Origin of the sequence: Collimonas silvisoli (assembly GCF_018305005.1) — a bacterium.
Taxonomy (GTDB): Bacteria; Pseudomonadota; Gammaproteobacteria; order Burkholderiales; family Burkholderiaceae_D; genus Collimonas; species Collimonas silvisoli.
Map to the genome: position 1 here is coordinate 1 of NZ_JAGQEG010000044.1, position 45,053 is coordinate 45,053.

Consider the following 45,053-nt stretch of genomic DNA (forward strand, 5'->3'; position numbering starts at 1 on the left):
CGCCACGCGCCTTGCCACCACACGTTTTGGTTGGAACGCATCTCCCAAATCAATTGTTAACAGGCCCTAGCCTTTGGGCTGATCGCCCGGATCCGATAGCGTCATCGGTATTAAACAATAGAACAAGCGCACCCGATATGCAACGTTTTTTTCAATTAAATTTAATTTAGAATTTTATTTTCACGCATTGCATTCGGTGCATGAAAAATCTTTATAATTGCTTCACGACATATATCAGAAAGAACACCATGGCAGATACGCCGACTGTCGACCAGTTGATGCTGCAGATCGCGGAGCAATACGCAACGCTTTCGCGCCAGTTGAAAATCATCGCCACTTATGTAGAGCAGCATCGCAGCAGCCTGATGCTGGAGAGAATCAGCGACATCGCCGAGCACTGCAATGTGCAACCGTCCGCCATCGTGCGCTTTGCCAAGCAATTCGGTTTCAGCGGCTTTAGCGAAATGCAGGCGGTTTTCCGCGATGCCTATACAGCGCAGGCGATACCGTCGCAAAACTACCAGCAACGCATCCGCAAGCTGATCGACGCCAAACAGACGCCGTTGAGCAGCGGTTCAATGGCGCGCGAGTTCATCGACGCCAGCCGCAGCGGCCTGGATGAGCTGTTGAACGGCATGGACGACACGCAGTTTGAAGCGGCGGTCAAACTGCTGCAAAAGGCGGAAAATATTTACGTGGTCGGCGTGCGCCGCTCTTTTCCTATCGCCAGTTATATCGTGTATGCCTTGCAGCATACGAATAAGCGGGTACACCTGCTGTCAGGCCTGGGCGGCATGTTCCGCGAGCAGATCCGCAGCATCGGCAAAAACGATGTGGTGATCGCCATCAGCTTTACCCCCTATGGCAAGGAGACTCAGGCTTGCGTCCGCCTGGCGCATCTGCATCAGGCAAAATCGCTGATCATCACGGATAGCCAGTTGAGCCCCTTGGCCAAACATGCGTCGGTATTGTTGACCGTCAAGGAAGGCAGCGCGTTTGCATTCCGCTCGCTGACCAACGCCATGTGCTTGTGCCAGGCCTTGTTTATTGCCTTGGCTTACAAGCTGGAGCTGAACATCGAAGAGATTTCGGATCCGGGCGGCTACGACGATTGACCGCGGAGGACCGGCGCACCCAGGTTCCTGGCCGGCGAGTTGCTTTGCATTGGCGCCGGCCCCGACCTGTTATGTCAATTTACAGCACACAGCCGCGTTCATAACATAATTGGCTGTTTCGACAGCAATGATTCGCGCAAGGCGATGCCGATACGGGTTGCTTCGGTGGCGTCGGCCAGCGTCAATTCCAGCTTGCGCTGCTGGCGTATCGCATCCACAAAGGTACTGACCTCGGTCAGGAAGGCGTCTTCGAAACGCTCGAAGAAACTCGGCAGGCATTCGTTGCGAACACCGTGGGCATCGGCAATTTCCAGGCGGTTCTTGCGCGGGTTGCGGCCCACAGTCAGGCGCCCGGCCGTGCCGGTGATTTCAGTCATGGTGTCATGCCCATGCGGCATGGTGCGCGAGGCATAGAAGGTAGCGATCTTGCCGTTGTCGAACTCGCAGATGGCGACGCCGTTATCGACATCTTGAAACTGTTCTAAATCCTGGTGGATGGCGCGGGCGCCGCTGGCGTAGACCCGGAGCGGCTGCGGATTGCCGAGCAGCCAGCGCGCCAGATCGATATCGTGCACGCTGCAATCGAGGAATATGCCGCCGCTGGTAGCAGCGAATTTGACGAAAAAGCCATCCGGATCATATTGGTCGCAAGTCTGCGAATACACCATGAAGGGCGCACCGATCGCGCCCTGCTGGATTTTTTCATAGGCGTCTTGATAGCTGGCGTCGAAGCGGCGCACAAAACCTATCATCACCTTGAGTTGCGGGTGGCGCGCCGCTTCGGCGCTGACGCGGCGGCAATCCTCCAGATCCAGCGACAAGGGCTTTTCGCAAAACACATGTTTGCCGGCTTGCAAAGCCTGGATGATCTGCTGCGGATGGAGCGAGGTCGGCGTCACCAGGAACACCGCATCCAGCCCGTCGTGGGCCAGCAGGGCTTCGTAATCGGCATACAGATGCGGTACCTGCAGCGTGTCGCGCGCCCATGCCAGCTCTGCCGGCAACGGGCTGCAAGCTGCCACCAGCTCAGCGCCTGCGACCCGCGACGCCAGGTTTTCCGCGTGACGCCGCCCTAACCTTCCGAGCCCGACGATGCCGACTTTCAGCGTTGGCGCGTTTGCTGGGGAGTGATGCATTTGGCCGCTCATTTGAGCAACTCGATAGTACGATTTTCACGCCACGACAGGGTTGCTGCCTCGGCCAGCTCCAGCGCTTTGACGCCATCCTCAATCGTAGTACGCACTGCAGCCTTGTTGACGGCCGCATCGAAAAAGTGGGCGATCTCGCGGGCGTAGGCGGCACGGTAACGTTCGAGGAAAAAATGTTCCGGCTTGTCCTGGCTGACGCTCTGTCCGGTGGCTGCAATCACTTCAGTCGGCTTATGATTTCCCGCCTGCAGCATGCCTTTGCTGCCCAATACTTCAAAGCGCTGATCGTAGCCGTAGGCGGCACGGCGGCTGGTATTGATCTGGCACAGGCGGCCACGGCGGCTGCGGATGGTGACTGCGGCGCAATCGATGTCGCCGGCTTCGGCGATCGCCGGGTCGGTCAGGCAGCTGCCGGTGGCGGAAATGCTGACCGCCTCGTCATCCAGTATCCAGCGGAAAATATCGAAATCGTGGATCAGCATGTCCTTGAAAATGCCGCCCGAGCTTTTGATATAGGACACCGGCGGTGCGCCGGGATCGCGGCTGGTGACGATCAGCATTTCAGGATCGCCGATTTCACCTGCAGCCAGACGCGTCTTGAGCGCATCGAAGGTCGGATCGAAGCGGCGCTGGAAACCGATCATGCAAGTCACTTTGGCGTCTGCAACAGCGCGCGCGCATGCCTTGGCGCGTTCCAGCGTGAGGTCGACCGGCTTTTCGCAAAAGATCGCCTTGCCGGCTGCTGCCGCCCGCATGATCAGGTCGGCGTGGGTATCGGTGCTGGAGGCGATCAGCACGGCGCCGATGCTCGGATCGGCCAGGGCGCTATCGATATCCGTCACTTGCGCGCCATGCCGGGCAGCCAGCTCTTGCGCGGCTTGCTGATTGACATCGCTGACATATTTCAGATTGGCGCCGGCTTGCAGCACCAGGTTGCCCGCGTGAATCTTGCCGATACGGCCGGCGCCGAACACCGCTACATTGATCATGTTTAGTCTCCGTTTTTACTGTCTATGTGTTTTGGTTTTACTGTCGCTTTCTGCCATTGTAGGCACGAATCCAGAAAAATAGAAACTATTTTTCGTTTATTTTTTTAATCGAATATTTTTTGCATGGCAGACAAGCCAAGTTGGCTGCCATGCGCCCCTAAACAGGGATTAACGCAAGCGCAATCTATAACGCGCAGCAAGCGTGGCGATCACGCTCAGCAATGCCCCGCCGATCACATAGAAGGTCACCGCCAGCTTGTTTTCGGTAACCGCAATCAGCCACGTAATCGTCATGCCGGCGAAACCGCCGAAAATCATCACGGCGATGTTGTAGCTCAGGGACATGCCGGTGCCTCTAGTCTGGACCGGAAAGATATCGGACAGCAGCGCCGGCATCGATGCGAAATACATGGTCATCAGCAAACCGATGACGCCTTGCGCCAGCAACAGATTGATGAAGCTCGGGTTGAACGACAGCCAGGAGAACAACGGGTAAGTCAGCAGGACGAACAACACGCTGCTGCTCAACATGAACGGCGTGCGGCCATATTTGTCGGACATCTCGCCGACCAATGGCGAAAACAGCAGCATGATCACGCCGGCCAGGATGGTGGCGCTGAACGACGCGGTCGAGCTCATGCCCAACTGCTTGACCGCATAGGTCGGCATGTAGACCACCAGATACACCGACACAGTGGCCATGATGACGCTGCCGGAACCGATCAGCAAACGCACTTTCTGACTGGTCACGATATCGCGCAGCGGCGTGCGGGTGGCGTCGGCTTGGGCGAATTCAGGCGACTCTTCCAGATTCTTGCGGATGTAGTAGCCGGCAGGACCGATCAGCAGGCCAAAGAAAAACGGCAGGCGCCAGCCCCAGGATTCCAGTTGATCGGGGGAGAGCTGCGATGACAGCAACGCACCGGCCAGCGCCGCCAGCACGATACTCAAGCCTTGGCTGGCAACCTGCCAGCTGGAAAAAAATCCTCGTCGATGCGGTGCATGTTCAACCAGGAACGCCGTCGAACTGCCGAATTCGCCGCCGGCGGAAAAGCCTTGCAGCAAGCGCGCAAGGACAATGCCAGCCGGCGCCCACAGGCCGATTTGCGCATAGGTCGGCATGATGGCGATCAGCAATGTGCCGATCATCATCAGCAGGATCGATAGCGTCAATGCCGACTTGCGGCCGACACGATCAGAATAGGCGCCGATCACGACTGCCCCCAGCGGACGCATGAAAAACGACACCCCGAAGGTGGCAAAGGTAATCAACAGCGACACGGTCTGGTTCGCGGTCGGAAAAAAAAGCTTGGCGATGGTGACCGCCATGGCGCTGTAAAGCAAGACATCGAACCATTCCAATGCATTGCCGATTGACGACGAAATGACAGCGCGCCAGGTTTGCGGGTGCTGTTCGAATGATGTAGCGGTATTGTTGACCGCGGTGCCGCTGATTGCCGTGCTGTCGATTGCCGTGCTGCTCATAGTTAAATCCCCCTTATATGGTCTGACCATCGTGCTTATCCGGATGCTGTTTTTCTGAACCGATTATTGTTCTTGGTTTTCCCTCTCCTCGCTCTTTTTACTTCCGCATGCACACAGGATTGCATCTGAATCAGTCTGAGACAATAGCGCAGACTGCCGGCTCTTGCAGCGTTTCCGCAAGACGAAAAAAAACCCCGTTGTGCAAACAACGAGGCTTTCTTGTCAAGCGTGTCCGATTATCTCGATACGCCTTTTTTACTCCAGGCTTCCAGCTGGTGCGGACGCAAGCTGTCGTATTCTTCGAACGGCTGATGAATCCACGGATTGGTAGGCAGGTAATCGACGTAAAAATCCGGCTTGAGCGACGAGCAGGCTTTCCACCAGATCACCGCCGACTTTACCTCGGTCACCGGCTCATAATTTTCTTTCAGGTGATGTAAAACCTTATCCAGCGTGACGCCGGAATCGACCAGATCGTCCACGACCAGAACCCGCCCGGACAAGGCGCCGCGGCTCATGGTGATGTGCTTGCCGATGTCGAGTTCGCTGCGTGTGGTGCCGGCGTCTTCGCGGTAAGAACTGGTCGACAGGATCGCCAGCGGCACATCGAAAATACGCGAGAACACATCGCCTGGACGCAAACCGCCGCGTGCCAGGCACAAGACCTGGTCAAACTGCCAGCCGGAGGCGTGCACATTCAATACCAGTTTTTCAATTATGCGGTGATACTCTTCCCACGAGACCCACAGGTCTTTTTCATCTGATTTGTTCATATTGCTTTTATTTGAATGGATGGCGCAAAACGATGGTTTCTTCACGGTCTGGACCGGTCGAAACCATATCGATAGGCACGCCTACCAATTCTTCGATACGTTTGATATAGGCACGGGCGGTGGCCGGCAAGGCGTCCATCGATTTGGCGCCAACCGTGGATTCGCTCCAGCCCGGCATTTCTTCATAGATAGGCTCGCACAGTGCCGCTTCTTCAGCGCCGACCGGGAAGATATCGACAGTCTTGCCGTTGAGCGTGTAGCCGGTGCACAGCTTCAGCGAAGCCAGGCCATCCAGTACGTCCAGCTTGGTCAGGCACATGCCGGAGACGCCGTTGATCTGCACCGAACGCTTCAGCAGCGCCGCATCGAACCAGCCGCAACGACGGGCGCGGCCGGTGACGGTGCCGAATTCATGGCCGACGCTGGCCAGATGCTTGCCAACGCCTTGGTCGGTCGGCAGTTCGGATGGGAACGGGCCGGAGCCGACGCGGGTGGTGTAAGCCTTGGTGATGCCCAGGATGTAGTGCAGCATGTTGGGGCCGACACCGCTGCCGGCGGCGGCATTGCCCGCCACGCAGTTGCTTGAGGTGACGAACGGATAAGTGCCGTGATCAACGTCCAGCAAGCTGCCCTGCGCGCCTTCAAACAACAGGCTGGCGCCGTTATTGTAGGCGGCGTACAGATCACTCGACACATCGGCTACCATCGGCCGCAGGCGCTCCACGGTTGCCAGGGCGTCGTCCAGCGTCTTTTGATAATCGACAGCCGGCGCCTTCAGGTAATTGGTCAGGACAAAATTATGGTATTCCAGATTGGCTTGCAGCTTTTCCGCGAAGCGTTTCTCGTTGAGCAGGTCGGCCACGCGAATCGCGCGACGGGCAACCTTGTCTTCGTAAGCCGGGCCGATGCCTTTGCCGGTGGTGCCGATCTTGGCGTCGCCGCGCGCCGCTTCACGCGCTGCATCGAGTGCAGTGTGGTAAGGCAGGATGATCGGGCAGGCTTCGGATATCTTCAGGCGCGATGCAACTTCGACGCCGGCAGCCTGCAATTTATCGATCTCGCGCAGCAGATCAGGCACCGACAACACCACGCCATTACCGATATAGCAAGCCACGCCGGGCCGCATGATGCCGGACGGGATCAGCTGCAATGCAGTCTTGTGACCGCCGATGACCAATGTATGGCCAGCGTTATGGCCACCCTGAAAACGCACAACTGCCTGTGCGTGATCGGTAAGCCAGTCGACGATCTTGCCTTTTCCTTCGTCGCCCCATTGGGTGCCAATGACAACGACGTTTTTTGCGGTGCTTTTCTGTAACATCACTTAGTCCAAATTTTTGATAATCCAGTTTCCATTTTCGAGTACGACCGCGCGGTCGCAATCGAACTCGTCTTGATCGTTTTCATGGCCGGGCAGACTCTGGATCACAACTTCCCCAGCCTTGCGCAATTCAACGATCTTTTCCTTCAAACCTGCTTCTACTCCCCAAGGCGCATGAATCGCGCGCTTGCGGATTGCTACCGGAATCAGTCTTGCCAATTCGCGTAAATCCATCGAAAAGCCGGTGGCCGGACGCGAGCGGCCGAATGCCGCACCGACGTCATAACGGCCGCCGCGCAGTATCGCGTTCGGCAAACCGGGCACATAGGCAGCGAAAATCAAGCCACTTTCGTAATGATACCCGCGTAAATCGGCTAAATCGACGGTAACGCAATCTTTCCCTGCCGCTTCTGCCAGAGTTTCCAGCTCATCCAGCGCCTTGACGATGGCCGGCAGCGCCGGCAGCACCTGCCGTGCCTGCTGCAGCACGCTGGCATCGCCGTACAAACCAGGCAACGCCAGCAAGGCGGCGCGGGTTTGCGGCTTGTAATTGACGCTGATGGTGCGCAGCCCGGGCAGATCCTTGGCTTCCAGCAAGGCAACCAATTCGATCTCGTCCACTTTGGCGGCCTCATCGCCGCCGATAATCGTGCGCAAGATGCCAACATGACACAAATCCAGGCGTACTTGCGTGATCCCGGCCAGGGCCAGGGTGGCCAGCGCCAGTTCCTGGATTTCAGCATCGGCTTCGAGGCCGAGATGACCGTAGATTTCTGCCCCGATCTGTAGTGGCTCGCGGGTGGCGTGCAAGCCGATCTGACGGGTATGCAAGACGCTGCCGACATAGCACAGGCGGGTGACTGATTCGCGATTGAGCAAATGGGCGTCGATGCGCGCCACCTGGGTGGTCATGTCGGCGCGGATGCCAAGGGTGCGGCCGGATAACTGATCGACCAGCTTGAAGGTGCGCAGATCGGTGTCCTGGCCGGCGCCGGCCAGCAAGGATTCCAGATATTCCAGCATGGGCGGCATGACCAGCTCGTAGCCGTACAAGCGGAAATTATCCAGTATCAAACGACGCAGATCTTCGATCTTGCGCGCTTCGGACGGCAAGACGTCGGCGATATTTTCAGGGAGAAGCCAATTTGGCATAGGAAAAATGAATCTAAAAAAATACTTTCCGCTGACAAGATACAAACAAGATCCAAAGACCAGCGGAACAACTTCGTTGACAAAACCTGCGCCTGACTCTGGCAGAGCAGAAACACGTATAAGCGGCCGTCGAAAATAAGGAATGGCGCCTCTAACGAGGGCGCCATTCCCAGACAACTATTTACTTATTACAGCGGCTGGCTTACTTGCCGGCTTACTTCTTGGCAGGAGCGTTTACGCCGCCACCGGCTGAACTACGGAAGTACTTAAAGAATTCCGAATTCGGATCAATCACCATCAAGTCCTGGCGCGTCTTGAAGCTGGCGCGATAGGCTTCGAGGCTGCGATAAAACTTGTAAAACTCTGGATTCTGACCAAATGCCTGAGCATAAATCTGCGAAGCTTTGGCGTCGCCCTCACCGCGCATCTTTTCAGCATCGCGATAGGCTTCCGCCAGAATCACCGTACGCTGCTTGTCGGCATCGGCGCGGATCTTTTCCGAATCGGCAGAACCGGTCGAACGCAATTCATTGGCAACCCGCAGACGCTCTGACTTCATGCGGTCGTACACCGAGGCGTTGATCTGGTCGACGTAATCCACCCGTTTCAGACGCACATCAATGATCTCTACACCGATCTGCTGGGACTCATCTTGCACCTTTTGACGAATCGAATCCATCACCTTGCCGCGCTGGCCGGAGATCACTTCGCGTACAGTGCGCTTGGTGATTTCATCATTCAACGCCGCTTTGACGATTTGCGACATACGGTCCTGCGCACGCTTTTCATCGCCGCCGAAACTGACGAAATACAACTTCGGATCGGTAATCCGCCATTTCACAAAGGCGTCGATCAGAATGTTCATTTTTTCCGCTGTGATGAAGCGGTCTGTATCGGGCGGATCGATGGTCAGAACCCGCTTGTCCAGGAACAGCACGTTCTGGAACGGCGGCGGCAATTTGAAATGCAGGCCAGGCTGGTTAATCACCTGCTTCACTTCACCAAAGGCAAACAAGATGGCGTACTGGCGCTGATCAACCACAAAGATGGTTGAAAACATCAGCCATAGTGCGACGAAAACACATATCAGCAACGAGATAAGGCGATTCATTATCTGCCCTCCCGATCACGCAAGTCGCGGCTATCGCGCGAACGGTCTTCCGGCTGCGGCCGTGATTCGATCGTGCTGGCGCCATCCTTCATCGCCGATGGCGCGCTTACCCCCGCGCTGCCAGCAGCGGCGCCTGGCGCGGCGTTAGCCACCGATTGTGAAATCAGCTTATCCAATGGCAAATACAATAAATTACTCCCGCTTTTAGCATCAACCATTACTTTTGTCGTATTCGCAAAAATCTGTTGCATGGTATCCAGATACATCCGGTCCCGCGTCACGGCAGGCGCTTTCTGATATTCAGTCAGAACCTGCTTGAAGCGTGAGGCGTCACCCTCGGCATTGGCGGTAACGCGGGCACTGTACGCTTCCGCTTCCTGCAGCAAGCGCGATGCCGCGCCGCGTGCTTTTGGAATCACGTCGTTAGCGTAAGCCTGGCCTTCGTTTTTCTGGCGTTCGCGGTCCTGCCCGGCTTTCACCGCGTCGTCGAACGCAGCTTGCACCTGCTCCGGCGGCTGTACGCCTTGCATCGTGACATTGGTAATTTGTACGCCTGCCTTATAGCGATCCAGGATTTGCTGCATCAACTGACTGGTGTCCAGCGCCACTTTTTCGCGGCCCTCGTACAAGACGAAGTCCATCTTGTTTTTACCGACGATTTCACGGATCGAGGTTTCCGCCACCTGACGCACGGTTTCTTCCGGATCGCGGATGTTGAAAATCCAGTCGGATGCGCTTTTCAGTGTGTATTGGACGGCAAACTGAATATCGATGATGTTTTCATCATCGGTCAGCATCAAGGCTTCTTTCGGTTGCTTGTTCTTGGCATTGGCGCGATAGCCGACCTCGACTGTACGCACCTGGGAAACGTTGACGATTTCATGGCTTTGAATCGGATAAGGCCAGCGCCAGTTGAAACCCGGTGTGGTCGAATGGCTGAGTTTGCCAAAAGTCATCACAACTCCGGTCTGACCTTCTTGCACGGTAAAGAAACCGCTCGCCAGCCACAACAAGACCACCACGCCGGCAATCGCGCCGACGCCGACGCCGGCGCCCTTCATGCCTTGGTTGAAGCCGCCATTGGAATCGCCGCCGCCACCGCTCTTGTTGCCCAGCAGGCGCGTCAGACGCTGATTAAAATCCTGCCACAGCTTGTCCAGATCCGGCGGACCGTTATTTGGCTTTTTGCCATCATTATTTTGCTTGTTGTCATTTTGCGAATTCCGTCCCCATTGCGGGTCGTTCAACGAAAATTTCAAACCAAGTTTTTTGAATAAGGTACCAAGCATTCGATCGTTATCTTTAAGTAAATAAAACAAATAGGTTGGAATGCTCGTTAGAGGCGCTTACTTAGCTTACTTAATTAAAACTTTAGAACGGATTTACATCTGCTGCGTGTTCTCGGCGACGGCTACCGAATATGCCGTTGCTATCGGATTGCGGGTCACGAATTCGGCGATGGCCTGTCGTAGTAAATCCAGACCTACACCCTTTTGCGCGCTAATAAAAACTCGTTGAATTTTATCATACTCATCACGCTCGACCGCCGGCTCCAGTTCCGCCACATCGATCTTGTTCCATACCAGAATCTGAGGAATATGGTCAGCGCCGATTTCTTTCAGCACCAGGTTCACCTGTTCGATTTGCTCCATGCGGGCCGGACTGGCCGCATCCACCACATGCAATAACAGATCGGCATGGATGGTTTCTTCCAGCGTTGCCCGGAATGCAGCGACCAACTGATGCGGCAATTCGCGAATGAAGCCGACCGTATCGGAAATCACTACACTGCCCGCCTCGCCCAGATAAACCCGACGGGAAGTAGTATCCAGCGTGGCGAACAATTGATCCGCCGCATACACGCCGGCTTTCGCCAATGCATTAAACAAGGTCGATTTGCCGGCATTCGTGTAACCCACCAGTGAAATCGAAATCGTCGCACTGCGCCCGCGCGCGCGCCTTTGCGTTGCGTGTTGCCGATGCAATTTATCCAGCCTGGCACGTAGTGCCTTGACCCGGTCGCCTAGCAGACGGCGGTCGGTTTCAAGCTGGGTTTCACCCGGACCGCGCAAACCGATACCACCCTTTTGCCGTTCCAAGTGAGTCCAGCCGCGTATCAGCCGCGTCGCCAGATGTTGCAACTGCGCAAGTTCCACCTGCACTTTACCTTCATGGCTTTTGGCTCTCTGGGCAAAGATGTCGAGTATGAGACTGGTGCGATCCAGGACTCTTACTTTTAGTACACGTTCGAGATTGCGTTGCTGGGCTGGCGACAAGGCGTGATTGAAAATGACGATTTCAAGTTCATCATCAAACACGGCGTCGGCTATTTCCTGTGCTTTGCCGGAACCGACAAACAAGGCGGCGTCCGGGCTGCCGCGCTTGCCGGTAATCGTGACAACCGGGATCGCGCCGGCAGACGTGGCCAGCAAGGACAGTTCTTCGAGACTTGCGGCAAAGTCACCTTTGCCGAAATCCATTCCGACTAGCGCTGCGCGCATGGGAACATTCGCGTCGTAGCTGCGGCCCTCGCCGGCAGTGAATAGTTATTCTGCTTCAGTTTCAAGATTCAGATTGACAGCGCGGGCAGGAACTACGGTTGAGATGGCGTGTTTGTATACCATTTGGGTAACGGTATTACGCAGTAAAACTACGTATTGATCGAAGGATTCGATATGGCCTTGAAGCTTGATGCCGTTGACCAGATAGATGGAAACGGGGACGTGCTCTTTACGCAAGGCGTTCAAAAACGGGTCTTGTAACAATTGCCCTTTATTACTCATGGCTACTCCACTGTGTTGTTGTGATTAGAAGTCAAATGCAAATATTAAATATAGAACCAATATGATTCTAAGCGGATGACTCGGTGGGTGTTTTACGAATGTAAACGATTTTCGGATTTACTGCTCAGAAAAAAGTGTTTTTAAAAAATTATTTTTCCTGGCGCGCGTAGGGGTTCCGACTGGATCTGAACTCGATGCGTAATGGAGTCCCAACCAGCGAAAAAGTTTCTCGGAAATGTTTTTCCAGATAACGTTTGTAGTTGTCTTCGATCGATTCCAAGGCATTGCCGTGGATGACGACGATAGGCGGATTCATGCCGCCTTGGTGGGCATAACGCAGCTTCGGACGGATCGAACCCTTGCGCCGCGGCTGCTGATGCTCTACCGCTTCGATCAAGGCGCGTGTCAGCTTTGGCGTAGTCAGATTTGACATGGCCGCTGCATATGCGGAATCTATCGATTTCATCAAAGGCGTAATGCCGGTCGACTTCAACGCTGAAATAAAATGGAATTTCGCAAATGAAAGGAAATTCAGCTTGCGATCCATATCCATCTTGATTTCATCGCGGCGGTCGCTGGTCAGGCCATCCCATTTGTTGACGCCGACCACCAATGCGCGTCCGGTTTCCAGCACGAAGCCGGCGATGTGCGCATCCTGCTCGGAGATATCCTGCTGAGCATCGAGCAACAGCAAGACCACATTGGCTTCTGAAATAGACTGCAAAGTCTTGACCACGGAAAATTTCTCGATGGCTTCGAAAACCTTGCCGCGACGACGGATACCTGCGGTATCGATCAAGGTGTATTTTTTACCGTCGCGCTCAAACGGGATTTCGATCGAGTCGCGGGTAGTGCCCGGCATGTCAAACGCAATTACTCGTTCTTCGCCCAGCAAGGTGTTGACCAGCGTCGATTTGCCGACATTAGGACGACCGACAATAGCAATCTTGATGCCGCGATCCTTGCTCTCCGGCTCTTCCACTTCAGGCGGCCGTTGCGCGAACGCCAGATCCAGCGACTCTTCCACCAGATCAACAACGCCGTCGCCATGGGCGGCGGAAATGACATAGGGATCGCCCATGCCGAGTTCATAGAATTCGGCGGTGACCGAGGTGTACTTCATACCCTCGGACTTATTCACCACCAGCATCACGGAGCGGCCGGATTTGCGCAGGAAATCGGTGATGGTCTTGTCGTGCGGCGTCAAACCTTGACGGCCGTCGACGATAAAGATCACCACGTCAGCTTCGGCCACCGCCTGCTTGGTCTGCTTCGCCATTTCGTGCATGATGCCGTCTTTGGCAACCGGCTCGAAACCGCCAGTATCAATCACCAGGAATGGCCGTTCGCCGATCCGCCCTTCACCATAGTGGCGATCGCGGGTCAAGCCGGGCAAATCGGCGACTAACGCGTCACGGGAACGCGTCAGGCGATTAAATAACGTCGATTTGCCGACATTGGGACGTCCTACAAGTGCGATTACTGGCTTCATTAAGTTAATTACTCTGTCGCTATAGCGATCAAGGTTCCTGCTTTGGTTTGAAAAATCACATTAGAGCCTGCTACCACCGGATTCGGCAGTACCGGGCTGCTGTCTGCACGAATGCGTGCTATCAGTGCGCCGTCTTGACGTGACAAGAAGTGAATATATCCTTCAAAATCACCTACGACTATCGCTTTTTCCAGCACTGCCGGCGTAGTCAGCACACGATTGGCGAGTTGCTTGTTTTGCCACACAACCGCCCCGCTCTCCAGAGTGAACGCCGATACCGCGCCACGCTCATCGGCCGCATACACGTTACGACCGTCGCTGCCGACGCCGACGTCGCTGGAAAACGGTTTGACCCAATGCGCGACACCGCTGCCGGCGTCAAAACAGCCAACCCGGCCCTGGTAGGCGACGGCGCAAACTTCACGGCCGACAATCAGCGGCGTGCCGGAAGCATCGGCGACCCGTTCCAGCTCAGTGGTGCCGCGCGGATCGCCGATCGCCATTTCCCACCACGGACCACCGTTAGTCAGGTTCAGCGCTGACAGACGGCCGCCGGGCAAGGACAAGAAGCTTGCTTGCGGCACAATCAGAATCCCTGGCGCCGAACGTAAAGTCAGCGGCGGCAAAGTGCGTAACACGGTCCAGCGGCGCTCGCCGGTTTCGGCATCATAAGCGGCAATCCGATTATCCTGGCTACGCACGATAACCAGCCCTTGGCCTACCGCCGGCGCCGACAGGATCTCGCTGGAAGCCTGTGCCTGCCAGCGTTTCTTGCCCTGGGCGTCGAACGCCAGCACAATCCCTTTTTCTCCTGCCACTGCAACGGTGCTGCCATCGCTGCCGGCGCCGCCGGTCAGATGCATGCCAGCGTTGATGCGCCAGGCAACCGTACCGTTAGCGGCATCGATGCGCGCCAAAGTGCCGTCAGCCGCGGCAGCGTAGACGCTGCCGTCGGCAGCTGCCGGCGAGAATGCGAAGATGGAGGCGCTGCCAATCGACTGCTTCCAGACCGGTTGTACTTTGAGGCTTTGCGCAAACTCAACCAAAGGCGCTGGCGGATTACTTGGTTTCTTGCCGCTGAACAAGGAGCAGCCGCCCAATATCAACAAAGCACCGGCACAGGCAACCGCTCGCATAGTCTTCACACGCATATTCTTCCTTTTTTCGAATTATCAGGCCGCGGCTTTGGCGGGGGCTCCGCCAATCGCATCAAGTTTCAATTGAATCAATTCCTTACCTGGATTCTTGCTTTCCATCTTATCCAAAGCCAATTGATAAGCGGCGCGCGCTTCGTCCAGCTTGTTCTGCGCTACCAGGATGTCGCCTTTGCGATCAGCCGCTGCGCTGGCGAAAGGCGCCGGCAGATCCGCCGCCAGCACTTTCAAGCCATCGTCATAGGCCTTCTGATCAAGCAGGATGCCGGCCAGCCGGATTCTGGCCAGCGCCTTATAGTCTTCGTCGCGGCCGTGATCGACCACCCATTGCAACTGTTCTTTCGCTGCATTCAGGTCGTTAGCGTCAAAAGCCACTTTAGCGGCCGACAACGCAGCCATGCCGGCATAGGCGGTGCGGCTGAATTTCTGCTGTATGTCAGCGGCGGCGCGCTGTACCTTGGCGTTGTCTTTGCTTGCCACGGCTTTTTGCTGCTCGTCGTAAAGCTGCGACGCCTGCAACGACTGGTTGCGCTGATAGTAATTCCAGCCGGACCAGCCGGCGTAGGCCGCCAGGGCGATAATCAGCAGCCAGGTCGTCAGATTGCCGTATTTACTCCACCAATCCTTAAGCGTTGCCAGTTGTTCCTGTTCGTCGAGATCGAATGCCATATGATTTTAGTTTTTGATGATGGTTTTAGTGATGAATTTAGTGGTGATAATGAACATGCTCATGATCGCCATGGTCATGGCCGTCACCTGCGCCGACTATCTGATCGACCAGATAATCGCTTACCGCATCGAACGGTACGACACTTTGATTGCCGGCACTAGCTTTTTCGACATCGCCGTCGCCCTCGGCGCGCAAGGTCTTGACGGTAGCGGTATGGCTGGCCACTTCGTCTTCGCCGATAATGATGGCGTATGCGGCGCCGCTGGCGTCAGCGCGCTTCATCTGCGACTTGAAGCTGCCGCCGGCGTTGGCCGCGGCGCAATGTAACACAACATCCAGCCCGGCATTGCGCAGACGCTCGGCCAGCACGAACGATTGCAGTTGCGCCGCCTCGCCCTGGTGCACCAGATAGACGTCGCATTCGTTGCGCACGGCTTGTTCGCCGTTAGCGCGCATCAATTCCAGCAAGCGCTCGATACCCATCGCGAAACCGCAGGCCGGGGTCGGCTTGCCGCCGAACATTTCCACCAGCGAATCATAGCGGCCGCCGGCGCACACCGTACCTTGTGCGCCAAGCTGATCGGTGACCCATTCAAACACGGTGCGGTTGTAGTAATCCATGCCGCGCACCAGGCGTGGATTAATGGTGAAGGGAATATTGTTGTGATTCAGGATTTTTTGCACGCCCTCGAAATGAGCGCGCGATTCCTCGCCCAGGTAGCCGAGCAGCTGCGGCGCACCGTTGACCATTTCCTGCATGGCCGGATTCTTGGTGTCCAGAATCCGCAGCGGGTTGCTGTGCAAACGCCGTTGCGCGTCGGTGTCCAGCAAATCCCGATGCTGTTCAAAATAGGCGATCAGGTCGGCACGGTGACGATTGCGCTCTTCGGCATCGCCAATCGAATTCAATTGCAGCTTCACATCCTGCAAGCCGAGATCGTCCCACAAGCGCTGACACATCATGATCAGTTCGGCATCGATATCCGGGCCGGTAAAGCCGAGAGCTTCGGCGCCGACCTGATGGAACTGCCGATAGCGGCCGCGTTGCGGCCGCTCATGGCGAAACATCGGACCGTTGTACCAAAGCCGTTTAGGGCCGTCGTATGTCAGATTATGTTCGATCGCCGCACGCACTACGCCGGCAGTGCTTTCCGGACGCAGAGTCAGGTTGTCGCCGTTCATCGAATCGGTGAACGAGTACATTTCCTTTTCGACGATATCGGTCACTGCGCCCAGGCCGCGCGCAAACAAGGCGGTAGCTTCGACGATGGGCGTACGGATCATCTGGAAGCCGTAGCTCTTCAGCACCGACTCCACCGTGTTTTCAAACAATTCCCACAAGGCCGCATCGGCTGGCAGGATATCGTTCATACCTTTTACGCCGACGATTTTTTCGGTTTTCTTATTTTCTGACATTCTTTTTCAATACACTGATAGTGACTAATCTATATTCGGATCAGACTGCTGGCTGGCCATAACGGCTCTTCACATAATCCAGCACCACCGCCTGAAACTCTTCGGCAATCCGCTCGCCGCGCAGCGTTAGTTTTTTCTCGCCATCGATGAACACCGGCGCCGCCGGCGATTCGCCGGTGCCGGGCAAACTAATGCCGATGTTGGCGTGCTTCGATTCGCCAGGGCCATTCACGATACAGCCCATCACCGCCACGTTCATGCCCTCGACGCCGGGATAGGCTTTTTTCCAGAGCGGCATCTGATCGCGCAGATAGGTCTGGATCTTGTCCGCCAGATCCTGGAACACGGTCGAAGTGGTGCGGCCGCAACCAGGACAGGCAATCACCATCGGCGCGAATTTGCGCAAGCCCATGGTTTGCAGAATCTCTTGGCCGACAATCACTTCCCTGGTGCGATCGCCGCCCGGTTCCGGCGTCAGCGAAATCCGTATGGTGTCGCCGATGCCCTCTTGCAGCAGCACCGACAAGGCTGCAGTCGAGGCGACAATTCCCTTGCTGCCCATGCCGGCTTCAGTCAAGCCAAGATGCAACGGGTAATCGCAGCGCCGCGCCAGTTCGCGGTACACGGCGATCAGATCCTGCACTCCGGATACCTTGCACGACAAGATGATGCGGTCGGCAGCCAAGCCCAGCTCTTCCGCTCTTTGCGCGTTCTCGATCGCCGAGGTAACCAAGGCTTCATACATCACCGCTTGCGCCGGCCACGGCTGGCTGCGCAAGGCATTCTCATCCATGATGCGCGCCAGCAGCGCCTGATCCAGGCTGCCCCAGTTGACGCCGATCCGCACCGGCTTGTCATACTTGCAGGCGACTTCGATCATTTGCGCATACTGGGTATCGCGCTTGGCGCCTTTACCGACGTTGCCCGGATTGATCCGGTATTTCGACAATGCCTGAGCACACTCCGGATAGTCGTTCAACAAGGTGTGGCCGTTGTAGTGAAAATCCCCAACCAGCGGCACATCTATGCCCATCTTGTCCAACTGTTCGCGGATCGCCGGCACTGCAGCGGCGGCTTCCGGATTATTCACCGTAATGCGCACCAGCTCGGAACCGGCGCGCGCCAGATCCTTGATCTGGATCGCGGTGCCGATCGCATCGGCGGTATCGGTGTTGGTCATCGACTGCACCACCACCGGCGCGCCGCCGCCAACCATGATCTTGCGTTCGCCATAACTGATCAGCGCGCCGCGGCTAAGGCGTCGCAGGCCAGGACCTGAGCCGATCGGCAGATTCGTATGCGGCATGGGCTTCTCTCTTTCCATCACGCTTATTTCAAGTTCAATCTGGCCACATTGGTTTTGGAACCGGCTTTCAGATCCAGCGGCGCACCGCGCAGCGTGGCGTCGACACCGGCAAGATTGCCGATAATGATGTTGACCGGCTGCGACATGTCGACCGCTTCGGTGCTGCCTGCCTTGACCAGGCGCGAGATCAGCACCGTGTTATCGGCGCGCTTGATTTCGACCCATGAGTCCTGCCGGAAGTTCAGGCTCAGCTCGCCACCGCCAGTAGCAGTAGCAGCCGGAGCGGCGGCCACGGCAGTTGCCGGCACAGCATTCGTCCCCACTTCGGGCACGGCTGCGCCATCTGCAGACGCAGCGGCAGTAACAACAGGAGCGGCAGTCAAAGCGGCGTTAGCCGCCGCATCGGCAGCCTGTGTCTCGGCGGCGATAGGGGCGACAGGCAGGCTAGCCTTATCTTCGGCGCTTGCTGCGGCCGCTGTAGCTGCCGTGGCTGCAGTTGACTTTTCAGCCAGCGACTGCAGCCCGGCCTGCAGACCGGGCAATACATCCAGCCGTATCGCGACTGCCAGCAGCAATAGCAGCACGGCCAGCACTACCAGCCATTTGTAGGCAAATTTATTGCGTCCCATCAAATTGAAACGAGACTCGGAGAAAGGCGTCGACAACTGGCTATGGACTGCACTGCTTGCCGGTTGCGCCGCAACCGCAGGTGAAATGGTCGCCAGCAAAGCGTTCGCATCCAGGCCCAGCAATTTTGCGTAGGAACGGATAAAGCCACGCGTCATCACCATAGTCGGCAGCGCAGCATAGTTGTCGGTTTCCATGGCGTCGATCTGACGCGGCGCCAACTTCAGATGGCTGGCGACATCCGGCACCGACCAGCCCAGTTGTTCACGCTTGCTGGCTAATTGCGCACCGAGCGAAAGCGGGCTGGCACTGACAGTTTCAGCAGCAACATTTTCCACGTTCGCCGACTCGACATCCGCGGCTTTCAGCTGATGAGACTCACTCATTGAACGCCCCGCGCTGATAGGCTGCGAACTCCGGGGAGCCGGCAAAACGACGGCGTAATTGCGTCACTAAACTTGCTTCTGCAGCTGTGTCACCCAACTTTCGCTCCACTTTGATTGCTGTCCATAATGCTTCCGCATTTTGCACATCGGTTTTCAATACGAGACCAATATAAAACCGAGCCCGTTCATAATCGTTGCGGTCATACGCCAGTTGCGCCAGCTTGGCGTTCGTCAGCGGATTGCCGGCATCAAACTGAAACGCCTGCAACAGATAACGTTGCGCCGCCACCGCATCGTTTAATTTGAGGCTGCAAATCCCGGCGTTCGTCAGCGCTTTTGCCGGCGATTGATAAGTGCGGCTTTTCAGTGCAGTCTCGAAATGGGCAATCGACTCCTTTGCCCGCCCGTTCTGGCACAGAAACCAGCCATAGTTGTTGGCATAATCCGGATTGTTCGGCGAGAGCCGCAAGGCGCGCTGGAAATTATCGTCGGCCAGCCGGTTTTCACCCATGTCCATATAGATCAGCCCGCGCACGCTATAGGCATCGGCCAGTTCAGGATCGGCCGCCAAAGCCTGCTTGATCTCGTCCAGCGCCACCTCCAGCTGACGCTGCTCGTAGTAACCGACCGCCAGTTGCAAACGAATGCCGGCACGGCGTTGCGCTTCTGTCTGATCGGAGCTGGTAGCCAGCTCACGGCGTGAACCGCCTTCGCTATCGCTGCTGAGCGGCGGATTGCTGCAAGCACTCAAGCCGGTCAATAGCGACAACGTGGCGGCGGCCAACAATAGCCGGCCACGCCAGCTCTCCAGCTTGATACTTACTTGTTCTATCACTGAGACACCTCGATGATGCGGCCAAAGTTCTTCCCGAATTTTTGCTGATATTCAGTCATTTTCTGCATGCGCTCTTGTACTCTGGTCCGGTCCTGCACCTCGCCGGCGAGCTGGCCGCAAGCAGCATCGATATCGTCGCCGCGCGTCTTGCGCACGGTAGTGACGATGCCGGCGTCCATCAGAATCTGGGCAAAAGCCTTGATGCGCGGATTATTCGAGCGCTTCAATCCCGATTCCGGGAAAGGATTGAACGGAATCAGATTGAATTTGCAAGGGACGGCGGGGCCGCCTGTGTGGCCCTGCACCAAGGCGATCAGTTCGCGCGCATGGACGTCGGTATCGTTGACGTCGTCCAGCATACAGTATTCAAAAGTAATGAAATCGCGCGGCGCGAATTCCAGATAACGCTTACAAGCAGCCATCAGCTCGCGCAAAGGATATTTTTTATTCAGGGGCACCAAGCCATCGCGCAGCGTGTCGTTGGAAGCATGCAGCGATACTGCCATCGCCACCGCGCAATCCTGCGACAGCTTATCTATCATCGGCACCACACCGCTGGTAGACAAAGTCACGCGGCGGCGCGATAAACCGTAGGCGTTATCGTCCAGCATCAGCTTCAGCGCCGTCACTGTCGGTTCGTAGTTCAGCAAAGGCTCGCCCATGCCCATCATCACCACGTTGGTGATCTGGCGCTCGCCTTTATGGCCGGGCTCGACACCCTTGGACTTGCGCAATTCAAACTCGGCCATCCACAGCTGGCCGATAATTTCACCGACTGTCAGATTGCGGCTGAAGCCTTGCTTGCCGGTGGAACAAAAGCGGCAATTCACCGCGCAGCCGGCCTGCGTCGAAATGCACAGGGTGCCGCGGTTTTCTTCGGGGATGAACACTGTCTCGACCGCATTGCCCTGACCGACGTCGAGCAGCCACTTGCGGGTGCCGTCGGATGAGGTGTGATCGCTGATCACGGCGGGAGCGGCGATGATCGCCCGGGTAGCCAGCTTGTCACGCAATGACTTGGCCAAATCTGTCATTGCATCGAAATCGTGTGCGCCGAATTGATGAATCCAGCGCAGCAGTTGTTTTGCGCGAAACGGCTTCTCACCCAACTCGCCGCAATAAGCGGTCAGTTGTGCGGGATCCAGATCCAGCAGGTTGGTGAGAGCAGTCATGGCATTTCCAATCTATACCGGCAGCCGGGCATTCCCGGGCCACCGACAAGTTTCAAATCAAAACAATCAATACAGCAATTAAGCCTTCAGCGCTGGGAAGAAATAAGCAATTTCAACTTTTGCTGTTTCCACTGCGTCCGAACCGTGTACTGCGTTAGCGTCGATCGAAGCAGCGAAGTCAGCACGGATAGTGCCTTTTTCTGCCTTCTTAGGATCGGTCGCGCCCATCAGGTCGCGGTGCTTCAATACTGCGTTTTCGCCTTCCAGCGCTTGAATGATCACTGGACCGGAGATCATGAAATCGACCAGATCCTTGAAGAAAGGACGCTCGCGGTGAACTGCGTAGAAGCCTTCTGCCTCTTCGCGCGACAGCTGCGTCATGCGAGCAGCAATGATTTTCAGGCCAGCGTTTTCAAAACGGGTGTAAATTTGACCGATTACGTTTTTTGCGACTGCGTCCGGTTTGATAATCGACAGGGTGCGTTCAATTGCCATCTGAAAAACTCCAATAAAATGAAAGGGTTAAAGTGCTTATTTAAATGACTGGTTAATAGTTCAATCAACCTTTGATTTTAACACGAAACACCCATGTAGAATCGTCAAAACTAGGCAAAACGCAAGCTGCAGAGCGTATAAGACCCGCAGAGTGACCTTAGAGAACCACTTTCCCGCTTTGCTGTCAGATGTAAAGATGTTGTTGGTAGTGCTATGATCGCAACAGTTTAATACTTTTGCAATTTCCAAAGGAGTCCCTGATGAACCAAAATCTGCAACCGACCTACTCACCGGGCAGCACCGCGCTGAGCGTACAACACCGCGTGCTGCGCAACACGTACTGGCTGCTGGCATTGTCCATGCTGCCGACGATTGCGGGCGCATGGCTTGGGGTACAGATGGATTTTAGTTTCTTTAGAAACAGTCCGCTGATCGGCTTCATGGCCTTCATGGCCGTGGCATTTGGTTTCTTCTATGCAATTGAAAAAACCAAAAATACCGGCTGGGGCGTCCTGCTCCTGCTCGGCTTTACTTTCTTCATGGGCCTGATGCTGTCACGTCTGATCGGCCATACGCTGATCGGATTTTCCAACGGCGCCACACTGATCATGATGGCTTTCGGCGGCACTGCCAGCGTTTTTGTCGTCATGGCGAGTATCGCGACAGTCAGCAAGCGCGATTTCTCTTCCATGGGAAAATGGCTGTTTGCCGGCGTGGTGGTGTTGCTGCTGGCGTCCTTGGCCAATGTCTTCCTGCAAGTACCAGCGCTGTATCTGGCGGTATCGGTAATCGCCATCGCGATTTTCTCGGCCTATATCTTGTATGACGTGCAACGCATCATCAACGGCGGCGAGACAAATTATATTTCGGCAACACTGAGTCTGTACCTGGATGTCTACAATATCTTTGTCAACCTGCTTTCCCTGCTAGGCATTTTCGGCGGCAATCGGAATTAAGCAGGACGGGTCACTGAAAGCAAAAAAGCCGACCCTTGTGTCGGCTTTTTCATTGATAGTCAAACCAACTCAAGGCAGATCGAACACCGCAATCGACTCCACGTGTGCAGTGTGCGGGAACATATTCACCACCCCGGCCTGGCTCAAGCGATAACCGCCGGCGATCAGCAAGCCGACGTCACGCGCCAAGGTCGACGGGTTGCAGGAGACGTACACAATCCGCTTCGGCATCAATGTCTTATCAATTTCCGCCAGTCCGACAATCGCTTCGCACACCGCCGCGGCGCCGTCGCGCGGCGGATCGATCAGCATCCGGTCAAACTTGCCCAGCGCGACAAAATCCTCGGCACTTGCCTCAAACAGATTGCGGCAATAAAAAGTGGTTTTGCCGGCCAGTTGATTTACCGCTGCATTTTCGCCAGCACGGTCGATCAAGGCTTGGCTGCCTTCGATACCGACCACCTGTTGCGCTTGGGTGGCCAAGGGCAAAGTGAAATTCCCCAGGCCGCAAAACAGATCGGCCACTCGATCGAGCGGCTGCACGTCCAGCAGGCGCAAGGCGCGCGCCACCAATACCCGGTTGATTTGATGGTTCACCTGGGTGAAATCGGTAGGCTTGAAAGGCATGCGCACGCCAAATTCAGGCAGGGTGTAATACAGCTCACCCTGCGCCGGATAAAACGGATAGGCGCTGTCCGGGCCTGCGGTCTGCAACCACCAATTCACTTGATACTGGTCGGCAAACGCCTTCAACTTGATTTCGTCGTCAACCGTCAGGGCCGCCATAATGCGCAATACCAACGCCGTAACCTTGCCTTGCGGCCCCTCGCCTACCGCCAGCTCGATTTGCGGAATCTGGTCAATCAGGCTGAGCGAAGCAATCAGGTGACGCAGCGGCACCAGCATCGCCGATACATTCGCCGGCAGTACCTCGCAGGCTTTCATGTCCGTAACGAAAGATGATTTCCTTTCATGGAAGCCGACCAGCACGCCGCCCTTTTTAGGCACGTTGCGCACCGATATGCGAGCGCGATAGCGATAACCCCAGGTCGGCCCATAAATCGGGCGCAGCATGGATTCAGCCTTGACCTTGCCGATATGCCATAGATTGTCTTCCAGCACGCGTTGCTTGATGGCTACCTGGGCAGTCGGCTCCAGGTGTTGCATGGCGCAGCCGCCGCATATGCCGAACACGGCGCAATGCGGCTTCACCCGCAACACTGATTCGTTGTGCAAGGCGGTCATGGTGGCCGCTTCCCATTTCGCCTTCTTGCGATACGACAAGAAACTGACCCGCTCGCCCGGTAAAGCACCCTCGACAAAAATAACCTTGCCCTGGCTGCCGTCCTCATTTTGCAAATGGCCGATCCCGCGCGCATCCATGTCGAGGGATTTGATATCGATAGTATCTTGTTGCATAGGAAATTCTAAAATTGCGGGGCAGAGTTTAAGGGCGCCAAGGTGAGCCTTGGGACGAATTACTCTGCTCCAGCTGATCAGATGAAAGGGTTGGATTATAAAGAAAAATAGTGGCGGCGCCATACCTGGCCGCGCAAGCGTTTCATCCCTCTAAAGAAAGGAATCCTTACCAACCCCTTTTGCACCCAGCAAACGCTTCAGCTTAAGCAGCGCCTCTTGTTGAATCTGCCGCACCCGCTCGCGCGTAACGCCTATTTCGGCTGCCAGTTCTTCCAGCGTCGACGGATCGTCGTTATCCAGGCCGAAACGACGCATGATGACATTGCGCTGCTTGTCCGTCAGTTTTTCCAGCCAGACTCTTACGAGAATAGACATTTCCTGCTGTTCAGCGCGCGAATCGGGATTTTCCTCGGTGGCGCTCGGCAGCAGATCCATCAGGCTGGCCAGCGGATCCTGGTCCAGTGGCGCATCCAGCGATGCGGCGTGCTCGGACAGCGCCAGTACGTCTTGTACATCTTCCACCGGCCGGTCCACCAGATGGGCGATATCTTCGGCACTGGCGTCCTTGCCGTCGTGGTGCTGCGCTTCCAGATGATATTTAGCGCGCAGGATCTGGTTCAATTCGCGCACCATATGCACCGGCAGGCGCACGGTGCGCGCCTGATTCATGATAGCGCGCTCGATACTTTGACGTATCCACCAGGTGGCATAAGTAGAAAAACGGAAACCGCGCTCGGGCTCGAATTTGTCGATCGCCCGCATCAGGCCGAGATTGCCTTCCTCGATCAGATCGAGCAAGGCGACACCACGGTTGATATAGTGCTTGGCGATCGAAACCACCAGGCGTAGATTGTGCTCGATCATTTTCTGCCGAGCTTCGAAATTGCCTTGTTTCGCCAGAGTGGCGAAATGCACTTCCTCGCTCACCGACAACAGCGGCCGGGTACCGATCTGATTCAAATAGTGTTGCGTGGTATCGGTCGACAGCTCAGCTGCCAATACCTTCTTCAGCTCTTCGACGCCATCGACCACCACCACCACGCCGTCAACCACGACTTCGTCGTCAACGTCCTGCTCGGCGGCGACAGCATCAACATCATCTTGCCCATCATCGGCAAGCTGCTCCGATGAGACGTCAAGCTCGTCATCCTGATGATCTGTCGGCCGTTTGCTCATTTATCGATTAGGTAAGAATTTCGATGGATCCACAGGTTTGCCCTGCTGGCGAATTTCGAAGTGCAGCTTGACTGCATCGCTGTCCGAATTCCCCATTTCGGCAATTTTCTGGCCCTTGCTCACCGTCTGCCCTTCTTTTACCAGGATGCTCTTATTATGCGCGTAAGCGGACAATAAGTTACTGGTATGTTTGATGATAACCAAATTACCATAACCCCGAATGCCGCTACCGGCATACATCACCTTGCCACCGGCGGCGGCAACCACAGTCTGCCCGGCCTTGCCGGAAATATCGATGCCTTTCTTGCCCTGATCGAAAGCCGCGGTCTGCTTGCCTTCCGCCGGCCACATCCAGTCCACACGCTCCTCATCGCCGGATGCCGGCGCCGCTGTCGAAGCTGCGCTGCTGGCGGCGGCGGTAGCGGCCGGGGCCGCCACGACCGGCGCCGTTGCTGGTTTCGACACTTCGCCGGACGAGGCTGTATCCGGTTTCTGCAACTCAGCCAGGGCGCTGTCGGAATATGGGCGCTTGTCGCCGCGCGGCCCGCTCTTGTTGCCGCCATTGCCCGCGACTGCGGCTGACGGCGCACTGCCCAGAGATCTTACTTCCACTCCTGAACCGGATGCCACATTGCCAACCTGGGCGCCGCCGGCCGCCCCCGAACTACCGTCCGGAGGTTGCACCCGCAGCACTTGGCCGACCTTGATGTCGTTGGCGTTTTCCAGCTTGTTCCAAGTCACGATATCGCGATAGCTTTGACCGAATTCAAGCGCAATCCGATACAAGGTATCGCCTTGTTTGACGGTGTAAGAGCCGCGCCCGTCAGCGGCCCGTGGCGTATCGGCCGCAGCCGCGGTGGCTACAGCGCCGTTGCCGCCCGGCCGCCGCTCAACTACCGGGGCGGGAGTGCGCGGAGTGGTACATGCGGCAAGCGTACCTATCATTAATCCTAAAGCTATAAAGCGAGTTTTCTTCATTCTCATTACATTTATTAGTATGTGCGACATGGTCGCTGATTATTCGTCAATTTATTCCGCCAGCTACAACAATAGATTCAACCTTATTTCCAGCCTTGCTTTCGACCGCATTTGCAACCGTATTTGCAATCTTGCTCAGACCGTCCCGGCACGCAAAGGCACAAAATGACAGTCTTCCAGTGTGGTACTGGTCCAATCAAATTTACTTGTTCGCTGGATGAGCTGCAGTACTTGATGACGGGCGCCGACCGGCGCCACCAAGCGGCCGCCGATCGTCATTTGGTCCAGTAAAGCTTGCGGTACTTCGAGACCGGCTGCAGCCAGTATGATACCGTCGAAAGGCGCCACCTGCGGCAGCCCAAGCATACCATCTCCGTAATGCAAACGGATGTTGGCAATCCGCAGCGGACGCAAGTTGCTTCTTGCCAGTTCGTGCAAGGGCTTGATCCGCTCTATCGAATAAACTTCCTTGGCAACCAGAGACAACACCGCCGCCTGATAACCGCAGCCGGTGCCGATTTCCAGCACGCGATGCAAGACGCCGCCTTGCTGGTTGTCACGCATGATCTCTATCATGCGCGCCACGATATACGGCTGGGAAATTGTCTGATGATGACCGATCGGCAGCGAGGCGTCGATGTATGCCTGGCTGGACAAGCCCGGCTCCATGAACATATGGCGTGGCACCGCCTCCATCGCGGCCAGCACTTTGGCGTCGCTCACCCCCTGCCTGGCAATCCGGTCCACCATGGCTTTGCGCACCCCGTCGGACACCATCGAGCCTGAACGCTCGACATGGCTTGCGGTTTGCATCGGACGTGACATCGGCTTGCTTGCCAGCGCCGTTGGCGCCGCGCCGGCAGCATTGCGCGGTGTCGACCGGGAATTTTCCCAAGCAACGTTTGTGGTTGCAGTCTGCGGGGTGGCGACGCTGCGCTTGTTCTGGTCAGCGCTGGATTTCTTATCGACCAGCGACGATAGCGTCAGCGGGAAACGCTTGGTCTTGTCGGTCATGACAAGTCTTTCCTTAGCGCGGCCAATTGCGCCGCATGCGTCAAATCTATTTGCAAGGGAGTGATCGAAACGTGGCCGTTGGCCGTCGCATGGAAATCGGTGCCCTCGCCGGCGTCGCGTGCGGCGCCCGGCGGCCCGATCCAGTATATGTCGCGGCCATGCGGATCTTTATCCTTGATGACCGCCTCCGACTCATGCCGTTTTCCCAAGCGGGTCGCCACGATCGGCTTCAACTGATCGTAAGGCAGGTTGGGAATATTGACATTCAACAGATACGGCTGCGGCAGATTATCGAAACGGCGCTCGACAATTTCTCGCGCCACCATGGCCGCCGCCTCCAATTCATCCCAGCCCTTGTGCAGTTGCGAAAAAGCGATGGCGGGAATGCCAAACAAAAAACCTTCGGTGGCCGCCGCCACGGTGCCGGAATAAAGCGTGTCGTCGCCCATGTTCTGACCCTGATTAATGCCAGACACAATCAGATCCGGTCGAAAATTGAGCAAGCCGGTTAAAGCTATATGCACGCAATCAGACGGGGTTCCGTTAACAAAGTAAAAACCGTTCTCTGCACGTTGCACGGTTAGAGGGCGGTCCAGGGTCAGCGAATTGGAAGAGCCGGAGCGATTGCTGTCCGGCGCCACCACCACGATTTCGGCAATCGGCGTCAGCGCATTCGCCAGCGCGATGATGCCCGGCGCCAAGTAACCATCGTCGTTGCTGATCAAAATTTTCATATTTGGATTTTACCCGAAGCAATGTTACGGATTTATGAAGATTTTGGGATTGTAACCAAGTACGCTCTGCTGTGGTGTTTGATAAACGACAGAGCCCAGAAGTAACGACTTCTACGCCAGTCTAGTGCAAACCCGAGCGACAGCATCTGACTTAGTTGCTTTTTCTGATGTCAATAAGCAAATTGCAAAATTATGTTGCAGCGCCACATAAAACTTACAGCGGTGGTATAAAAAGAGGTATTGTTAGCGCTATCAAATTATTCAAGTATGCGGTTTTGAGTGGTTGCATGCTTGTCCGACAATATCGGACAAGCATGCAACCCACTGCACGACCACCCTTTAAATCACCTCGCCTGTCGTCAGACTATCAAGGAGTCACCATGAAATCGTACCGAGTCCACGACACCGGCCCTTTAGGCGCCTGGACCGATCTGCTGTTCAAAACCGGGGAAATGGTCAACGCTTCCGCACAGGTGATCGGCCACCGCACCGCCCGCCTGGCGCTGGCCGGGCCGGCGCCAAGCCAGCGCGACCGCAATGAATTCAATCTGATGAGCCAGGAAAAAATGGAAGCGGCAGCAGAATCGGCGCACGCCATGGCGATCCGGATGATGAGCCTGCATCAGGAAGTTGCCAGGCTGGCGATCCAGCACATGCTGAACGGCACCGCCAACCTGATGTCGGTGGCCAGCAGCAGCACACTGCGCCAGTCGGGACATCGCCAGAGCAAGCTGGCACATGACACCATGCGCAACTCGGCGGAAGCGGTGTCACAGCTCAACACTTCACTAGCGAATATTGCCCAAACCGGATTGCATCCGATTCATGCACGGGCAACAGCTAACGCAAAACGTCTGAAAGAACTCTGAGATATGTTAAGCAGCCGCAGCCAGTATGAAGCGAAAGTGCTGCAAAAACACTGGCTGGGTATTTGAAATTTTGAAAGCCATATGGCCATGCCAAACCTTGGCATGGCCAATCCGGATTACATCAATCAGTACCGTATTTCGGTGAATGCGGACCGTACAGGATGCCGTTAGGCTGGCGAGTCGAAAGCAAACGCTGGCTGGTCAAACCAGCAATAGTATGACCTCTATCGGAAACGTTATTGACAATTTGATTGACGGCTGCTGCAACCAGCGCCCCAATCAGACCACCCCCGCCATTATTACTTCCTTCAGCGCTGGAAGCACTAGCCGTGCCTGACCACAGCAGAGCTCCGCTTTTCAAGTCAATCAACTTGGCATTGGCGGTTACCACGACGGCGCTGTTAATCACTGTATAAACGGAACCGTATTTGCTGACAGTGACGTACAGTGCGGCGTCGGCGCCGAAGATCTCCTGCAATTTAAGCGGCGCTATGGCATGGATGTCTGCGGCGGCGATCATGCCGTTTTGCTTGAGCGTCTCATCGACCAACGCCACCGGCAACACGTAATAACCAGCCTCGGCCAACGGATAGCTCATCTGCGACAACATGCTGTAGGTCGCCTTGACATCAGGCGATTCATTCAGCGGCGGCAATATCAAGATGGTTTTAGGCCGACTTTGCTTGAACGCCGTATAGTCAAGCTGCTTGACGGGCGCAGCACAACCTGCAGCCAGAATCACCACCGACAGGCAAACAAATGATTTCAGAATCTTTTCTAACATGTCCATCCTCTTATTTTTTGAATTTTCTCATCAGGAAATCCATGTAGGCCGATGACTCCGGAAACAGTTCTTTCTCTGTCTGGAACTCCTGCACCACCTGCTCCTCTTTTCCAAGGCTGGCATATAACATTCCCAGTTGAGCGTGATAACCGGGTGGCGGCATATTTCCTGCTGCACGGATTTTCTGCAGATCCCGCTCCAGCGCTGTCACCTGCTCTACCGAAGCCTGCCCCTTGAAGTATTCGTAGACCTGCGGCTGATAACTTTCCCACTGATAAAGCGGCTTCGGTGGCGTGTTGCAGCCTGCCAGCAAGACGCAAGCCGTCAAGGCAAATGGCAACGAAAATGGTAAGACATGCCGTTTTGCAAATTTGTTCTTCATGTATTTGGCGTTCTGAGTTGTTGTTATTTAGTAGGTTGCCAAGTGCCGGAATCGATAGCGGCGACCAGGTTATTGATAGCTTCACGCATCGCCAGGTCAAGCACTTTGCCATTCAGCGTAGAGTCGTAGCTGGCGGTACCGCCGAAACCTATGATCTCGCGTGCGGCCAGATTGTATTCACCTGCGCCTTGGGTGGAGAACACCACTTCAGAAGTCTTGATATTGACGATGTTCAGATTCACCTTGGCATACGCGGTCTGCGTCTTGCCGCGGCCCAGGATGCCGAACAGCTGCTGGTCGCCGACTTCCTTGCGGCCGAACTCGGTGACGTCGCCGGTGACGACATAATCCGCCCCCTTCAGGGTCTGGGCTTGCTTCTTCAAAGCAGCCTCTTGCTTGATCTCTTCCATATTGTCCCGATCCAGGACATTGAAGCGGTTGGTTTGCTGGAGATGGGTAATCAGAATGGTCTTTGCTTGTCCACCCAGGCGATCGACGCCATCCGAAAAAATGCCGCGCATATAGCTGGAGCGATTGTCAAACTTGCCGACGGCAATCTGGGTGCGCGCGCCATTGTAGGGCTTGTTGGCAGTCTCCACCTTCTGCACCGGCAGCGCGTTGGAAGTCTCGGTAGCGCAACCACCCAGCGCTGACAACAAGGCTGTGGCGGCCAGTATCGGAATCACTCTAATTTGTTTCAATTGCTCTTCTCCAAAACTCCCCCTTGGGGGCAATCGACAATAAGATATAAATAGCTGAATACCCAATTGATGCTATCAACAGAAATCAGCCTTAGTTTCTGACCACCCCCAGAGTTCGCATTTCAACTCGGAAAGTTATCAGGGCGCAAAACTTAACATTCCCATAAAATTCCGTCCATAAAAAAAAGTACAATTTTGCAATGTTTGATGATGTGTTGTTTTTAAGCACGACAACATCCAATCGATGCTCACGCGACGAACAATGCAATCCGCCTGAAACCGCTAGGGTCTGTTCATACAAAATCTGCGCTCTCAAGAATATTTCTTGACACCCATGCTTACCTATACGGTCGCCGTAACCGTAGTTGTTTGTAACATCTAGCGAACAGCGCAGGTCGAGGACGTATCATTAGCGCTGCGTCGCAACACCCCCAAAGTCAACCACTACCCTACTGTGCGCCATCTCCTGCCTTCGCTTCCCGTTTCATTGCTGCCATTGCACAACGTCATTTCTGCCTCATCACGACATATCAAAAAGATCATTTCCGGTTTGATCGTGATTTTCGTGACGATCGGTGCTACAGGTTGCGCTATTGAACCGGTTCCTGTGTCGCCTCAAACTACCGAGCGATTGAAATCTCAACCGCCGATTCGGTTCCTGCTGACTTTCGACGATGGCCCGGCCAGACCAAGGACTGACAATCCGACGCTATCCATACTGAACACGCTCGCGCACAATCCGCTGCAACCCGGCATCAAAGCCCTCTTTTTTGTGCAAACCCGTTCATCTGGTGCTGGTGAGACGGACTTTGGGCGAAACATACTGCGGCGTGAAATTGATGAAGGGCATTTGCTTGGCTTTCATACTGCCACGCCACGCCATGCAAACCATCGCTTCCTCAGCCCCGAAATATTCGAGCAATCGCTAAACGATGGCATTGCCGACATTGCTGCCATTCAGGGAAGCGCGCCGAAACTGGTTCGGCCGCCGTTCTGGAACTACGACAAGCGTACTTTTGATGTTTACCAACAGCATGGCATGCACATTTTGCTGACCGATTTGAGCGCGAACGACGGCAAGATATATGGCTTCAAGGCCAGCCTGAGAAGACGCTCCAACATGCTGCATCTGTTGACTGACGTGCGCGAGCGGATTGCCGCAGGCGAGTTGCCGGCGGTCGATGGAAGCATCCCGGTGGTGGTGACTTTTCACGATATAAATAGTTACACCGCCGATCATATGGCGGAATATTTGCAGATACTGATGGATTGCGCGCGTGCGGTCCAGCTGCCGACTGCAACCCAGCCGTTTTACGACGACAAGGCCGCGCTGGAACATGCCGCCCTGGCAAGAAGCATGCGTGACAGTGCACAAGTTGCGCGCCTGCCCGGGTTCTGGAACTGGCTATGGGAGCGGATATAGGCAACCGTCGTTATCCGGCTCGCTGCGCGTTTTGCATCCTTTGTGGCGTTAACGGCTGCGGTACTTTGGTTGAAGTGAATGTCGACACGCCCTAAGGAAATCAGTCGCCGTCCAACTGTTGCGACCAGGCCGACGGCGTAGCGCCAAGCAGGCATATCCGCGGCGCTACCGAGTGCAAGCGATTGCCGCTGCATAGCGTAATTACCAAGCCTTGCTGTGACCAGGTACGCGCATGCCATCCTGGCCCTGATCGCAAACGTGCCCCCGCAACTACCTGCTCAACTACCTGCTCAGATGATGAAGTACCTCTGCGCTGAGACGACATAAGTTTAAACAGCGCCTCTTTGCTGCTCCACAAGGTATAAAAGTTCGCCACCTTATCTTCAGCGGGACGGCTGGATAACCAGTTGCTCTCGGCCGCAGAAAAAGCCGCGCGGCCAATAGCATCCACATCGCGTTCGGCATCCAGCATCTCTATGTCGAGACCCAGAGCCGTATCAACGCTGGCGGCACAAGCGACCCAGCCGCGGCTATGCGACAAGCTGAAGCGAGGGTGCATAGTGCTGGCAACGGGCAGTTGCACCAATGGCGCTTGGTTTTTACGCTCGGTGACATGCACGGCATCAGGCCCGATGCCGGCCAGGCGCGAGACAGCAAAGCGCAGCAATATCCGGCCTAATAAAAATTCACGCTGACGCAGCGGCCGCAGGAAACGCCGGTAACGCAACCGCTCCGTTTCACTTAAACAGGCAAGAAAACGGTCGCGATCGTGATCCGCCAGTTGATTGGCGTTGTGCAGAAAAATGACAGCGGATGGCATTTGCGGCGTTAATCCAGGCGCTTGAAGATCAACGATGTATTGATGCCGCCGAACGCAAAATTATTCGACATGAAATATTCGCATTGCAAACTACGTCCCTGATCGACAATGTAGTCCAGGTCAGCGCATAGCGGATCCACTTGTTTCAGATTGATGGTCGGCGCAAACCAGTCGGAACGCATCATTTCGATGCCGATCCAGGCTTCCAGAGCGCCGCAGGCGCCTAGCGTATGTCCGGTATAACTCTTGAGTGAACTGATAGGCGTGCGCCGGCCAAATACGGCAGCGGTTGCGTAGGACTCGGCAATATCGCCCTGTTCGGTGCCGGTGCCATGGGCATTGATATAGCCAATCGCTTCTACCGGCAATGCGGCGTCAGCCAGCGCCAGCGTCATCGCCACCTGCATGGTATCGGCGTTCGGATGGGTGACGTGACAGCCGTCGCTATTGGTGCCAAAGCCGACGATTTCGGCGTACATCTTTGCGCCTCTGGCACGCGCGTGTTCGAAATCTTCCAGAATCAAGCTGCCCGCGCCCTCGCCTATCACCAAACCATCGCGGTTGCTGTCAAATGGACTAGGCGTCATGGCCGGCGTGTCATTGCGCACGCTGGTGGCAAACAGCGTATCGAACACCGCCGCTTCGGTAGCGCACAATTCTTCGGCGCCGCCGGCGATCATGATTTGCTGGCGGCCGCCGCGGATTGCTTCATAAGCGTAGCCAATCCCCTGGCTGCCGGAAGTACAGGCGCTGGAAGTGGTGATCACCCGCCCGGTAATGCCGAAAAACACACCGATATTGACCGGCGCGGTGTGCCCCATCATTTTGATATAGGTAGTAGCGGTGATACCGCGCGTACTGCGTTCATCCATCATCCTGCCAAAATCGCCGATCGCCGTCGGCGTACCGGCGGAAGAGCCGTAGGCGATTCCGCAGGCGCCGCTTTTCAGCACCGGATCGTCAATCAGGCCGGCATCGATCAGGGCCAGTTCGCTAGCGCGGGTCGCCATCAAAGCGACCCGTCCCATGCTGCGCATGGTCTTGCGGTTATAGCGATCGGACAAGGTGAATTCTGCGGCAGGGGCGCCCAACTGGGTGTTCAAGCCATCGTAACCGGCCCAGTCTTCCATGCGTACTACGGCGTTGCGATAACTGCCGAGATGAGCGCGAATGCTGCTCCAGTCGTTACCGATCGGGCTGATGCCGGCCATGCCGGTCACCACTACCCGACGTGCTGTTGCTGTGCCGGTCATGCCATGCCTCCGTTAACCGAAATCACCTGGCGCGTGATATATGCAGCGTCGCCATGCATCAGGAAAGCCACCGTCGCCGCCACTTCCTCCGGTTTGCCGACCCGACGCGCAGGAATCAGCTTGAGCGCTTCATCCAACGGCGCCTCATCGATCATGTCGGTCTCTATCAAACCAGGCGCGACGCAATTGACCGTGATGTTGCGCTTGGCAAGTTCGATCGCCAGTGCTTTGGTAGCGCCGATAATCCCCGCCTTGGCCGCGCTGTAGTTGACTTGGCCGCGGTTGCCAATCAATCCCGATACCGAAGCCAGAGTCACGATACGGCCAGGCGCACGGCGCTGCACCAACGGCATCACCAGGGGATTGAGGACATTGTAGAAACCATCCAGATTGGTCTTCAGGACCAGATCCCAATCCTCCCCCGGCATGGCAGGAAAAGCATTGTCGCGCGCCACGCCGGCGTTGCACACCACGCCGTAGTAACAGCCGTGCTGCTCGACGTCTGCCAGCAAGGCAGCGGCGCTGGTCTCGCGATCGCCTATGTCGAATTGCAAGACGCGCGCCTGCATGCCCAGCTCGCGCACGCTCTGCGCCACTGCGTCAGCTGCCTCACGTTGCCGATGGCAATGCAATACGATATCGTAACCGTCGCGCGCCAATCGCAATGCAATCGCTTTGCCGATCCCTCGGCTGGAGCCGGTGACCAGCACGGTCTTGTCTAGCCTGGTAGTTGGGGGTTCTGCCATGTTCAATTCCAACGTCATTCACTACTTCCCTCAAGAAAAACAGCCGCATCAGCCGGCTGAAACACGGTAACGGTGGCGTTGGCCAGTTGCTGCCCGGCGGCGTGGATATGGCATTCGAACGATCCAATCCCGTTGTCTGCCTGCAGTATTCTGTGCACATGTACCTTCAACACGCTGCCGATTGCAAAATAGGAACAATTGGCTTCGTAGCGCCGGGTGCCCAGCAAAAAACCAATCTTCACCGCCTCGTTGCGCAACTGCGCGGCATAACCGGCGTAGGCGGCAATTGCCTGCGCCATGTACTCGACGCCGACCCAGCCAGGTACGCCATGTGCGTCGCAGAACATACTGTCCGGCCGGATAGTCACCTCAGCCCATAAATCTTCGGGCCCGGCTTCCAGCAGCAGGTCCAGCAATACCATAACACCGGAGTGCGGTAAAAAACGGCGAATATCCAGAGCCTCGACCGTGCTTGATTGACTCATGTTGAATTGACTCATGTTCAATTGACTCTTGCTCAATTGAACAATGCTTGACTGACTCATCATTCACGCCCCAACAGCAAACTTGCATTAGCGCCGCCAAATGCAAAAGAGTTACTCAAAGCCAAGCGCAAAGGTCGTCCGAGACGGGCGCCGATGGGCAACAGATTGAGCTGCGGCAAACCAGGATCGCTGAGGCCATCCCACAAATGCGGCGGCAACTTGCCCTGCGGATTATTGTCCTGCATGGCCAGCCAACACAAACCCGCCTCGACCGCACCGGCTGCTCCCAGCGCGTGACCGGTGAAAGGCTTGGTCGAGCTGAGCGCCACATGGTCTGCGAACATGGCGGCAACCGCCCGCCCTTCCATGGCATCGTTTTGCACGGTAGCAGTGCCATGCAAGTTGATGTAATCGATTTGTTGCGGCGTTACGCCGGCGCGCGCCAGAGCTTGTGCCATCGCTCTGCGAGCACCCGCGCCGGACGGATCCGGCGCTGAAATATGATAGCCATCTGAAGATTCGCCCCAACCGCGCAAACTCACGGTTGCCTCAGCCTTGCTCATCAAGAACAAGGCAGCGCCCTCCCCGATATTAATGCCGTTGCGATTGGCGCTGAACGGATTGCAGCGCGCTACGCTGACCGATTCCAGCGCGGCAAAGCCGGCCACAGTAAAGGCGCACAGAGAATCAACCCCGCCGGTCAACACCGCATCGCATAAGCCCATATTGATCAAACGCGCAGCGCTAGCCATGGCCTTGCTGCTCGACGCACAGGCGCTGGAATGCACATACGCGGGCCCGGTCACGCCCAGCACCGATGCCAGCGTCGCCGCCGGCGAAGCCATTTCTTGCTGCGCATAACCGAAATCGGCAGGAAACTCACCGTTCGCCAGCCGATAGCGGAACGCCGCTTCGCTCTGCGCTATGCCAGAGGTGCTGGTACCAAGCACGATCGCCACCCGGTCCGCGCCAAACTGTTGTATGGCCGCATCCACTTGCGGCCGGATCTGCGCCAGCGCCGCCAATGCCAGTTGATTGTTGCGGCTGCGCTGGCCCAACGGCAAGCCGCTGATATCCGGCAGAACAGTCTCCACGCAACCCAGCGCCAGACTCTGCTCCGGCGCCCGTCCCGACGAATAGCGCGGCGTCATGGCAACGCCGCTGTCACCAGCGAACAGGCGGCGGCTGATCTCCGCGTGGTTTTCACCAAGCGGACAAATCATGCCGAGTTGATTGAGATAAAGCATGCTTATGGCGCCGGAGTGTCAGCGGCAGTATCGCTGACCGATTCGATCGTCAAGCGATAGTGATAGCGCAGGTTATTCAGTTCCACTTTGCCGCCCCACGGCGTCGGCGTGCTGTAGTTGATTACCATCACTGTTTCTCCTTGCAACGACAGGGTTCGCTGCAATCCTTGTTGCTCGATTGCCCAGCCCGCGGGCAGCGCCTGGCGAATCGCCGCCAGTGGCCACAATGTCAATTGCGTATCTTCCAACACATCTTCGGCCCGTACCTGGGACGGCAGCATAGGATGACGCCAGGATTGCAAAGTCTGTCCATCATAATGCAGGCTCAGGACCCGCTGGCCAAACGCCAGTCCGACCATGGTGAATTGCTGTTGATCGATTTCCACCGCGGCATCGAGCTGATCGATACGACCGTTGCGTTCAACCGTCAAATGCTGTTGCAAACTGATATTGGCGCCTAAGGTTGCCGGCGCCAGTTTCAATCCCAGCCGTGCCGGCGCTTGCGACGCCGGCGTAGTTGTACAAGAGGCCAGTAAAGAGGCTAGTACAAGCGCACCCAGCAGCATGCCAGACCGCAAGCCGCCAAGGCCCTGCCAGCCACTGCGACCAGGCAAGTTCAACTGCATATCTCCTCCAAAGTATTCAGGCGCCGCTTGCTTTCCTTTACATACGGATTGCTGTCATCCCAAGCATAGCCGGCCAGGATCGCAGCAATCATGCGACGTATTTCCGGCTGCTGTTGTTCGTAAAAAATCACTTTCTGGAAGCCGCCCGAGTACCAGGAATCAACAAAGGTACGGAAAGTATCGACGCCTTTTTTCAGTGGAATTGCATATTCATTTTCCCAATCGACGGCTACTCCGGCAAACTGGCGCTGCAAGATGGCGGCGGCCAGGCTGGCGGACTTGACGGCGATCGTGACTCCGGAAGAAAACACCGGATCAAGGAATTCCCCGGCGTTGCCAAGCAAAGCATACCCCTTGCCCCACAGCGACTTGACGTTGGAGGAGTAACCAACGATCTGGCGTGCCGGCGTATCCCAGCGGGCATTCTTCAGCAAGCTGCGCGATGCCGGATCTTGCATTACCAGCGTCTGCAGGCGTTCGCTCTCGCTACCCTTGAATTGCTCCAGGAAAGCCGTTTCCGCCACCACGCCGATGGAACAGCGGCCGCCGGCAAAAGGAATCAGCCAATACCAGACATCGCAATGCTCCGGATGCACGGTAATGCGGATCTTGTTGCGATCGAAACCAGGCACATCGATGCCATCCTCAATGTGGGTGAAGATAGCGCCGCGCACCGGAAAATTCGATGGCGTTTCCAATGCCAGCAGGCGCGACAATACTCTTCCGAAACCGCTGGCGTCCAGCACAAAACCAGCTTCCACTATGTATTCCGAGCCGTCCGCCGAATCATCCATATGATGCACAGTGACCCGCGGCTTTTCTGCACTAGCATCAAATGCCGTGACGGTGTGCTGATAGCGCACTTGCGCGCCTTGGCGTTCGGCTTCATTGGCCAGCAATTGGTCGAAATGCGCGCGTTGCACTTGGTAGGTGGTGCCCCAGCCTGCAGAATGCTTGTCGCGGAAATCGAAGTCGGTGTAGCGCTCTCCGCGCACAAAGGCAGCGCCGTTCTTGTATTGAAAGCCGGCTTCCACCACGGCTTGCAACATACCCGCCTGCTGCAGATACTCCATGCTTTGCGGCAGCAGGCTTTCGCCTATGCTAAAACGCGGAAACTGTTCTCGCTCCAGCACCAGCACTTGCCGCCCTTGCTGCAACAACAATGCGGCAGCCACCGAACCTGCCGGGCCGGCGCCAATTACCAGTACATCACACTGCTCAATTCTTGTTTGCATTTTTTTCTTCTTTTCCCGGTTGTAAATCCTGGTTAAAACAAGGTGCGATCAACCAGACAATCGCAATTCCGATCAACATCGTGAATCCAAATGCATGCAACGGCGGCGTCGCGGACAACGCCAGCAAACCGAACGACAGCAAGGCGCTCGCTGCCGACAAACTGACCGTGAGCCAGGCGAAGCGATCGCGCTGCATGCCTTGTTCTTGCAAGAAAATGCCGTAGTCCACGCCAAGACCGAGAATCAGCATCAGCGCCAGCACATGAAACAGCTGCAAAGGCTGTCCCAGCAAGCCAAGCAAAGCCAGGGTAGCGATACTGGCGACGGCCGGCGGCGTCAGCACGCGCCAAGCCGCGCTACGGTAGCGTGCAAACAACAGCAGGTAGATTGCGGCGTAAGCACCTAGCAATACCCACCCCATATATTGCCGGTAGTGGCCCAGCACTGAAGATATTTCGCTGACCTTGTCGACCCATGACACGCCATCCAGTTGCTCGGCGGCCTGCTTCAAGGTGGGCAGGTTGCCATAATTATCGAGCCCGCGCAAAGCGACGATGCTGGCGTAGACACTGCCTTGTGCGCCTTCGACCGCATTGTCGACTTTTCCCAGCCAAAGATGGCGCGACGGCTCGCTGGCGGCGCTCTTCAGAAATTCAGCCGGGGTAAGACCGTGGCCGCCATTCGCGCTTGCCGCCGCGCTCAGCGCCCTGCTGCGCATTTGCGCGATCCAGCTGTCGTCTTCTCCCAGTTGCGCCGCCAATGTCTTCAATGGGCCGTCTGCAGCAAGCAAGGCCTGCGTGACCAAAGCCCGATTCGCCGCTTGTGCCTGCAGCGACGGCGTCCAGTCAGACATCGCCTGATAGCCGCTGATGACACGCTTGGCAATCAAGGGTTCCAGCCGCTGCTTTAGCGTTTCCTCGCGCTGCAATACCTGTTCCGCGCTGGCGCCACGCACCAGGTAGAACTGCACCGGCGTTGGCGCATCGAGTAATTTCCCCAGCTTGATCTGATCCGCCAACAGTGCTTTCGGCGGTGTCTGCAAAGAGCGGATATCGTCGTTCACCGTCAGACGCATTATGCCGGCCACGGCAAAAATCCCGAACAATAGCGCTATCAGCGCCGAAGCGCGATTCAAGCGCAGCAACGGCCAATGCCGTCGAGTCTGGCCGACCCAGCGTGCAAAAGGCGAGCTTTTCAGCGTAGCCGCAGTTAACAATGTCGGAAACCAGAAAATTACCGTCAGCCAGGCGAACACCAAACCCAGCACCGAAAACAGTGCCATCTGCCGCAAACCCGGAAACGGCGTCAGCGCCAGGCCGATGTAACCGATCGCCGCGGCGGCCAGGGTCAATGCCAGGCCGGGCAACAGGCATCGCAGCAATTGCCAGGATCCCAGCGACTGATCGGCAGAAACCCGGCTGCACAAGAAATAAATCCCATAATCCTGGGCCACGCCGATCAAGCTGGCGCCGAATACCAGCGTCAGCAAATGCACTTGTCCGAAAATCATCCAGCACAGGGAAAAGGCCGCCAGGCAGCCGATGCCGATCGACAGCATGATCAACGCAATCGGCCGCAATGAACGGAAGGTCAGCCACATCAGCAGTACGATGCCCAACAGCGAGCCGATGCCGATGGTCGACATCTCCCGGCTGGCTTGCGCACTGCCGGCTCCCGCATGCAGGACCACCCCGGCGCTAATCAGCTCGACCGCCGGCGCCGCCTGCCGCGCTGCTTTGCCAGCCTGTTCCAGCAGCGGCAACAATGCCTGTTGAGTCGCCATCGAAAATGCCGGCTGCCGCAAATTCATCAGCAGCATGATGTAAGGACGCCCCTTGTCCTCGATGAACAGATAACCGTCGCGCGGGCGCACCGGCGTTTCCTGCGCACGGGCTTGCACCCAGCCGCTGAACAAGCCGAACGGATCGTCTTGCCAGGCGCCCAGCTTAGGCCCGGAAAACGGGCTGTACAACTGCTGCAGCGCACTGTCGACCCAATATTTTGGGGATTGCGTACGCAGCGCTGTCTGTTGCGCCGGCGTCAGCAAGCTGAGCCGCATCTGTTGCGAGGGCGCCAGCCAGTCTTGCTGGTTTTGCGCCGACAGTTGAACCCCGCTCTGCAGCAGAGCCGGATGCTTGGCCAGCACCGCGCTGTAGGCGTCGGCAGCGGCGCGGGCATGCTCCCAGTCATCGGCGCCGACCAGTACGATCACGCGTTGCTGGGCGGCGTCGACCATATGCGTGAACGCCTGTTGCAGCACCGGGTCGCGCTGCTCGACCGGCAACAAGGCCAGGATGTCGGTGTCCGGCACCACGCCCTTGACCAGCCACAGGTAGCCGCCATGCGCCAGCAGCAAGGCAACCGCCAAGGCCCATATCAGCGCCATGCGCCTCGGCCAACTGGTTTTCAAGTTGCCGCTGCGGCCGGAATCACTCAAATGCCGCCCCTTCTTCCGCAGTCATCGCACTGCTGCCGCTTTGCAGGCCAGAAAAACTGATTTCCGTGTGATCGCCGCTGGCTTCGTTGATAGTCACCGTCTTGACGTAAGCGCCACCAGTCAGGGCCAATGTGCCGATGGCCTTGGCCAACGCCGGTTCGCGCGCTTTCAGCGCGACTTTCCAGCTATTGCCCTGCACGCTGCCGTCCAGTTCAAACAAGGTTTCCAGTTGTCCGAGATCGCCGGCCAGCAATGAGAACAGCACGCCGTTAATCATCCTGACTACCGGTTCTTGCTTGGCGTCCATGCGCATGGCAACCCGATCGCCCTGCATTTGCACGATTTCGTCGCGCTTCAGGCGTAGCGTATTGGGAAACGGTTGCAAAGTGCGCCATAGAACGCCCTTGCCGTTCACCACGCAAAACCGACCGTTCGACAGCAATGGCTTCTTGATGCCGACCAGTTGCTTGCTTTGGTCGAAACGGCCGCACAAGATCGGCGGCCGCGCCAGCATAGCCTGGATTTTTTCCACTGGCGCGACAGCAAGCGCCGGCAAGGCGGTACTGACTAAAAGGATGGCGACAAAACTTCGTTTCATACTTGCTCGATTCCTAATTTTTGAAATAACACGGGCGGCGACGCAAAGCACATTTCGCGCGTCGCCATATCCACCGCAACCTGCGTCGTGGTGCCACGGCTAAGGCGCTGGCCGCTAACGCTGTCGGTAATCACGTAGGCGATCTTGAGCCGGTTTTCCCACTCGATGATGCTGGCGCGCACCTTGACACGCTGCCCGAATGCTGCCGGATGAGCATAGCGCAGGTGCAAATCGATGATCGGCCAGGTATAACCGGACGCCTGCATTTCCGGATAGTTGTAATGCAACATATCCAATAGCGCGCAACGCGCCACTTCCAGGTACTTGACGTAATTGCCGTGCCATACGATCAGCATGGGATCGAGATCAAAGAACTGCACTTGCAGCTCTACCTCTGCCGACCAGCGTTCTTTGGTATGCCAGCTAGTCACGGTTTTACTCATACAACTGCCATTGCTTGAGGCGTATGCGCTCCAGCAGGCGGCGCAAATCCGGCTCCAGCATGCGGTCCTCCTGTATCACGGCAATGTCGGCCGCCAGCAATTCCATCATCTGCTGCAGATTCTGTTGCGGCCGCGCCGCGCCATCAAGCCGGCAACGCAACCAGACTCCCTGGCGCACGCTGATCAACAGTGCGGCTACCACTTGTTCGGTCAGTTGCAGCACGCGCAGGCAATCACGGGCGGCAATCGTGCCCATGCTGACCTTGTCTTGATTGTGGCATTCGGTAGAACGCGAAAACACCGAAGCGGGCATGGTCTGCTTGAGCGCTTCGGCGGTCCACGCGGAGGCGCTGATTTGCAAGGCCTTCAAGCCGTGGTTAATGCTGGCGCGCGGCCCTTCGGCACCGGATAAATTGGCCGGCAAGCCGTGGTTGTAACGGCTATCGACCAGCAAAGCCATCTGCCGATCGAGCAAATCGGCGACATTGGCGACAGCATTTTTCATGCTATCCATGGCGAACGCAATGTGGCCGCCGTAGAAATGGCCGCCATGCAGCACCCGCTCATTTTCAGCGTCGATGATCGGATTGTCGTTGGCGCTATTCAATTCGTTTTCAATCGACTCGCGCATCCAGGGCAAAGCATCGGCCAGCACGCCGATCACATGCGGTGCGCAGCGGATGGAATAGCGATCCTGCAGACGTTTTTGATTGCGCGGTGCATCGTCCACCGGCAAATCCTGCCGCAGCCAGGCGGCCACTTGCTGTTGGCCCGCGTGTGGCTTGACGGCAAACAACGTGGCGTCGAAATGATGGGCGTTGCCATCCAGAGCGAAACTCGCCATGGCGGTAATGCGGGTGGCGATACGCACCAGATATTGCGCACGGTCATAAGCCAGGCAAGCCAAGGCTGTCATTACCGCAGTGCCGTTCATGATCGCCAGCCCTTCTTTCGGCCGCAGGCGCAGTGGCGTAATACCGGCTGTCGCCAGGGCTTCTGCTGCGCCGACCTTGACGCCGTCGCGCCAGACTTCGCGTTCGCCGCACAGCACTGCGGCCAGGTACGAAAGTGGCGTCAGGTCGCCACTGGCGCCGACCGATCCTTCGGACGGGATCAAGGGTAGCAAATCCTCTTTCAGCAAGCGGGCAATCTGTTCCAGCAGACCGACGCTAACGCCGGAGTAGCCTTTGCTGAGCGACGCCAGCCGCGCTGCCATGATGGCCCGTGTTTGCGCAGGGCTAAACAGCTCACCCAAGCCGCAGCCGTGATAGGTGTACAAATGATGCGGCAATTCAGCGATCAGTTCGGACGGGACGTTAACGGTGCAGGAATCGCCATACCCGGTGGTGACGCCGTAAATGGTGCCATCCTCACGCAGCAGGCGATCCAGGAAATCGGCGCCGCGGCTAATCGCGGCACGGAACGCCGGCGCATCGGACAAGGCAACCTGCGCCGCTCCGGACGCGATATCGACAATGTCTTCGATCGTCAATCGGCCCTGGTCAAACAGGACGGCGCGTTGTCGAGGCGCCGGCGGCGTCAGCGATGCTGGTAGTGCAGACAGCTCTTTCAGTTCAGCGAGATGCATCTTTGTACCCGGATAAATGCCAAAAATCGTAAAAATTGAACCACTGCAGCGGAGCCTTTAGGCAAAATTGCTCCAATCTTGCCGCATAGGCGGCGGCCAGTTCATGCAGGACTTGATCGCGACTCTTGCGCGGCAAATGAATCGCTTCTCGAAACAATTCGAAATGACATTCCGAGTGGCGGTTTTTTGTGATCGAAAACAACAGGTAGACCGGACACTGCAGCAAGCTCGCCAGTACATAAGGGCCGACCGGAAAGGCCGCTGTCTCGCCTAAAAATGAGGCGTGCGCCACGCGTGGCGTGGCCGACACCGGAATACGATCGCCGGCAATCGCCACAAACTCACCGCGCCCTACCTTCTCAGCCAGTAGCATGGCGGTGGCAGGCGTCATCTCGCTTACCTGCATCAGGTTCAACTGGCTGTCCGGATCAAGCTTTGCCAGCAGTCGGTTAAACGCCTGGGCGTGCTTGGTATGCACCAGCACCGTTATCCGCAGCTCGTGGCGCTGGCGCGACAATACCCGGCACAACTCCAGATTGCCAAGATGCGCACAAATCAACAAACCGCCACGCTGCGTCTGTACGTTTGCCAGCATCTGTTCGCGGCCGAACGAAACTACGTCCGCGGTTTTGAACATGCCGCCCCACAACAACATCTTGTCGAGGATATTTTCGGCAAAAGCGGCAAAATGTTGAAACACTCCGCGCCAGCCCGGTCGAACCCGGTTAAGCCTGGCCGCGCTCGGATTAAAAGCACAAAGCCGTTGCAAATAAGCTAAGGAAGCGCGCCGCGCCGCCGGTTTACTCAGCAAATACCAGCCTAGCACCGGATACAGTGTCAAACGAAACGGCCAGCGCCCGGCGATCCGGTATATCCAGAACAATAGCCGCATGCCGCTGACGAAGCCGGCTTCGTTGATCTGCGCCCAATGGCGCTGGTCCGCCCTCAAGATCGGCCTCGGCTTAAACCCAGGCGACGTCCAAGCAGACGCGGCGCACGCCAGAGCATGCCAAAGAACAAGGTGGCGTGCATACGGGAAATCAGCAGATTGTCGAGACCGACGCGAAAATGGGAAATGCCGTCCGTGGGATAAGTCACGCGGGTCGGCAGATTGACGACGGGCACGCCGTCCCAGTACAGACGCACCAGCACCTCAGTATCGAAATTCATCCGCTCGCCCAGTTGCTTGCGTTGCGTCAGACGCATCAGGGACGGCAAGGGATAGACCCGGAATCCGCACATCGAATCCCTGATGTCCAGCGACAAGGTGTTAATCCAGACCCAGACATGAGTTAAATAGCGCGCATAGAAACGCACAGACGGCACACTGTCGTCATATTGAGGACAACCGGCAATCAAGCTTTGCGGCTTGGCGGCGGCTTGTTGCAAAAACCGCGGAATATCGTCGGTGCAGTGCTGGCCGTCGGCATCGATCTGCAGCGCATGAGTATAGCCGGCAGCGGCAGCATGATGGACGCCAGTCAGCACCGCCCCGCCCTTGCCGCGATTGACGGCATGGCGCAACAAGGTGACTTGCCCGGGATGAGCGATTGCCAATGCATCAAGTACCGTTGCGCACGAGGCCGAACTGGCGTCATCCACCAGTACGCAGGGCAAATCATGCGCCAGCACTGCCGCCAGCACCGCACCGATGGCATGTTCATGGTTATAGACCGGGATCACCGCGCACGGCCTGAATTGCCCGGTTT

Annotated in this window: 44 protein-coding genes; 4 read left to right on the forward strand and 40 right to left on the reverse strand. The window is 56.6% G+C overall.

Going from position 1 to position 45,053, the window contains the following annotated elements:
• Positions 1 to 248 precede the first annotated feature (248 nt).
• A complete protein-coding gene (locus KHU33_RS13455) occupies positions 249 to 1,115 on the forward strand; it encodes a MurR/RpiR family transcriptional regulator (protein ID WP_211463689.1) in 867 nt (288 codons plus the stop codon).
• Between the two features lie 98 nt (positions 1,116 to 1,213).
• On the opposite strand, the gene KHU33_RS13460 is transcribed toward KHU33_RS13455, so the two are convergent.
• The 19 genes from KHU33_RS13460 to ndk all read right to left on the reverse strand — a co-directional run bounded on the left by KHU33_RS13460 (position 1,214) and on the right by ndk (position 21,430).
• Complete coding sequence (locus tag KHU33_RS13460; protein ID WP_211463691.1) at positions 1,214 to 2,251, reverse strand: Gfo/Idh/MocA family oxidoreductase; 1,038 nt, start codon at positions 2,249 to 2,251, stop codon at positions 1,214 to 1,216.
• A gap of 8 nt (positions 2,252 to 2,259) precedes the next feature.
• The gene (gene iolG / locus KHU33_RS13465) at positions 2,260 to 3,252 is read right to left on the reverse strand and encodes an inositol 2-dehydrogenase (protein WP_211463692.1); all 993 of its coding nucleotides are present in this window, start codon (positions 3,250 to 3,252) and stop codon (positions 2,260 to 2,262) included.
• A 168-nt stretch (positions 3,253 to 3,420) separates the two neighbouring features.
• Positions 3,421 to 4,737, reverse strand: a complete 1,317-nt coding sequence (locus KHU33_RS13470) for an MFS transporter (RefSeq protein WP_211463693.1) — start codon at positions 4,735 to 4,737, stop codon at positions 3,421 to 3,423.
• Positions 4,738 to 4,973: 236 nt separating this feature from the next.
• On the reverse strand, positions 4,974 to 5,510 hold the full coding sequence (locus KHU33_RS13475) for a phosphoribosyltransferase (protein ID WP_211463694.1): 537 nt from the start codon (positions 5,508 to 5,510) through the stop codon (positions 4,974 to 4,976).
• Between the two features lie 7 nt (positions 5,511 to 5,517).
• Entirely contained in the window at positions 5,518 to 6,831 is a 1,314-nt protein-coding gene (locus tag KHU33_RS13480) for an adenylosuccinate synthase (protein WP_211463695.1), read from the reverse strand.
• Positions 6,832 to 6,834: 3 nt separating this feature from the next.
• Complete coding sequence (locus tag KHU33_RS13485; protein WP_211463696.1) at positions 6,835 to 7,983, reverse strand: ATP phosphoribosyltransferase regulatory subunit; 1,149 nt, start codon at positions 7,981 to 7,983, stop codon at positions 6,835 to 6,837.
• Positions 7,984 to 8,197: 214 nt separating this feature from the next.
• Positions 8,198 to 9,094, reverse strand: coding sequence for a protease modulator HflC (hflC, locus tag KHU33_RS13490; RefSeq protein WP_211463697.1), 897 nt, complete (start codon positions 9,092 to 9,094; stop codon positions 8,198 to 8,200).
• On the reverse strand, positions 9,094 to 10,383 hold the full coding sequence (gene hflK, locus KHU33_RS13495; protein ID WP_211463699.1) for an FtsH protease activity modulator HflK: 1,290 nt from the start codon (positions 10,381 to 10,383) through the stop codon (positions 9,094 to 9,096). The genes hflC and hflK overlap by 1 nt, the downstream gene beginning before the upstream one ends.
• A gap of 93 nt (positions 10,384 to 10,476) precedes the next feature.
• Positions 10,477 to 11,595 (reverse strand): GTPase HflX, encoded by a 1,119-nt coding sequence (gene hflX, locus KHU33_RS13500; RefSeq protein ID WP_211463701.1) that lies wholly within the window; start codon positions 11,593 to 11,595, stop codon positions 10,477 to 10,479.
• Between the two features lie 45 nt (positions 11,596 to 11,640).
• Positions 11,641 to 11,877, reverse strand: a complete 237-nt coding sequence (hfq, locus tag KHU33_RS13505) for an RNA chaperone Hfq (protein ID WP_211463703.1) — start codon at positions 11,875 to 11,877, stop codon at positions 11,641 to 11,643.
• Positions 11,878 to 12,025: 148 nt separating this feature from the next.
• Positions 12,026 to 13,369: a ribosome biogenesis GTPase Der gene (der, locus tag KHU33_RS13510; RefSeq protein ID WP_211463705.1), complete on the reverse strand. Its 1,344-nt coding sequence runs from the start codon at positions 13,367 to 13,369 to the stop codon at positions 12,026 to 12,028.
• An 8-nt stretch (positions 13,370 to 13,377) separates the two neighbouring features.
• Positions 13,378 to 14,520 carry an outer membrane protein assembly factor BamB gene (bamB, locus tag KHU33_RS13515; protein ID WP_211463707.1) on the reverse strand — a complete coding sequence of 381 codons (1,143 nt, stop codon included), beginning with the start codon at positions 14,518 to 14,520 and terminating at the stop codon, positions 13,378 to 13,380.
• 21 nt (positions 14,521 to 14,541) lie between these two features.
• Entirely contained in the window at positions 14,542 to 15,192 is a 651-nt protein-coding gene (locus tag KHU33_RS13520) for a tetratricopeptide repeat protein (RefSeq protein WP_211463709.1), read from the reverse strand.
• Positions 15,193 to 15,229: 37 nt separating this feature from the next.
• The gene (gene hisS / locus KHU33_RS13525) at positions 15,230 to 16,609 is read right to left on the reverse strand and encodes a histidine--tRNA ligase (RefSeq protein ID WP_211463711.1); all 1,380 of its coding nucleotides are present in this window, start codon (positions 16,607 to 16,609) and stop codon (positions 15,230 to 15,232) included.
• 40 nt (positions 16,610 to 16,649) lie between these two features.
• Positions 16,650 to 17,915: a flavodoxin-dependent (E)-4-hydroxy-3-methylbut-2-enyl-diphosphate synthase gene (ispG, locus tag KHU33_RS13530; RefSeq protein ID WP_211463713.1), complete on the reverse strand. Its 1,266-nt coding sequence runs from the start codon at positions 17,913 to 17,915 to the stop codon at positions 16,650 to 16,652.
• 23 nt (positions 17,916 to 17,938) lie between these two features.
• Positions 17,939 to 18,928 carry a helix-turn-helix domain-containing protein gene (locus KHU33_RS13535; RefSeq protein WP_211463715.1) on the reverse strand — a complete coding sequence of 330 codons (990 nt, stop codon included), beginning with the start codon at positions 18,926 to 18,928 and terminating at the stop codon, positions 17,939 to 17,941.
• Positions 18,921 to 19,763 (reverse strand): type IV pilus biogenesis/stability protein PilW, encoded by an 843-nt coding sequence (pilW, locus tag KHU33_RS13540; protein WP_211463717.1) that lies wholly within the window; start codon positions 19,761 to 19,763, stop codon positions 18,921 to 18,923. Before pilW ends, KHU33_RS13535 begins: the two co-directional genes overlap by 8 nt.
• Positions 19,760 to 20,935 carry a 23S rRNA (adenine(2503)-C(2))-methyltransferase RlmN gene (rlmN, locus tag KHU33_RS13545; protein ID WP_211463719.1) on the reverse strand — a complete coding sequence of 392 codons (1,176 nt, stop codon included), beginning with the start codon at positions 20,933 to 20,935 and terminating at the stop codon, positions 19,760 to 19,762. Before rlmN ends, pilW begins: the two co-directional genes overlap by 4 nt.
• A 78-nt stretch (positions 20,936 to 21,013) precedes the next feature.
• Entirely contained in the window at positions 21,014 to 21,430 is a 417-nt protein-coding gene (gene ndk, locus KHU33_RS13550) for a nucleoside-diphosphate kinase (protein ID WP_211463721.1), read from the reverse strand.
• Between the two features lie 260 nt (positions 21,431 to 21,690).
• On the opposite strand from ndk, the gene KHU33_RS13555 reads away from it, so the two are divergent.
• Positions 21,691 to 22,386, forward strand: a complete 696-nt coding sequence (locus KHU33_RS13555) for a Bax inhibitor-1/YccA family protein (RefSeq protein ID WP_211463723.1) — start codon at positions 21,691 to 21,693, stop codon at positions 22,384 to 22,386.
• Positions 22,387 to 22,455: 69 nt separating this feature from the next.
• On the opposite strand, the gene rlmD is transcribed toward KHU33_RS13555, so the two are convergent.
• The 5 genes from rlmD to surE all read right to left on the reverse strand — a co-directional run bounded on the left by rlmD (position 22,456) and on the right by surE (position 27,707).
• On the reverse strand, positions 22,456 to 23,805 hold the full coding sequence (gene rlmD, locus KHU33_RS13560; RefSeq protein WP_211463731.1) for a 23S rRNA (uracil(1939)-C(5))-methyltransferase RlmD: 1,350 nt from the start codon (positions 23,803 to 23,805) through the stop codon (positions 22,456 to 22,458).
• Positions 23,806 to 23,955: 150 nt separating this feature from the next.
• The gene (gene rpoS, locus KHU33_RS13565) at positions 23,956 to 24,981 is read right to left on the reverse strand and encodes an RNA polymerase sigma factor RpoS (RefSeq protein WP_211463734.1); all 1,026 of its coding nucleotides are present in this window, start codon (positions 24,979 to 24,981) and stop codon (positions 23,956 to 23,958) included.
• Positions 24,982 to 25,959, reverse strand: a complete 978-nt coding sequence (locus KHU33_RS13570) for a peptidoglycan DD-metalloendopeptidase family protein (protein ID WP_211463736.1) — start codon at positions 25,957 to 25,959, stop codon at positions 24,982 to 24,984.
• Positions 25,960 to 26,094: 135 nt separating this feature from the next.
• Positions 26,095 to 26,973 (reverse strand): protein-L-isoaspartate(D-aspartate) O-methyltransferase, encoded by an 879-nt coding sequence (locus KHU33_RS13575; RefSeq protein ID WP_211463738.1) that lies wholly within the window; start codon positions 26,971 to 26,973, stop codon positions 26,095 to 26,097.
• On the reverse strand, positions 26,970 to 27,707 hold the full coding sequence (gene surE / locus KHU33_RS13580) for a 5'/3'-nucleotidase SurE (protein WP_211463740.1): 738 nt from the start codon (positions 27,705 to 27,707) through the stop codon (positions 26,970 to 26,972). Before surE ends, KHU33_RS13575 begins: the two co-directional genes overlap by 4 nt.
• Positions 27,708 to 28,087: 380 nt before the next feature.
• On the opposite strand from surE, the gene KHU33_RS13585 reads away from it, so the two are divergent.
• Positions 28,088 to 28,576, forward strand: a complete 489-nt coding sequence (locus tag KHU33_RS13585; RefSeq protein WP_211463742.1) for a polyhydroxyalkanoate granule-associated phasin — start codon at positions 28,088 to 28,090, stop codon at positions 28,574 to 28,576.
• Positions 28,577 to 28,697: 121 nt separating this feature from the next.
• On the opposite strand, the gene KHU33_RS13590 is transcribed toward KHU33_RS13585, so the two are convergent.
• Genes KHU33_RS13590 through KHU33_RS13600 form a run of 3 tightly spaced genes read right to left on the reverse strand, consistent with a single transcriptional unit; the run spans position 28,698 to position 30,443 of the window.
• Entirely contained in the window at positions 28,698 to 29,360 is a 663-nt protein-coding gene (locus KHU33_RS13590; protein ID WP_211463744.1) for a DUF799 domain-containing protein, read from the reverse strand.
• A 10-nt stretch (positions 29,361 to 29,370) separates the two neighbouring features.
• A complete protein-coding gene (locus KHU33_RS13595) occupies positions 29,371 to 29,742 on the reverse strand; it encodes a DUF4810 domain-containing protein (RefSeq protein WP_211463746.1) in 372 nt (123 codons plus the stop codon).
• A 23-nt stretch (positions 29,743 to 29,765) separates the two neighbouring features.
• Complete coding sequence (locus KHU33_RS13600) at positions 29,766 to 30,443, reverse strand: CsgG/HfaB family protein (protein ID WP_211463748.1); 678 nt, start codon at positions 30,441 to 30,443, stop codon at positions 29,766 to 29,768.
• 607 nt (positions 30,444 to 31,050) lie between these two features.
• On the opposite strand from KHU33_RS13600, the gene KHU33_RS13605 reads away from it, so the two are divergent.
• Complete coding sequence (locus tag KHU33_RS13605) at positions 31,051 to 31,866, forward strand: polysaccharide deacetylase family protein (protein WP_329956054.1); 816 nt, start codon at positions 31,051 to 31,053, stop codon at positions 31,864 to 31,866.
• A 100-nt stretch (positions 31,867 to 31,966) separates the two neighbouring features.
• On the opposite strand, the gene KHU33_RS13610 is transcribed toward KHU33_RS13605, so the two are convergent.
• The 13 genes from KHU33_RS13610 to KHU33_RS13670 all read right to left on the reverse strand — a co-directional run.
• Positions 31,967 to 32,686 (reverse strand): 4'-phosphopantetheinyl transferase family protein, encoded by a 720-nt coding sequence (locus KHU33_RS13610; RefSeq protein WP_211463750.1) that lies wholly within the window; start codon positions 32,684 to 32,686, stop codon positions 31,967 to 31,969.
• A gap of 8 nt (positions 32,687 to 32,694) precedes the next feature.
• Positions 32,695 to 33,939, reverse strand: a complete 1,245-nt coding sequence (locus KHU33_RS13615) for a beta-ketoacyl-ACP synthase (RefSeq protein ID WP_211463752.1) — start codon at positions 33,937 to 33,939, stop codon at positions 32,695 to 32,697.
• Positions 33,936 to 34,685, reverse strand: a complete 750-nt coding sequence (gene fabG / locus KHU33_RS13620; RefSeq protein ID WP_211463754.1) for a 3-oxoacyl-ACP reductase FabG — start codon at positions 34,683 to 34,685, stop codon at positions 33,936 to 33,938. Before fabG ends, KHU33_RS13615 begins: the two co-directional genes overlap by 4 nt.
• A 14-nt stretch (positions 34,686 to 34,699) precedes the next feature.
• A complete protein-coding gene (locus KHU33_RS13625) occupies positions 34,700 to 35,170 on the reverse strand; it encodes an ApeP family dehydratase (RefSeq protein ID WP_211463756.1) in 471 nt (156 codons plus the stop codon).
• 59 nt (positions 35,171 to 35,229) lie between these two features.
• On the reverse strand, positions 35,230 to 36,417 hold the full coding sequence (locus tag KHU33_RS13630; RefSeq protein WP_211463758.1) for a beta-ketoacyl-ACP synthase: 1,188 nt from the start codon (positions 36,415 to 36,417) through the stop codon (positions 35,230 to 35,232).
• 2 nt (positions 36,418 to 36,419) lie between these two features.
• Positions 36,420 to 37,043: a DUF3261 domain-containing protein gene (locus tag KHU33_RS13635; RefSeq protein ID WP_211463760.1), complete on the reverse strand. Its 624-nt coding sequence runs from the start codon at positions 37,041 to 37,043 to the stop codon at positions 36,420 to 36,422.
• Positions 37,034 to 38,278, reverse strand: coding sequence for an NAD(P)/FAD-dependent oxidoreductase (locus KHU33_RS13640; protein WP_211463762.1), 1,245 nt, complete (start codon positions 38,276 to 38,278; stop codon positions 37,034 to 37,036). Before KHU33_RS13640 ends, KHU33_RS13635 begins: the two co-directional genes overlap by 10 nt.
• The gene (locus tag KHU33_RS13645) at positions 38,262 to 40,664 is read right to left on the reverse strand and encodes an MMPL family transporter (RefSeq protein ID WP_211463772.1); all 2,403 of its coding nucleotides are present in this window, start codon (positions 40,662 to 40,664) and stop codon (positions 38,262 to 38,264) included. Before KHU33_RS13645 ends, KHU33_RS13640 begins: the two co-directional genes overlap by 17 nt.
• Before the next feature lie 43 nt (positions 40,665 to 40,707).
• Positions 40,708 to 41,313: an outer membrane lipoprotein carrier protein LolA gene (locus tag KHU33_RS13650; RefSeq protein ID WP_211463764.1), complete on the reverse strand. Its 606-nt coding sequence runs from the start codon at positions 41,311 to 41,313 to the stop codon at positions 40,708 to 40,710.
• Positions 41,310 to 41,744 carry an acyl-CoA thioesterase gene (locus KHU33_RS13655; RefSeq protein WP_329956055.1) on the reverse strand — a complete coding sequence of 145 codons (435 nt, stop codon included), beginning with the start codon at positions 41,742 to 41,744 and terminating at the stop codon, positions 41,310 to 41,312. Before KHU33_RS13655 ends, KHU33_RS13650 begins: the two co-directional genes overlap by 4 nt.
• Positions 41,745 to 41,748: 4 nt before the next feature.
• Positions 41,749 to 43,344 (reverse strand): HAL/PAL/TAL family ammonia-lyase, encoded by a 1,596-nt coding sequence (locus tag KHU33_RS13660; RefSeq protein ID WP_211463768.1) that lies wholly within the window; start codon positions 43,342 to 43,344, stop codon positions 41,749 to 41,751.
• Positions 43,331 to 44,293 (reverse strand): LpxL/LpxP family acyltransferase, encoded by a 963-nt coding sequence (locus tag KHU33_RS13665; protein ID WP_456236953.1) that lies wholly within the window; start codon positions 44,291 to 44,293, stop codon positions 43,331 to 43,333. Before KHU33_RS13665 ends, KHU33_RS13660 begins: the two co-directional genes overlap by 14 nt.
• Positions 44,290 to 45,053 (reverse strand): glycosyltransferase family 2 protein (locus KHU33_RS13670; protein ID WP_230414255.1); only part of this gene is annotated, 764 nt, incomplete at its 5' end. The genes KHU33_RS13670 and KHU33_RS13665, both read right to left, overlap by 4 nt.

Excerpts from the sequence above, each read along its gene's own strand:
- KHU33_RS13455 (WP_211463689.1), top strand. The coding sequence starts at position 249 with ATGGCAGATACGCCGACTGTCGACCAGTTGATGCTGCAGATCGCGGAG.
- KHU33_RS13460 (WP_211463691.1), bottom strand. The coding sequence starts at position 2,251 with ATGCATCACTCCCCAGCAAACGCGCCAACGCTGAAAGTCGGCATCGTC.
- iolG (WP_211463692.1), bottom strand. The coding sequence starts at position 3,252 with ATGATCAATGTAGCGGTGTTCGGCGCCGGCCGTATCGGCAAGATTCAC.
- KHU33_RS13470 (WP_211463693.1), bottom strand. The coding sequence starts at position 4,737 with ATGAGCAGCACGGCAATCGACAGCACGGCAATCAGCGGCACCGCGGTC.
- KHU33_RS13475 (WP_211463694.1), bottom strand. The coding sequence starts at position 5,510 with ATGAACAAATCAGATGAAAAAGACCTGTGGGTCTCGTGGGAAGAGTAT.
- KHU33_RS13480 (WP_211463695.1), bottom strand. The coding sequence starts at position 6,831 with ATGTTACAGAAAAGCACCGCAAAAAACGTCGTTGTCATTGGCACCCAA.
- KHU33_RS13485 (WP_211463696.1), bottom strand. The coding sequence starts at position 7,983 with ATGCCAAATTGGCTTCTCCCTGAAAATATCGCCGACGTCTTGCCGTCC.
- hflC (WP_211463697.1), bottom strand. The coding sequence starts at position 9,094 with ATGAATCGCCTTATCTCGTTGCTGATATGTGTTTTCGTCGCACTATGG.
- hflK (WP_211463699.1), bottom strand. The coding sequence starts at position 10,383 with ATGCTTGGTACCTTATTCAAAAAACTTGGTTTGAAATTTTCGTTGAAC.
- hflX (WP_211463701.1), bottom strand. The coding sequence starts at position 11,595 with ATGCGCGCAGCGCTAGTCGGAATGGATTTCGGCAAAGGTGACTTTGCC.
- hfq (WP_211463703.1), bottom strand. The coding sequence starts at position 11,877 with ATGAGTAATAAAGGGCAATTGTTACAAGACCCGTTTTTGAACGCCTTG.
- der (WP_211463705.1), bottom strand. The coding sequence starts at position 13,369 with ATGAAGCCAGTAATCGCACTTGTAGGACGTCCCAATGTCGGCAAATCG.
- bamB (WP_211463707.1), bottom strand. The coding sequence starts at position 14,520 with ATGCGTGTGAAGACTATGCGAGCGGTTGCCTGTGCCGGTGCTTTGTTG.
- KHU33_RS13520 (WP_211463709.1), bottom strand. The coding sequence starts at position 15,192 with ATGGCATTCGATCTCGACGAACAGGAACAACTGGCAACGCTTAAGGAT.
- hisS (WP_211463711.1), bottom strand. The coding sequence starts at position 16,609 with ATGTCAGAAAATAAGAAAACCGAAAAAATCGTCGGCGTAAAAGGTATG.
- ispG (WP_211463713.1), bottom strand. The coding sequence starts at position 17,915 with ATGCCGCATACGAATCTGCCGATCGGCTCAGGTCCTGGCCTGCGACGC.
- KHU33_RS13535 (WP_211463715.1), bottom strand. The coding sequence starts at position 18,928 with ATGAGTGAGTCTCATCAGCTGAAAGCCGCGGATGTCGAGTCGGCGAAC.
- rlmN (WP_211463719.1), bottom strand. The coding sequence starts at position 20,935 with ATGACTGCTCTCACCAACCTGCTGGATCTGGATCCCGCACAACTGACC.
- ndk (WP_211463721.1), bottom strand. The coding sequence starts at position 21,430 with ATGGCAATTGAACGCACCCTGTCGATTATCAAACCGGACGCAGTCGCA.
- KHU33_RS13555 (WP_211463723.1), top strand. The coding sequence starts at position 21,691 with ATGAACCAAAATCTGCAACCGACCTACTCACCGGGCAGCACCGCGCTG.
- rlmD (WP_211463731.1), bottom strand. The coding sequence starts at position 23,805 with ATGCAACAAGATACTATCGATATCAAATCCCTCGACATGGATGCGCGC.
- rpoS (WP_211463734.1), bottom strand. The coding sequence starts at position 24,981 with ATGAGCAAACGGCCGACAGATCATCAGGATGACGAGCTTGACGTCTCA.
- KHU33_RS13570 (WP_211463736.1), bottom strand. The coding sequence starts at position 25,959 with ATGAAGAAAACTCGCTTTATAGCTTTAGGATTAATGATAGGTACGCTT.
- KHU33_RS13575 (WP_211463738.1), bottom strand. The coding sequence starts at position 26,973 with ATGACCGACAAGACCAAGCGTTTCCCGCTGACGCTATCGTCGCTGGTC.
- surE (WP_211463740.1), bottom strand. The coding sequence starts at position 27,707 with ATGAAAATTTTGATCAGCAACGACGATGGTTACTTGGCGCCGGGCATC.
- KHU33_RS13585 (WP_211463742.1), top strand. The coding sequence starts at position 28,088 with ATGAAATCGTACCGAGTCCACGACACCGGCCCTTTAGGCGCCTGGACC.
- KHU33_RS13590 (WP_211463744.1), bottom strand. The coding sequence starts at position 29,360 with ATGTTAGAAAAGATTCTGAAATCATTTGTTTGCCTGTCGGTGGTGATT.
- KHU33_RS13595 (WP_211463746.1), bottom strand. The coding sequence starts at position 29,742 with ATGAAGAACAAATTTGCAAAACGGCATGTCTTACCATTTTCGTTGCCA.
- KHU33_RS13610 (WP_211463750.1), bottom strand. The coding sequence starts at position 32,686 with ATGCCATCCGCTGTCATTTTTCTGCACAACGCCAATCAACTGGCGGAT.
- KHU33_RS13615 (WP_211463752.1), bottom strand. The coding sequence starts at position 33,939 with ATGACCGGCACAGCAACAGCACGTCGGGTAGTGGTGACCGGCATGGCC.
- fabG (WP_211463754.1), bottom strand. The coding sequence starts at position 34,685 with ATGGCAGAACCCCCAACTACCAGGCTAGACAAGACCGTGCTGGTCACC.
- KHU33_RS13625 (WP_211463756.1), bottom strand. The coding sequence starts at position 35,170 with ATGAGTCAATCAAGCACGGTCGAGGCTCTGGATATTCGCCGTTTTTTA.
- KHU33_RS13630 (WP_211463758.1), bottom strand. The coding sequence starts at position 36,417 with ATGCTTTATCTCAATCAACTCGGCATGATTTGTCCGCTTGGTGAAAAC.
- KHU33_RS13635 (WP_211463760.1), bottom strand. The coding sequence starts at position 37,043 with ATGCAGTTGAACTTGCCTGGTCGCAGTGGCTGGCAGGGCCTTGGCGGC.
- KHU33_RS13640 (WP_211463762.1), bottom strand. The coding sequence starts at position 38,278 with ATGCAAACAAGAATTGAGCAGTGTGATGTACTGGTAATTGGCGCCGGC.
- KHU33_RS13645 (WP_211463772.1), bottom strand. The coding sequence starts at position 40,664 with ATGGCGCTGATATGGGCCTTGGCGGTTGCCTTGCTGCTGGCGCATGGC.
- KHU33_RS13650 (WP_211463764.1), bottom strand. The coding sequence starts at position 41,313 with ATGAAACGAAGTTTTGTCGCCATCCTTTTAGTCAGTACCGCCTTGCCG.
- KHU33_RS13660 (WP_211463768.1), bottom strand. The coding sequence starts at position 43,344 with ATGCATCTCGCTGAACTGAAAGAGCTGTCTGCACTACCAGCATCGCTG.